We start from the raw sequence: 57,671 nt of genomic DNA on the forward strand, positions 1-57,671 counted from the left end.
CCCTTTCAGGGCTTGTGGCTGGTGTGTTTTTTTCGTAGGGCGTTGCCCTACGCTATATAATTAAGCCCTTTCAGGGCACCCCAATAAATATATAATTGTAAGGCTTTCAGCCTAACTGCTAAATTCCCATTTAACCCTTAAATACCCATTCGTGAAACGAATTTTGAACTATTACTTATGAGGATTATATCTATATTGACATTTGTCCTGTTTTTCAGTCTTTTCTCTGTTTATGCAGAAGATGGGAGCGCTTTGTGGCTTCGTTATTCAACGGGAGCAAAAGCAATAATAATGAATAAGAAACAATCTCCTACATTAAATATCGCCGTTTCCGAATTGCGGAACTTCTGGCAGGGAGGAATCCCCATAACGCTGGAAATACAGAAAAATAAGGAACTGCGTGCATTAGGAAATGACGGGTACATCATCCGCGCTTCTAAAGACGGTAACCATTTGACAATCACTTCTTCCGGTGAGCAAGGAATACTTTACGGAACTTATCATCTGCTTCGTCTGCAAGCCACCGGACAATTATCCGAATCAACATTGAAGTCTTTAAATGTCTCCGAAAAACCGGATTACCGGATTCGCGTCTTGAATCATTGGGACAATCTAGACGGTACAATCGAACGTGGCTATGCCGGACATTCGCTTTGGAAATGGGACGAACTCCCGTCGGTTGTTTCTCCCCGTTATGAAGCTTATGCACGCGCCAATGCTTCCATCGGTATTAATGCTACTGTGATAAACAATGTCAATGCAAGTCCTAAGATACTATCTGATGATTATTTGCAGAAAGTTAAAGTTCTGGCAGACATCTTCCGTCCTTATGGTTTGAAAATATATCTTTCAATTAACTTTTCTTCCCCGGCAGCTTTAGGTGGTTTATCCACCTCCGATCCGTTGGATAAAGAGGTGATTGCCTGGTGGAAGAAAAAAGCCAAAGATATCTATTCGTTGATACCCGATTTCGGAGGCTTTTTGGTGAAAGCAAACTCCGAAGGACAACCCGGACCGTGTGACTACGGGCGTACTCATGCCGAAGGGGCGAACATGCTTGCCGATGTATTGAAACCTTATTGCGGCATCGTCATGTGGCGTGCTTTCGTTTACTCGCCCACGGACAGCGACCGGGCCAAGCAAGCCTATCTTGAATTTGAACCTTTGGACGGAAAGTTCCGCGACAATGTGATTGTACAGATAAAGAACGGCCCGATTGATTTCCAGCCCCGCGAACCGTTCAGCCCGTTATTCGGAGCCATGAAGAAAACACCCGTGATGCCGGAATTTCAGATAACACAGGAATATCTGGGATTCTCCAACCACCTCGTTTTTCTCGCTCCCATGTGGAAAGAATGTCTGGACAGCGACACTTACGTACAAGGCGCAGGCTCTACCATCGCCCGTGTGACGGACGGCTCCTTGTTCTCCCATTCATTGACGGCTATTGCCGGTGTCACCAATATCGGTGATGACATCAATTGGTGCGGACATCCTTTTGCCCAAGCCAACTGGTATGCTTTCGGTCGTTTGGCATGGAAACATTCACTTTCTTCCGAGCAGATCGGTGAAGAATGGTTGAGGCAAACTTTTCTTCCGCTTGCCTTACAGCCGTACAACGATTCCGTCAATGAAATATCTTCCAAAGAGAGACAACAACTTCACTCTCAACTCTCCCTTCTCAACTCTCAACTTCTCCAAGAGTCGAGGGAAGCAGTAGTAGATTATATGATGCCGTTAGGACTGCATCACATCTTTGCATGGGGACATCATTACGGGCCCGAGCCTTGGTGTGATATTCCCGGTGCCCGTCCCGACTGGATGCCTTCTTATTACCATAGGGCAGATGACGGCGGTATCGGATTCGACCGCAGCAGCAAAGGGAGCAATGCGACCGCACAATATCACTCTCCTTTATGCGAACAACTGGATAATGTAGATACCTGTCCCGAAAATCTGCTTCTTTGGTTCCACCATGTTCCCTGGAATCATCGGATGAAGAGCGGGCGTACACTTTGGGCGGAGTTGTGCTATGCTTATGACCGTGGGGTGCAAGAAACCAGAAACTTCCAGAAGTTATGGGCGCCTATGGAGAAATACATCGACCCGGAACGATTCCGTGACATACAGCACCGGTTGAAGATTCAGACACGTGACGCGGTGTGGTGGAAAGATGCCTGCTTGCTCTATTTCCAGCAATTCAGCAAGCAGCCGATACCTTATGAACTGGAACGTCCGGTGCATGAATTGAAAGATATGATGGAATACAAACTGAATATCACTAATTTTGAATGTCCGCCTTACGGATTTACTAAATAGACAAGAAAAGTGCTTATTCTGTGATAAAATTGTTACCTTTGCGGTCAAAAATAAAACAGAATATAAAAATATGAGCCAAAATACATTCTGCATGGCGGGGGGCGTAGCACGCAACCCGCTTGTGCGTTTAGCCAAACCTATCACGGCAACTATCGGAGCGAACGAACATATAGCCATTGTAGGTCCCAATGGGGGTGGCAAGAGCCTTTTTGTAGATACATTAATCGGAAAATATCCGCTACGTGAAGGAACACTCCAGTATGACTTTTCCCCTTCCGCTACTCAAACTGTTTATGATAATGTGAAATATATCGCGTTCCGTGATACTTATGGAGCGGCAGATGCCAATTATTACTACCAACAGCGTTGGAATGCGCACGACCAGGATGAAACGCCGGACGTCCGCGAAATGTTGGGAGAGATTAAAGACGAACAACTGAAAAATGAACTGTTCGAGCTCTTCCGCATCGAACCTCTTCTTGATAAAAAGATAATCCTTCTTTCAAGTGGTGAACTGCGTAAATTCCAGCTCACAAAGACACTGTTGACAGCCCCCCGCGTTCTGATAATGGATAATCCGTTTATCGGACTGGATGCGCCTACCCGCGAATTGTTATTCTCTTTGCTTGAACGTCTGACAAAAATGTCTTCCGTCCAGATTATTCTGGTACTTTCCATGATGGATGATATACCTTCCTTTATCACTCATGTTATCCCTGTTGATAAAATGGAAGTGTTTTCCAAGATGGAACGCGAAGCCTACCTGACTGCTTTCCGCAACAGAGACGCAGCTACTTCTTTCGATGAATTGCAGAAACGGATTATTGATTTGCCTTATGACGGCAACAACTATGACTCGGACGAAGTGGTGAAACTGAATAAGGTAAGTATCCGCTATGGCGACCGCACTATTCTGAACGAACTGGACTGGACAGTGCATCGTGGGGAGAAATGGGCGTTGAGCGGGGAGAACGGTGCAGGAAAGTCTACATTATTGAGTTTGGTTTGTGCGGATAATCCACAATCATACGCTTGCGACATCAGCCTTTTCGGACGCAAACGGGGAACTGGAGAAAGTATTTGGGAAATCAAGAAACACATCGGATATGTAAGTCCCGAGATGCATCGTGCTTATCTCAAAAACTTGCCGGCTATTGAAATCGTAGCCAGCGGACTGCACGACAGTATCGGACTGTACAAACGCCCCCAACCGGAGCAAATGGCTGTATGTGAGTGGTGGATGGATATATTCGGCATTGCCGACTTGAAAGACAAACCTTTCTTGCAGCTTTCCAGTGGGGAGCAACGTCTGGCTCTGTTGGCACGTGCTTTCGTCAAAGATCCTGAATTACTGATTTTGGACGAACCGCTTCATGGATTGGATACTTACAATCGTCGTCGGGTTAAAAAGGTGATCGAAGCCTTCTGCAAACGTAAAGATAAGACGATGATTATGGTAACACATTATGAATCAGAACTTCCGGATACGATTACAAACCGCATCTTCTTGAAAAGAAATGATACGTTAATATATTAGAATATGATTTCTAATATTTTTTAATGAATTGATTGCTTTTTGTGTTATTTGGCTATCTTTGTGCTTAATTAAATGCAAAAAGTAACCACAAAGATATGAATAGTAGCCAAAATGCCATAGCTGTATTGTATAGGAAATATTGGCAAAAGCTCTATATTCATGCATATAATCTGCTGAATGACGGAGAAAGCGCAAAGGATGTATTGAGTGATGTGTTTTGCTCAGTACTTGAAAACAGCGAGCAGTTTGAAGGGAAGACTGATTTGCTGCCTTTATTCTATGTTATGGTGAAAAACCGTTGCATTGACCACATACGTCATCAGAATGTAGTGAACCGGAATGCGGAAAGATACTTGGAAGAACTTTATAGCGGTTGGACTGCCAAAGAGTATCGGGACTACGAAGATAAAATAGACCGGATGCAGGAGAGTATCCGCCAGATGGCGCCGCAAATGCGCATAGTAGTGGAAGAGTTTTTTCTGAATGAAAAGAAATGTGCGGAAATTAGTGAAATATTAAATATCAGTGATAATACAGTCAGAACCCATATTGCCCGGGCTTTAAAAATACTCCGTAAACGATTGAGTGTCTTTTTACTTATTACAGTTTAATGTTGAATCCTGCTCTTCACTTGTTTCACACTTTAGCTGAACAACTATAAATCAGATATTTATGGTGAATGGAAGTAGGAAAAACAAAGTAAATAACCCTTCACACCCTTCACGCACTTATATGGATTTGTTGGGCATATATGTCTGACGTGTTGGATCTATATGTCTAGCATATTGGATCTATATGTCCAATACGCACGGCATATATCTCCTGTAAACAAGGTATTAATGCCTGATAATTCAAGAGTTAATACCTTATAGCTCAAGAGTTAATACTTGATAACTCAAAAGTTAATACCCAACGGGTCATTTGCTATAAGCTAATTTATTTTTGCTTATAGCATATTCTTTTTTGCTTATAGCATATTTACTTTAGCTCATAGCATATGAAAAAAGAGGTGAAGGATGTGAAGGGTTGTTTGCTTTGTTTTTCTGCTTCCCTTCACCATAAATGTCTGATTTATAGTTGTTCATCTCAATGGTGAAACCTGTGAACCGTTGGAATAGTGCATTTGTGTGTTATCGTCATTGGTATACAGGCTTCATCTTTTGTTCTTCTGAATTTCCATCAAGAAAAAAAATCTCTCATAGGTGTCATTAATTTCGGTTGGCTCTACGTATTAAGATAAACAGTTGATTATTATGATGGAAAATCCAGACCAGAATTCAGATTATGCATTGCGTGCGATACAGGAACCGAGACTAAGGGAGACGGAAGAGTTCAACCAGTGGATTAGCGTACCTGAAAACAAGGAACTATTTCTCGACTTGATGGCTTGCAAGGAAGCTGTGATGCGTGAAAGCTTGGATAGGAGACGCAAGGCAAAAATGAAAACACGTATTTGGGTAGCGGCTTCTGCTGTGGCTGCCGTTTTGGTTTTGGCCTTTCTTATACCTTCTTTACTTCCTTCTTTCTTTATAAAAAAAGAGGAACCGGTGCGATTCTTTGTCGCAACTGTCAGTGGAGAACATGTGATGCTGCAAATGGACGGTCATCATGAACAACAACTGTTGGAAGACAGTGTGATGGACATCAAAGAATGGAAAACATTGACGCCGGATACCACCTGCTGCCAAACGTTGACTACACCACGTGGAAAAAGTTTCCTATTGGTACTGTCCGACGGGACTAAAGTGTGGATAAATGCTGAAAGTAGCCTGCGCTATCCTGTCGCATTCAACGGGAAGGAACGACGGGTAGAGTTGAAAGGTGAAGCCTGCTTTGAAGTGGCAAAGGATGAAAAATGTCCCTTTATAGTAAGTGCCGACGGCATGGATACCCATGTGCTGGGTACTAAATTCAATGTACGTTCATACACAACAGAAGACCGCCACGTGACATTGGTGCAGGGAAATGTGCAAGTGACCAACACGAACAGCCTTTCATCCGTAGTACTTCAACCCGGACAGGACTTGACTTATACGGAAACCGGAGAAGAGAAAATATCGCGTGTCAACATAGCTACCTATACGGCATGGACAGAAGGAATGTTCTATTTTGAAGATTCGTCACTGGAAGAAATTATGAGTTCTCTGGGCAGATGGTACAACGTGAACGTAGACTTTGAACGGGTGGAACTATACAATATCCGCCTGAACTTTTGGGCGAACCGCAACGCTCATTTGGACGAGGCAGTGGAACTGTTGAATAAACTGGAAAAAGTACGTGTAGAATATCAGGACGGGACTATTACGATTAAACATATATAACTTTACAAATACAACTCTTATGAAAAAGCAACAAATTACATTGTCTCGCAAAAAGGCAATGAGAAAGGTCGTATGGATGAAAGCCGCCTTCTTATTGCTGATGTTTGTGATTGCCCTGCATGGACGGGCACAAAATACGGACAGCAAATTGATTTCTTTGGAACTAAAGGAAGCGCCATTGGGAGAGGCTTTGAAGCAGTTTAGCAATGTGTCCGGTTATAAGGTGAATTTTCCTAGTGAAGATGTCGGAGCGTACCGGGTAAGCGTAAGCATACATCAGTTGGCACCTTTGGCGGCACTCCAGAAAATACTGGAAGGGAAGCCTTTTGAATATGAGGTGAAACAACATTTTATCACTGTCCGTAAAGTGAAGCCTGCATCGATTACTCGTAAAGTCAGGAACATCGAAGGGCGGGTAGTGGATGAAAAAGGTGATCCGCTGCCGGGTGCGAATATCCGGGGAATCGACAGCCCGTTTGGAGCTATTTCCGATATCAAAGGAAATTTCACTTGTAAAGTGATGGAGGAAACCCACACATTGGAAGTTTCTTTTGTCGGTATGCAAACTGAAAAGGTATCTATTAAAGGGCGTACTCATGTCAATGTGGTTATGCATGAAGATAAACAGCAATTGGGAGATGTTGTAGTGACGGGTTATCAGCGTATCAGCCGTGAACGTTCTACTGCCTCTTTCGGTTTTATAGATTCTGAACAACTGACAAGACAGATGCACAGTGACCTGGCGTCATCCTTGGAAGGGCAAATAGCCGGTCTGCGTATGGATATCAATCCGAATAACGGGGATATGAGCCCTATCCTTCGCGGTAGAGGTACGTTCTCAGATAAGGTAGGCACAATGCCGTTGATCGTCGTAGATGATATGCCGACCGACCTGACTTTGAGTGAGATAAATCCTTATAATGTAGAGAGTATTACTGTCTTGAAGGATGCGGCGGCAGCCAGTATTTATGGTGCTTTGGCTGCAAACGGCATTATTGTGGTAGTTACCAAACAGGCCAAAGAAGAGGGTGCGCATGTGAATATCAATGCTGATTGGTTCATCACCAGCAAACCGAATTTCAATAGTTTGAACCTGGCTTCTACAAGCGACATTATTGATTATCAAACAGCTGTGTTTGATGCGAATGTAGCCGAATCAGGCAGTGCATCCGGTTTTTTGTCCAGCTATAAGGCAGGCTACTATAATCCGTTGTTCCAACTTTATCTGGATCGGGAGAATGGTACACTAAGTAATAATGAAGTCGAAGCTACATTGAATCAGTGGCGTAATAATGACTATTATAAAGAATATCGTGACAATGCTTGGCGCACGGCTGTAACTCAGCGTTATAATGTGTCCGTATCGCAGAAAGTCGGAAAAAACAATCACTTCCTTTCGTTCAATTATGAAAATGACAAGGGGCGTACGATAAATGATAAAAGGAATAAATTCTCCTTGTATTATAAGTCGAACTATGCCATAACTAGTTGGCTGAATGTGAATGCCGGGGTGGACGCCCGTCTGGGAAGTAGCGATACACCGAATACCCTGTTTACCAGTTACACTATGCAACAACGTTATGAAAGAATAATGGATGCCGATGGTAACCGTTATAATTCTCCTTATGTGAATGTAAGCGGATATTCGGGTGGAGCTTACAATGGCAGTGTCGTGAGCAAGGCGGAAGGTGTTTCACCTTATAAAACATTTGGTTTCAATGTGCTTGACGCATTGGGTGAAGGCGGTACCAAATCACGCAATGTCAGCATCCGCCCGTTTGTCAGCTTGCAGGCACGATTCCTGAAGATGTTTAAATATAACTTCATGTATCAATATGAATGGAATCATAGCAAGAGTGAAGTGTTTGATGCGGAGGACTCCTATTTGATGCGTATGACGTACAACTCTATGATTGATACGAATGGAAATTCGGCAATGCCGAAAGGCGGACGGTTCTTTCAAAATGAGTTGAGCAGTAACCGTTATACTGTACGTAATCAGATAGACTTTGACAAAAGTTGGAAGAACCATGCAGTAACCGCCATTGCCGGACTTGAATTCAGGGAAAATAAGATTCCGAAACCTACCCGGCAATTAATGTATGGATACGATCCTCAGACACTGACTTCTGACATTATAGATTGGCAGGCATACCGTGACGGTGTAGGAACCAGTGCACTTTCCGGCAATACGATTACTTTGAGTGGCCTGTCGCCTACGTTGCAAGAATCACGCCATCGTTATGCATCTTTTTATGCCAATGCAAGCTATTCTTATCTGTCCCGTTATAATGTATCCGGAAGTATCCGCTGGGATCAGGCGGACTTGTTCGGACTTGATATCCGTAACCAGCGTCATCCCCTGTGGTCTGTCGGTGCGTCCTGGATTATGTCGGAAGAGTCATTTATGAAAGATATTGTTTGGCTCGACTTCCTGAAAGCACGTATGACCTATGGTATCAACGGTAATGTGGATCAGAGTTCGACTACCTATTTTGTAGTAAAGCAGAAGACCCAGAGCAATCCGATCAAGACGACATACCTGACTTATGATGATGATGATCTTCCGAACCCGAAACTCCGTTGGGAGAAAACAGCCACTTATAATGTGGGACTGGATTTCCGTCTTTTCAATAATTTAGTCAATGGTAGCTTGGAGTATTACAACCGCCACTCATCTGATTTGCTTGTACGCCGCTACATGGATCCTACATTGGGAGCTAAATCACGTGTAGTGAACAACGGTGAGATGCGTAACCGGGGTATCGAATTTTCTCTTACTGCCAATCTCATCAGGAAGAAGGACTGGAACTTTGCCGTTGATTTCAACTTTGCCCATAACAAGAACAAGATGTTAAAGGTGGATCATAGTGATTCGGACACTTCGACAAGTTTCATTATGAGCCCGCAGAACTACTTTATGGAAGGAACCAGTTATAATACGCTTTGGGCTTACCGTATCGACCGCATTGAAAATGGATATCCGGTAGCGGTGGACAAAGATGGGAATGACCTGGTGACGTTCAACGAGGATGGTACGGTTGCCAATATTACTACCGGATTGTCACTGAAAGGTACTGAGAATCTTGTAAATCTTGGCTCGCTGACTCCGAAATTTAATGGAGCAGTGTCCTTGAGACTTAGCTACAAGGGAATTGCCTTGAATGCTTTCTTTGTGTATGCAGGCGGTAACAAACTGCGTAATAGTGTGGTAAGTATGAGTGACCAGGTGGGAAGCCAGACGTTGAAAGACATAACCAACCGTTGGAGTGCGGATGCGCCGGATGCAAATGTACGTATGTATATTGATATGCCTACAAAGGTTAAAACTTACGCAAGTACTTTCCAGGATTGGTGGCAATATGGTGATATCAATGTGAAAGATGCTGGTTATGTGAAATTGCGTAGCTTGAGTTTGGGGTATAGTTTGCCGTCCGGTATCTGCCGTCAAATTCGGCTTAATTCATTGAATTTGAAGTTGCAAGTGAACAACCTGTTTACCTGGTGTAAGGCAGGAAGCGACATTGACCCGGAAAGCTACGGATTGAACAGCGGCACACGCGGCATGGCTTCACCCAAGACTTATTCTATCGGATTATCAACAAGTTTCTAATTATTAAAAAGAATATAGGATATGCGTAAATTACTTTATATATTGCCAGTTCTGCTTATCTTGGGATTTGCGGCTTGCGAGAATTACGTGGATATTACCCCTACAGGAAAGAAGACTGTAGACTCTACCGAGACTTATTATGAATTGGTGGCTTTGCCGAACCGGAGTTATTATCCGTCGTCTTTTGCTTTGTTGAGTGATAATGTCTGGTCAAAAGAATCGAATATTATCGGCAAGGAATATCTTTCCTCTGATGGAATCAATATGACTTTTAATGAGGATGCCGATCGTAAAGAATTAAGTGATAATAATCTGTATGCCAACTGTTATCAATACATCTTACGCTCTAACATCGTGATTTCATTGGTAGATCATAGTACAGGTGACAAGGATGTGAAGGAACTGGCTAAAGCGGAAGCAAAAATTATGCGTGCGTGGGATCATTTTATTCTGGTGAATACATTCGCTAAAGCCTACAATCCGGAGACAGCAGCCACTGACGGTGGTATTGCTATTGTCAGCGAATATGACTTGGAAGCGACTCCTACCAAAGCTACTGTTGCCCAAGTCTATGACTTTATCATCAAGGATATCGAGGATGCGTTACCTTATCTGCAGGAAGAACCGGTGAATGTATATCATCCGTCGAAAGCATTCGGCTATGCATTGGCGGCACGCGTTTACTTGTTCCACCGTGACTGGAAAAAGGCTAAGGATGCGGCGGAGGAATCTTTGAAACGGAACAATGCCTTGATAGATTATATAGCTTTGGATGCCGTCGGGGGACCGACTAAGGTTTCAACTTATGCCAAAGGTGGCAATCCGGAAGTGTTGAATTATGCTTATATGGGTAGTTATTCTGAAAACCCGTCTATTGCTTATGGTATGATTAGTCCGGAGTTAGTACAACTTTTCGGAGATAATGACGAGCGTTTGAACCTGTTCTTCAAAACGACCGGTAATCTTGAGTATTATTTTGACGAGGGTTCTGGAGCTGCTTTATGGAACACTGCCCTTACCTATTCTAAGTTTCAATACATGGCTGTAGGTATGCGTACAGCCGAAGTTTATTTGATTTTGGCAGAGGCGATGGCACGTTTGAACGATTTGTCCGGATCCGTTGAAGTGTTGAATCAGTTACGTGAAAAACGAATCAAAGGAAGTGAAGCTGTGCTTCCGGAACCGGCTACACAGCGTGAGATGATGCAGGAAATCATTAACGAGCGTCGTAAAGAGTTGCTCTTCGGATTCAGCCGTTTCTGGGATTTGAAACGGTTCAATACGGAAGCCGACTATGCAAAGACGATTACCCGTACTTTTCCGCTGGTAACTACGACCGTAGAACAGAAAATATATACATTGAAACCGGATTCACGTTTGTACATTATCCCGTTCCCGGTAGCTGCCCGTGAGAAGAATCCCAATTTGACACTAAATACTAACGAATAAAATAGATAGAAAAGCGATGCGAAAAATTTTAATGATGGCGACATACATACTCTTTACACTACAATGTGTTGGAGTGTATGCCGGTGGTAAACTTCCGCTGGAGTATGGAAACAAAAATCTGGTAGTTCATGAAGATACGGTCAAAAAAGACACTGTCAAGAAGGCTACTGCTTACGAGAAACTGTTGAAAGATGGAGGAAGTGAATGTGAGGGTATGTTTACGGTCCGTCACATCAAAGATGACTGGTATTTTGAAGTGCCGGATTCTTTATTGGGACGATTGTTATTGGTTGTTACCCGCTTTAAAGCTGTTCCGCAAGGATTTAAAATGCTTAGTGGAGAAGAAGTGAATCGAAGTGTGGTTTATTGGGAACAACATAACGATAAAACTCTCTTTTTACGTGAATATGTGCAGTCGCAGTTTGCCCGCCCGGGTGATAAGATAGCAGAGGCGTTGAAGCAGTCTACTGTAGATCCGGTTATCGGTAAGTTTGATGTTATCGGTAGAAATCCGGAGACTCGGGCACAGCTTGTCAACGTCTCCAAGTTCCTTTTAAGTGATAACAAGACCTGTGGCTTTACATCAAGTGACCGTTCTATTCTTGGTATTGGTTCTTTAGTTCAGGATCGTACATTTATGGATACTATAAAGACCTATCCTATTAATGTGGAAGTAGTAACTTTGCGTACTTACAACATAACTTCCGGCAAACTGCCGGCTGCGGCAACAGGATCAGTGACTGTGAAACTGAATACCAGTATGGTAATGTTGCCTAAAGAGCCGATGCAGCCGAGACTGGCAGATGAACGGGTCGGCTTTTTTCAGAATCCGGTGACAGAATTCTCTGATGAACAGCAAGTCACATCGCGTGGAGCTATCATTCAGCGTTATCGGTTGGAACCGAAAGACCCGGAACGTTATCGTCGAGGGCAACTCACTGAACCGAAACGCCCTATTGTATACTATATAGACCCGGCGACACCCAAGAAATGGATCCCTTATCTTAAAGCCGGTGTGAACGATTGGAATGTTGCTTTTGAAGCAGCCGGATTTAAAAATGCCATTATTGCCAAAGAGTGGCCGGACGATCCCACAATGAGCTTGGATGATGCACGTTATAGTGTATTGCGTTATTTGCCTTCGGAAACAGAGAATGCCTACGGACCGCGTATTGTAGATCCGCGTAGCGGAGAAATAATGGAAAGTCATATCTGTTGGTATCATAACGTGATGAACCTACTTAAGAAATGGTATATGGTGCAGTGCGGACCTTTGGATAAACGTGCGCAATCAATGACCTTTGATGACAAATTAATGGGAACTCTGATTCAGTTTGTCTCCTCGCATGAAGTAGGACACACACTCGGTTTGCGTCACAATATGGCTGCCAGTTCAGCTACTCCGGTAGAGAAGTTACGTGATAAAGCCTGGGTGGAAGCCAACGGTCATACGGTATCAATCATGGACTATGCACGATTCAATTATGTGGCACAGCCTGAAGACCGGATTTCAGAAAAAGGACTTTTCCCTCGCATTGGCGATTATGATAAATGGGCTATAAAATGGGGATATCAATATCGTCCGGAATTTAAAGACCCCTTTAAAGAGAAAGCGGCATTACGTGCCGAAGTTACCAAGAAACTGAAAGGAGACCATCGTTTATTGTTTATCGGTGATGAAGGAAAAGGCTCTGACCCGCGCAGCCAAAGCGAAGATTTGGGCGACAATAATATGAAGGCTAATGAATATGGTATCAAGAATCTGAAAAGAGTGATGGAGAATATTCTGACTTGGACGGCGCAACCCGACGGTCAGTATGACGACTTGAATACTATCTATAATTCAGTTCGCGTCCAATACCTGAAGTATACGCTGCAAGTACAGAAAAATCTGGGAGGCCGTTATACCAAAAATGTGCCGGATAGCAAAGGGCGTGATTATGTGCCGCGTAGCATACAAAAAGAGGTTGTTGAATGGTTGGGACGTAACTTGTTCGTAGCTCCCCTCTGGCTCTATCCGGACGAAGTGGTAAGTCGTGTAGGCCTGAAAGCGGTAGATGAAATTAGCGACCGTCAGAGTTCTGCGTTAGCTTTGTTGCTTGCGCCGGGAATGCTTCACAATATCTATTCAACTTCCTTCAGCGTACCCGAACCGTATTCACTGGACGAGTATTTGAATGACGTATTTGTCGCTGTATGGAAACCGTTGAACGATCCTAATGAGTTGGAGAACAATTTCCGTCGTCAAACACACCGGACTTATCTGTCGTTTGTAGAGCGTGTGATTAAACCTAATGAGAAAGATAATACAAGTTTGAATATGACAGTCACCCGTTCTGATATTCAACTCTTTATGGAGAAACATCTGGACAAGATTGAAGAGCATGTAAAGGAACAGTTGGCAGCTTGTAAGGAAGGAGATATGAACTATCGCCACTATTCATCTTTGCTGCGAAACATCAAAAAGACGAAAGAAACCTATTATGGAAAAGATGCTGATGTGTAGACTTCAACAGTGGAACTTTTTAAAAAGAACAGAAAAGTAGAACAGATTTTCTTGTATATATAAACTCTCTCTTTTTTACTTTAACAGACTTACTCTTCTCTAATGATAACCTTGCTTTGATGAATCATCATCCATAATGCAAGCTTAGAATTAGAGGAGGGTATTTTTTTATGTCCCTGATTACTGCATCCCGCTTCTTTGCAGAAAGAATCATTATTTCTGGGTATTGACAACTATTTGTTTTCTAGTGAACTTTGTGAAGAAACAATCTGTTGTATATATAAAAAGAAGAAAGGAGAATTTTAGAAATGAAAAAGATAGTATTACTTCGTCACGGAGAGAGTGCATGGAATAAAGAAAACCGCTTCACGGGCTGGACAGATGTCGATCTGACAGAAAAGGGAGTTGCCGAAGCTGAAAAAGCCGGAGAGACATTGAAAGAATATGGTTTCAATTTCGATAAGGCTTATACTTCCTATTTGAAGCGTGCGGTGAAAACCTTGAACTGTGTTCTCGATAAGATGAATCTGGACTGGATACCTGTAGAGAAAAACTGGCGCCTGAATGAAAAGCATTATGGTGAATTGCAGGGATTGAATAAAGCCGAGACTGCCGAGAAATATGGAGAAGAACAAGTGCTTGTGTGGCGTCGTAGCTATGATATAGCTCCCAATCCGCTTTCGGAGAGTGATTTGAGAAACCCGCGTTTTGATTACCGTTATCATGAAGTGCCCGACGCCGAGTTACCTCGTACCGAATCATTGAAAGATACCATTGAACGTATCATGCCTTACTGGGAAAGTGATATATTCCCCAGTCTGAAAACGGCCCATACTTTATTGGTTGTGGCTCATGGTAATAGCCTGCGGGGTATCATAAAACATTTGAAAAATATCTCCGATGAAGATATCATAAAACTGAATCTGCCTACTGCTGTGCCTTACGTTTTTGAGTTTGATGAAAACCTGAACGTGGCCAACGACTATTTCCTGGGAACCCCGGAAGAGATCAAAAAACTGATGGAAGCAGTAGCCAATCAGGGAAAGAAAAAATAGAAAAGTTACACATTAAAAAATGAAGTTATGAGTAAAGTAGTAGAATTATTAAGAGATAAGGCCTGTTATTACCTGGACCACACTTGCGAAACCATTGATAAATCACTGATTCACGTTCCGTCTCCCGATACAATAGATAAAGTATGGATTGATTCGGACCGGAATATCAGAGTATTGAACAGTCTGCAAACGTTGTTGGGACATGGTCGCCTGGCAAATACCGGTTATGTATCCATACTTCCTGTCGATCAGGACATCGAACATACTGCCGGAGCATCGTTTGCTCCCAATCCGATCTATTTCGATCCGGAGAATATCGTGAAACTGGCTATTGAAGGAGGCTGTAATGGAGTCGCTTCTACCTTTGGTATCCTTGGTTCCGTAGCACGTAAATATGCCCATAAAATACCTTTCATCGTCAAGTTGAATCACAATGAACTACTTTCTTATCCCAACACTTTCGACCAAGTACTGTTTGGTACAGTCAAAGAGGCCTGGAATATGGGAGCGGTAGCGGTAGGGGCCACCATCTATTTCGGTTCGGAACAGAGTCGCCGTCAGCTCGTGGAGATTGCCGAAGCTTTTGAATATGCTCACGAACTGGGGATGGCAACCATTCTTTGGTGTTACCTGCGTAATAATGATTTCAAGAAAGGTGCTGTCGATTATCATGCGGCTGCCGATTTAACAGGACAGGCCGACCGTCTGGGAGTGACTATTAAAGCTGATATCGTAAAACAGAAACTTCCTACTAACAATGGTGGTTTCAAAGCCATCGGCTTCGGCAAGGTAGACGAACGTATGTATACCGAACTGGCTTCCGAACACCCGATTGACCTTTGCCGTTATCAGGTTGCCAATGGCTATATGGGACGCGTTGGTTTGATTAACTCCGGTGGAGAATCTCACGGAGAATCAGATTTGCGTGATGCTGTCATTACAGCCGTTGTCAACAAACGTGCCGGTGGTATGGGATTGATTAGCGGACGTAAAGCGTTCCAGAAACCAATGAACGAAGGGGTGGAATTATTGAATACCATTCAGGATGTATATCTTGATTCGTCAATTACGATTGCTTAATCAGGGATGAATAAAAATAAATTTTTATCTTTGACTATTAGATCGTTAACCATTAAAAATTAAGAGTATGAAGTTTTTTATTGACACAGCTAATTTGGAGCAAATCCAGGAGGCTTATGACCTCGGAGTACTTGACGGAGTGACTACCAACCCTTCGCTGATGGCGAAAGAAGGTATCAAAGGAACGCAGAATCAGCGTGAGCATTATATTAAAATATGCGAGATCGTCAACGGAGATGTAAGTGCCGAAGTGATAGCAACCGATTATGAAGGAATGATTCGTGAAGGCGAAGAACTTGCCGCGCTCAATCCGCATATTGTAGTAAAAGTTCCCTGTATTGCCGATGGCATTAAAGCTATCAAGCATTTCACGGAAAAGGGAATCCGCACGAACTGTACATTAGTCTTTTCAGTAGGACAGGCATTACTGGCAGCTAAAGCCGGAGCTACTTATGTTTCACCTTTTGTCGGCCGTCTGGACGATATTTGTGAAGATGGAGTAAGGCTTGTGGGAGATATCGTACGTATGTATCGTACGTATGACTATAAAACACAGGTATTGGCTGCTTCCATCCGTAATACGAAACACATTATCGAATGTGTAGAAGTAGGAGCTGACGTTGCTACTTGTCCGTTGAGCGCCATTAAAGGATTGCTCAATCATCCGCTGACTGACTCGGGATTGAAGAAGTTCCTGGAAGACTATAAAAAAGTCAATGGTTGAGTAAGCAATGAAACTTGCAATATATTAAAATGTTAGGCACGAATTACACGGATTTCACGGTTTTAAAAATGGTAGTTATCATAAAACAACTATAAAAAAGCGTGAAACCTGTGTAATCCGTGCCTAAAAAATATTTATTTTCCGGGTAGCTTCTTATTGCTCTTTTTTCCTTTCCTGTTTCTGCTTTTCTTTGTATTGAGTCGGCGTTTCTCCCGTATATTGTTTGAAAGCCGTACTGAAATAGCGTGAAGTAGTAAAACCGACCTTCTCGGCAATTTCTGTGAACGACAGGTCCGTACTGGTGATTAACGTGATTGCTTTTTCCATCCGGAATTTATTAATGTAATCATTGGCTCCCATATCGGTTAGAGCTTTCAGCTTATTGTAAAGGGAGGCTCTGCTCATACCTATCTCTTTGCAGATAAAAGTGACATCCAGATGACTGCTATCCAAATGCTCCAGGATAATTTTATTCAGTTTCAACAGGAATGTTTCATCTGCCTGGCTGAAGGTGCTTTCTTCCGGCGCAGGGACTAGTCCTGTATTCAAATATCTCTTCTTGATAGATTCGCGGTTCTTCAACCGGTTGCGAATGATTTCCATCAGCATTTCTATCTCAAAAGGTTTAGTCAGATAAGCATCCGCCCCGTTCTTGTAACCACTCAACTGGCTTTGTTTATCATCTCTTGCTGTCAGCAGAACGATAGGAATGTGACTGATCGTAATATCTTCCTTTATATTTTTGCATAGTTCATATCCATTCATTCTCGGCATCATCACGTCGCTGATGATAATATCCGGGGCATGGCTTTTGGTCAGTTGAAGGGCTTCCACACCATCCGAAGCAATCACTACCCGTTTGAAATATTCTCCCAGTGACTTTCTCAGGAAGTCCGTCAAGTCCGGATTATCATCCACTACTAAAACACTGTAAGGACTCGTGTCGAAATTATCTTCCTCCGGTTGTTGTTCTTTACTATCGTCACTCATTAATTCGTTCAAATATGCTTTCGGTTGGCAGATAATCTCTTCCGATTGTTGTCTTAAGGGCAGTTCAAAGAAGAATGTCGCACCGGCATCCTGATTATCTTGTGCACCAATGGAACCTCCGTGTAGTTCTACCAGAATCTTGGAATAAGACAGTCCGATCCCTGTGCCGCTCTGCTCTCCTGTACCCTGATAGAAACGGGTGAAGAGTTTCTGTGTATTTACTTGTTTCAATCCGTTTCCCCGGTCAATGATGGAGATACGTACGCTATTCCTTTCGGAAAGCAACTCCGACATAATTGTTATTTCTGCATCCTGCGGACTGTGTTTCAAGGCATTGATAAGCAGATTACTTAGAATAATCTCACACTTATCTTTATCAAAACTTACAGTATCGATATGTGGATCAAGCTGATAACGGATATGGACGTTCTTTGCTTCTCCTTCACTGATGAAATCTTGGGATACATGTTCAATCCATTGATTGAGAACATACGGTTGTATCTGCAATTTGCTTTCTCCAACCTCCATCTTGCGTACATCGAGTACCATATTAATAAGGTTTTTCATTCGCTGCGCTTGACGGTAGATCGCTTTTATTGGCAAATACTGTGTATCTTCGGTAGAAAGGGATTTCAACATCCGGTTAAGTGGTGCGTATATTAACGTTAAAGGTGTACGCAACTCATGACTGATATTAATAAGAAAACGTACTTTTTCTTCATATACCTGTTGCTCATGTTCTTTCATTGCCCACTTTAACTTCTCTTCTTTACGTTTCCATGCTCTTCGGAAAGCTTCGATAATAGCGGCAGCAATAAAAACGGCGCAACAAAGAATAAACCACCATGTCCGATACCAGGGAGGAAGGATGGTTAGTTCCAGTACTTCCTGACTGGGAATCCAATTACCATCCTTGGCGGTACAGGACGCCATGATTTTATAACTTCCCGGAGGAAGTGAACGTATGGCCAGTTCGGGATTGTATGATTCGATTTGCTGGTCATTCAGCCCCTCTATCTGGTATCTGTACACTTTCTGTCGAAAAATATCTTTCTCTTTCGACATGATTCGAATAGTGATATTACTATTCCAGGGAGCAGAAATCCCTGCTGGATGATTCGTTAATTCGTTATTTACTGACTCTCCATTAATGATGACATCTGATAATTGGAGTTGGGGAAGTTCAGAAGTGGTTAATGGTATTTTGCTGTTAATATGCAGTAACCCTTTCACTCCACCCATGTAGACGTCTCCCCGCATACTTAATAGACGAGGTTTGGAAAGATATTCGTTTTGGATTACACCGTCTGATTCACCGAATAGAACGAATTTTTTCTCTTTGATGAGCCAAGCGAAAAGCATACTGTCGGCTCCTATCCATACTTTTCCTTGCTGGTCGCATGCGATCAATGTGATTTCACTAAATAGAGAGGTCGGGATTGGTGTCTGTATTTTGGTGGCAGGATTGTAGTGTACCAATCCGTAGTTGTTTCCAATCCAGAAATTTCCCTCTTCGTCTCGTGCAACAGAGTTGATCGTTGTATCTTTCCAACATCTGTACAGGGCTTTCAGTCGGTTGGTATGGTTGTCCAGTTCATATATGTGCTTCGTATCATTTAGATAAGTGATATTCTTATAATTGTCGATCGGTAAAAGAGCACCGATAATTTCCTGCTCTTTTTGTTCTATAACGGTACTGAAAGTACGTGTATTCAAATCATATATATAGATATGTTCTCCAAGGAACAGAATATTGTGATGAGTGTTCCGAAGTAGATTTACAGCCTTGCCTCGATTGCACAAGAGTGCTGTCGTTTTAGCGTCAACAATGGTGAAAGGCTGTTTTTCTCCTGTTGCCGGGTTGAAAATAAATACTCCCTGTGAGAAAAGAGAAATTAATAATTTGCCGGGAGTAAACTGGCAGATAGAGGCTACTTTGTCTTCCCAGGTGGAAGGGTAATGGATAAATTTCTCTGTGAGTGGGTTAAAGCTGTTGATGCCTCCTCCGTCTGTACCGACCCAAATTTGGTCTTGGGATTCTTGGAAAAGACTTAGAACGGTATTGTTGCTTAGTCCGCGGTCGTTGCCGGGAGGTACATCTGTATACGTTTTCATGGAAACTTCCCGGATGCTGATTAGTCCGTTACGGATGCTACCTGCCCACATATTATTGTTGCAGTCGTTGTACAGACATAAAATAGAGTTAGCGGGGAGTGAGTAGTTGTCACTTCCGGGCATATGCTCCAACAGCGAAATACGTCTTGTTTCCGGGTCGAGAATATTAATGCCTCCTCCGTCTGTTCCAATCCAGATTTCTCCTTCCCGTTCGGCGAGGCTTAGTATGACATTGTTGCTTAAAGAGGAGTTGTGGGTAGTATATGTAGCCAGTAGTTTACCGTCGCGTGTCAGACAGTTCAGCCCTCCATTGTAGGGAGCTACCCAGATTCTTTTTTGTGAGTCTATGAGTACATTCATAATTTCTTTTCCGCAATCGAAAGGAGGACGTCGGCATTTTCCGGTATTCAGGTCGAGCAGGAGTAGTCCTTGCCACCGGCTGCAACAGAGTAATGTGTGTTTATCCCATAGATTTAGTAGAGTCACATTATAATTGGGTTCTAAGTCAAATGTTTGTAGGAGGCGTAAAGAGGTATCCTGATAATTATAGAAAAAGATTTTATTTTTCGAACCGAATAACACTCCGTTATCAGTCAGGCAGGCGGAATAGGCGATGATATTATTTCCTGTCTCATCAGTCGGTATAAAAAAGTCATCGCTTTGCCTCTGATAACGTGCCACTCCTTTGTCTGTCAGAATCCAGATATTGTTTTGTTCGTCTTCTATCATCTGGTAGATTAAATTGTGAGGAATGGAATGAGGGTTATTTGCCTGATGAATATATTTTTTAAGTTCGTGTCCGTCATATCTCCCTAATCCGGAACGGGTTCCAATCCATACAAATCCTTGTTTGTCCGTTAAAATACATCTCACGGTAGAGGGAAGACCATCTTTTAGGGAGATTTGCTTATAGTAATAATGACCGGCTTGAAGAGGGGAACCGCCGATAAACAGTGTGATAAATGCAATGCATAGTAGTAAAAAGGTTTTTGTTCTCATGAGATCAGGTCAGTTAAACTGAAACAAAGATAGTGTATTCGGATGAATATTAGTTAAATCCCCTCTCTTATTTTTTGGTTTTTATGCTTATCTTTGCTCGAAAATATACGACTATGATTACCGAAGAACTACAGAAACTTTATCAGTCATATACGGGCGTTCCCGCTGAAAACATAACAGAATTACCGTCTTCCGGTTCCAACCGCCGTTATTTTCGGTTGGCGGGTATAGAAACATTGATTGGAGTCTACGGGGCTTCTATTGATGAGAATGAAGCTTTTCTTTATATGGCAGGACACTTCCGCAAATGTGGACTGCCTGTTCCCGAAGTGCGCATTGCCTCGGAAGATAAAACCTATTATTTGCAGGAAGATTTGGGCGATACTCTGTTGTTCCATGCCATAGAGAAAGGACGTGCTACCAGTGTTTTTTCCGAAGAGGAAAAAGAGTTGCTTCGCAAAACGATCCGTCTGCTTCCTGCTATTCAATTTGCCGGGGCGGATGGATTTGATTTTTCCCGTTGTTATCCTCAACCGGAGTTCAACCAACGCTCCATTCTGTGGGATTTGAATTACTTCAAATATTGCTTCCTGAAAGCTACCGGTATGGAGTTTCAGGAAGACAAACTGGAAGATGATTTCCAGAAAATGAGCGATGTCCTGCTCCGCAGTTCTTCCGCTACTTTCATGTATCGTGATTTTCAAAGTCGTAATGTGATGATAAAAGACGGGGAACCGTGGTTTATCGACTTTCAGGGCGGACGCAAAGGCCCGTTCTATTATGACATAGCCTCTTTCCTGTGGCAAGCGAAAGCGAAATATCCTGATAGCCTCCGTAAAGAACTGCTGCAAGAATATATGGAAGCTCTTCGCAAATACCAACCGATTGACGAATCCTATTTTTATAGCCAGCTTCGCCACTTTGTCCTTTTCCGTACGCTGCAAGTGCTGGGAGCCTACGGTTTCCGTGGTTACTTTGAAAAGAAACCGCATTTTATCCAAAGCGTTCCTTATGCCATCGAAAACCTGCGTGAACTGTTGAAAGAAGAATATCCGGAATATCCGTATCTCTGTAACGTTTTGCGGGAGCTTACCGGACTGAAACAATTTACGGACGACCTGAAAAAGCGGCAGCTAACCGTCAAAGTAATGAGCTTTGCCTATAAGAAAGGAATTCCTGATGACTCTACCGGCAATGGAGGAGGATATGTATTCGACTGCCGTGCCGTGAATAATCCCGGCAAGTATGAGCGTTACAAACCTTTCACCGGACTGGATGAACCTGTAATCACTTTCTTGGAAGAAGATGGCGAAATACTTCGTTTCCTCGATCATGTCTATGCTTTGGTAGATGCCTCCGTGAAACGTTATATGGAACGCGGATTCAGCAATTTGTCCGTCTGCTTCGGTTGCACCGGCGGACAGCATCGTTCTGTTTATTCAGCCCAGCACCTGGCAGAGCACCTGAATCAGAAATTTGGTGTGAAAGTCGAACTGGTGCATCGGGAACAGAACATCGAACATACGTTTGAGGCAACAATCTAAGAAGAGTAAATATAAAGAAGAAAGTAACCGAAAGAATGAAAGCAATGATATTTGCAGCCGGTTTGGGTAGCCGGCTGAAGCCACTCACCGATACCATGCCGAAGGCTTTAGTTCCCATAGCCGGACGTCCGATGTTGGAACATGTGATTTTAAAACTGAAAGCTGCCGGATTCACAGAAATAATGATTAACATCCACCATTTTGGCGAACAGATACTTGACTTCCTGAAAGCCAATGAAAATTTTGGACTCATCATACATATTTCCGACGAACGCGACTTGTTGCTCGACACCGGTGGGGGAGTTAAGAAAGCCCGTTCTTTCTTTGAAAATTCCGATGAACCTTTCCTGATACACAATGTAGATATTCTTTCAGACGTGAACCTGAAAGAACTATATGACTATCATCTACAAAGCGGTGCTGTTGCTACTTTACTGGCCAGCCAACGTAAAACCTCCCGCTATCTTCTTTTTGATACAGACAAAAGACTTTGCGGATGGATAAACAAGGATACGGAACAAGTGAAACCGGAAGGTTTTCAGTATGATCCTTCTCTTTATCAGGAATATGCATTCAGTGGTATCCATGTACTTTCGCCCGCCATTTTTCAATGGATGACCTCTCCCCGTTGGGAGGGTAAATTCTCTATTATGGATTTCTATCTTGCCACTTGCCGGCAAGTAAACTATGGTGGTTATTTGAAAGAAAAGTTACATCTGATTGATATCGGCAAACCGGAAACATTAGCGAAAGCAACAGCCTTTTTATACCAAAATACCAAATAAAGATACTGAAAGAGGCTTTTTTTAGCCTCTTTCTTGCTATGTAACAAAATATTTAAGTAACTTTGCACAAGAGAAGTTACGAAAAGAGTGTAATTTATTGGAAATGAGCGTAGGTTAATCGCTCTTGATAGTAATAGGTTACGATTTAGTTAGTTATCTACTGCATTATCCTTCTGCGCGTTGCGTAACCTTCAAAGAACTCTTCGTATGCAAAAGTAGCTATTTAATTCGAGATTTTGATATAAACTCCCGTTTTTTTATCCCCTCATTCATAAGAATTTTCCGTAAAAGCGGTTTTATCCGTCGGAACACCATTGCCCAAAACGAGTTTTGAACAAACGTGTGCAGACTGCCGCATAGCCGGAGAAAAGGGCATTGCCTCACGCCTAAACGATGTTTAGACAGATGAAGCAATGCCCCTTTCTTTTGCGCCTATGCCAAGAGGTGCTTTTACGGGTTTTCAAATGATTTTTCTTTTTTCGCTGTCCCTTTTGCCGGAAGCGGAAAGTGAATGCAGAGTGTGTCAGCCTGCCCCATGAATGAAGCAGACGGACACACACAGCCGGGCAAACCGGGAAGAATGATTGTTGTCGCCCGGCTGGACAAGTCCTGTCGGATCGGAAACATTCATACTTCCTTTGTTGTGGTTTGCCCTTTTCACGCTCCGGTGATGTCTTTTCCCTTTTGGTTATTCCTTTTTTACGGATTTTCTCCTGAAGTTTTTTCTACCCAATCTGCCTCTGTTTTCGTTTACCTCCATTTTGCGCCTTTCAGTGAGCCGCATCAGTCAGTCATTTTCGTTCTGGGCGCAAAGGTAATTCCGGGATTGGACGGGAAAGCAAGGTCAAGCCTCCTGTTTTCGGTAAAAATCTCCAGCCCTGCGGGTAGTATTTTGACCGAAAAACCTTGCATTCCCTAATCCCTACCTTTTCAAGCACCCGAAACGAAAACGACCGATGCGACAGAAAGACGCATAAAAAAAATGTCGGATAAACGAGAGGCAGATAAGATAGTTTGAAACTCAACTCCCTCAGCTCTTGAATCCGCATAAAAAAACAAAAAATCAAAAAACAACGGATATGAGAACAGCGATAGCAACAAAATTCGTGGCATGGGAAGTACCAAGTTTGGAGAACCTGCAAGACTGCAAGGTGTACGGACTTCGTAGCAAACTCAACAACGGAGAAAAATTGAGCCGAGAGGAAAAGGACTGGCTTACACGCAACGTGAATAGCAATTCCTATTTCAATAGCGCAGTACCCCTGCAAGGTTGGAAGTTTGACTTCTCCGACATTCTCCGAACCTACATCGTGAAGCAGTACGGACATTGGGCGGAATACAAGGCTACCGACAAGACCGCACTCCGCAGTTTCCTTTACGGCAGGATTGACAGCATCGTGGAACTTAACAAGTAAATACGGCTATGACAGCAACGGCAAATTTCAGACAAGTGGCGCAATACATCGGGTTGGCGATATGCGGCTTGATGATGCGCACCGCCTTCGGGGTGTTCGGCATCCTTTGGGGCATCATCAGAGAGATTGTAAACGGAGTGTTTCGAGTGGCGATAGGTGTAATCGTGGCTATCCTTTCCACCATTGCCTTCTTCGGCTTCATTCTTTGGTTATTCACCCTTTAACCCTTACCGATATGGCAAAAAGAAACAGCAAGACGGCAGCGCAGCAGTGCAGATATTACGAGGTGGACAACATCTTCGTGTATATGGTGGAAACGTACATCAACGGCAACATATCCGTGTTCCGTGAACTCTACCACGAACTGAACAAGGACGCACGGAGGGACTTCATGGACTTCCTTCTCAGCGAGGTAGAGCCGACCTATTGGAGAGAGATACTGAAACAGACAATCTAAAAACGACAGCGATATGAAAGGAACAGACCATTTCAAGAGAACGATACAGATGTATCTGGAACAGCGGGCGGAAGAGGATGCGCTCTTTGCGAAGAACTACCGCAACCCTGCCAAGAACATAGACGATTGCGTGACCTATATTCTGAACTACGTGAAGAAAAGCGGTTGCAACGGCTTCACGGACGGAGAGATATTCGGGCAAGCCGTCCACTACTATGACGAGAACGAGATAGAGGTAGGCAAGCCGATGAACTGCCAAGTGGTGGTGAACCACGTTGTGGAACTCACGGCGGAGGAAAAGGCGGAAGCACGTCAGAACGCTGTCCGCAAATACCAAGAGGAAGAACTCCGCAAGTTGCAGAACCGCCACAAGCCGAGAACCGCCAATAAAGCGAGCGCACAAGAAGTACAACAACCCAACCTATTCAATTTCTGATTATGAAACCGAGAACACGCATACAGCAGGAAGTCGCACGTTTGAGCAAGCGACTACCGATATTGACCGAAGAACAAAGGGCATACGCTTTCCGTCATTGCTTCAAGCATTACGCGGTCAAGAGGGCAAACGGCACGAACATCTGCACCGAGTGCGGACATTCGTGGAAAAGCGACCACGACCTTGCCGACACCGTTTGCGGATGCACCTGCCCCCGTTGCGGTATGGAGTTGGAAGCGTTGCGCACCCGAAAGAGCGTTTTCAGCGATATGGAGTATTTCTCCATCGTCACCACCTGCAAGCAGTACCAAGTGATACGCTTCTTTTCCGTCAATTCCCGATACAAGGCAGGACAGCCTGCCGAGTATTCCATCTTTGAGGTAGTGCAGAGGTGGATTGCCCCCGACGGCAGGACAACGACCGTTGCCCGACTGCGTGGAATGTCGATGTTATATTATGACCAGTGGTCGGAATACAGCGATATGGAGGTACGCAAGAACCAAGAAATTCGGGCATACGACATCACTCCGAGATGCACCTACCCCCGACAGCGTTTCATACCCGAAGTGAAGCGAAACGGCTTCAAGGGCGAATACCACAATATCCTGCCTTACGACCTTTTCAAAGGCATTCTTTCCGACAGCCGTGCGGAAACGCTGTTGAAGGCTGGGCAATATCAGATGTTGCGCTACTACCTGCACCACTCTTTCAATATCGGGGAGTATTGGGCGTCAATCAAGATATGTATCCGCAACGGCTACACCATCACAGACGGCTCTGTGTGGCGTGACACGATAGACCTCCTGCGACACTTCGGCAAGGACACGAACAGCCCGAAGTACGTCTGCCCCCAAGACCTCAAAGCCGAACACGACAGGTTGGTGGCAAGACGCAACCGCCAAAGGGAACGTGAACGGACTGAACGGCAACGGCAGAAAGCGGTTGAGGACGAGAAACAATATCTGAAAGCCAAAGGCATATTCTTCGGACTTGTCTTTTCCGACAGCCTTATCTGCGTTAAAGTCATAGAGAGCGTGGAGGAAATGATAGAGGAAGGACGGATGATGCACCATTGCGTGGGCGGCTACCACAATCGGGAAAATTCCCTTATCCTTTCAGCGACCATTGACGGCAGACGCATAGAAACGGTGGAAGTGTCCTTGAAAACCTTTGAGGTGGTGCAGTGTCGTGGCTTATGCAACGAGAACACAGAATACCACGAGCGCATCATAGACCTTGTGAACAAGAACGCCAATCTTATCCGTGAGCGGCTGAAAGCGGCATAGCATCAACCCTAAAACAACATTGATATGGAAGTAAGAATTGAAAGCATGATTTGTGTGTGGGACGATAAAATCCCTGCATTGTTCCTTGAATTTGTAAACCTCCTCACTCTCACAACGAGTGAGGGGGAATTGAGAAAGAGCGTAAAGGCGTTTGCCGAGAAGCACGAACTTGACAAGTTCTTCCTTTACGGCTTCGGCTCACACCATTTCTATCTGCATCAACGCTACACGAGCAATCCCGAAATGGTGATGAAGAACAGAGTTCTGTCAGTACATTTTTAACCATCTAAAAAGCAACATTATGGCAACACGAATGACCATCAACGGAGTAAGCACCTGCACGGAAGCAGGTACGGAGAAATACGAGCGTTTCCAATCGGGTATAGGCAGACGCAAGCGGACACTTGTGCAGTATGACTACCGCCACACGGACGGAGAATTGTTCGCTTGTGTCAAACCCACATTGGACGAGTGCCGAACCGCAAGGAACAAGTGGCTGAACGCAAAGCAGGGAAAGGAGGACAACCGATGAACACGACCTATCAGACGCTGATAGTCAAGTTCAGCGAATCTATCACGGCATTGGACGGCATCTTTGACGATGCCGGAGCGTGGGGAACGAACACCCTCAAAGGGTGGATAGATGATTACGAAAGCACACGCTTCACCGCCACCGACAGCCATACGGCAGTTATCACGAGCGAGTACAACATGGAATGTGTGAAAGAGTGGCTGCAACGGCAGACACCCATTGCCGAGATGCGAGAATTTTGAACAAGTTGGCGGTGTCCGCACCGCCAACACTTAAAAACTCTAAAAACAAAGGATATGATAGCAAAGACGATATTACAGCAGATAGGCGGAAAACGCTTTACCGCCATGACGGGAAGCCGTGACTTCATAGATATGGGCAACGGCTTACGGATGAGCCTTGCAAGGAACAAGACAAGCGCAAACCGCCTTGACATCATCTATGATGCAGGGGCAGACCTCTACAATATGCGCTTCTACAGCAAGACATTCAGCAAAAAGACATTCGAGTGCAGGACGAAAGACATTGCCGTACACGAGGGAGTTTATTTTGATATGCTGGAAGAAATATTCACGATGGTGACAGGACTTTACACACGCTTTTGAGTGGCGGGGCGGCGAAAGCCGCCCTACTTTCTTTCAGTGAGCATGATGGCGGACAAAGAAAGTAGCAAAGAAACCTTTGTCCAATCTGCGATACCATTCACAAAAAACAAGTTTTAATCATGGAAACAATCAGACAGAACGGAAAAATCATCTTGCACGGCAACGACGGCATAAGCATAAAGATGATTTTCAGAAACCTTACGGGAAAGAATTTTCAAGGTAAGGAGTATGCGGACTATATTCGCCACATCGCAATCAACAGCATGGGATTTACGTCCGGCAGCATCGAGCATTGCAGGGACGGTGGCGTGATAGACACGGGAACAATCCCGAATGTATGAAATGTAAAAGCAGAAAATCCGATGAAGCCCCAACTTCATCGGATTTTCGTTTATGTATGGCAGGCTCTAATCTAAACCTTTTGCCTCCCGTTCTTCATCTCTTTCTTGCGCATACTTCATTCCATAAAACGACTCCGCATCCATTTCTTCCATTAGATTGCTTTCAATCCATTCAGGTAAAAATTTTGCCGCATCTGGGGTTAGCCTTAAAGCATTATTCGTTGGTTCATACACAATCATGGTATCTTCACTACCATTTGCTGGTTCAACTCTGAATAAAGAACTTGATTCTGTATTACCAACAGATGCTTGGTAAAATTCGTATATCTCATGATAATTCATATCAATCGAATCAACGAAGCCTTGAAAATCTTTTGTTACGTTTGAATATGACATAAGTTGAGTTATAAATGTTTTTTCTTAACATAAGCAAAGGACGTGCCAAGTTGAATATGGCACGTCTTTTGTCAGTTTTGTCAGTCCTTTTATGGAATATACAGTAGCGCAAACTCCGCCTTTCTCCGTTTGAGCAGCATGGCGTGGCGTTTCCCTTTGTAGTTGCAGAAGGCTATATACTCACGGTAGATGTTCCTGTCGCCAGTTTCCAGCTTCTTGATTAAGGTGCTTTTGGGGATTGTCTTGCTGCCTAAGAGCTTCGCCGGTCCCACATTGTAAGCTAACGTGCCAAGCAAAGTCGAATCAACTCCGAATTTACGGAACATGGCGACAAATTTGCGCAGGTCTTTCCTCAAAAGTTCATCCGCATCCCGTTTTGTCATGGTTCGTGCCGAATACTTCTCGTTTGGCAAAAGTTTGTGACCCCAACCCACGTATGGGTGGTGTTTTTCTGAGTGCCAGCCTTCAAAGTAGCGGCAGCATAAAAAAGCACGTTCCATAAGTGGCAGTCGGTAGATTGCCGCCTGCCCGTCCGCTCCCTCTTGGCGGCTGATCTGTGCGGACACAGAACAGACCGCCAGAAGCGAACAGAGCATTGTCATGAATATACGCATCATCTTCATACACGTTTGAAACCTCCGATGGGAATGGCGGTAAAGCCGTCATCTTTCACGTTCCGGTTGTTGAAGTCAAATTCCAATTCGTAGGAATTTTTGAAATTATCCTCCACCACCACGATGAAATTATGTGCCTCGTCACCCTCCGCCGTATAGTACAGGCGGAACTTCCCGTTCTCCAGCAGGTAGCGGTCGTTGGGCAGGAAGGTGATGCCGTTATCCATTTTCAACTTTCCTTCCCCCTCAAACTGAAAGTAGCGGATAGTGTAAAGCGTGTTAGCGAAGTCGCCCTCCTTTTTCAGTTCACAGCGGATTTCCACCGTCTGCCCCTTCGTCACCTTGTTCGGCACGGGCATGACCTCCACCGTGAAGGGATAGGACTGCTGGATGTCCATGTCGTCGTCGCACGATACGAGGGTGAATGACACGGCGGCTATCAGGCATAACGCCACCGCCTTGAAGATGTTTGTTCTCTTGTTTCTGTTGTTCAGTATGTTCATTTTTCTTCGATTTTTAGATGGTTGTTTTTCTGTTTTTTGTTGTCTGTTGCAGGTACTCGTTCAAGTCCTTGCAACCGTCATAGAGGGAGGAACGGTCGGCGACACGCGCCCCATACCGTTTGGCAAGAGCGTCAAGCGTCCGCCGTCCGGCTTCGTCACGGTCGAGGAAGCATCCGATGCGCCCGTAGCCGTTCAGCAATCCCGCCGCCTTCTCCACGTTGGCGACGGAGTTCAGCACAAGGCAGTCAGCGTTACCGGTTACACCAAGCGTCACGGCGGAGAGAAAGTCCATGAAGCCCTCGAACACGAGGCACTCGTCAGCCAAGATGTCATTCGCCTTTACCAGCGATACGGACTTCGGCGGTATGCACCCCTTGAAAAAGCGGCTTCGGACTTCATAGCCACCTGTCATGTTCGGGAAACCGACGGCAAAATACCGTTTTCCACGAACGCCGTAGTTCAGACGGCAACAGTGGCGGGATGCTACTCCGATTGGTATGCCCCGTTCCGCCAGATACTCCGTCAGCGGTGAGCGGAGCAGCAGAGCGACCTCCACATCCTCAAAGACGGGTTCGGTCGGCTTAGGGAGATAGGCGGGCTTTTCCCATCCGGTCACCGTCATGTTGGCGGTTTCCGCTATGAACTTCGCCTGCGCCATGAAGTCACCGCTTTGCAGAAACTCCCCGGCAAGCGTGAAGATGTCGCCGCCCTTGCCCAAACCGAAGTCGTACCAGAGCTGTTTCGCCACGTTCACACGGAAAGAGGGTGTGCGCTCGCCCCTGTACGGGGCGATATACCACAGCTCGTTTCCGCTCCTTCTGACAGGCTCATGCCCCAACCGTGCAAGAAAATCCGCAAGCGGCATCCTTCTGACTGCATCTATTTCCGTCCGTTCCATACCCGTGTCAGTTGATGATGAACTTCACGCCGACCCCGAACTGCGTGTGAAACTTCCGTGTGTCGCCACCCCACAGGCAACGCTCACGCAGATTGGCAAGCAGGGCGATACGGTCTGCCACGTAGCACTCCACATCGAGCGTCAGCGCACCGCCGTAGATGAAGGCGTCCCGGTCGTGCAACGTGGAGCCGTCAAACAGCACCTTCTTTCCCCAATTCACCGATTCATATCCGGCAAGAGCCGAAGCCCCGGCATAGACGAACACGATTTTTCGGGCGTCCGACAGTATCTTGAAGTAATAGCCACCCTCCGCCGTGAACTGCGCCACGGGTATCTTGGTGTCCTTGTAGGGGTTGTTCTTCAGGAGATATTCGCCACCGAACACCCACTTGTTCCCTTTCTTCGTGTAAGTGGAGAGAGCAGCCCCGAAGCTGTACCCGCCGTCCTTGCCGCCGGGATGAAAGCCGTCCGCCATATTCGCCCTCACCTCAATGCCCAGCATCTTCGGCAGGCATCGCTGGGCGTGCGCCTGCCCCGTGAAAAGGGCAAGCGACGCGATGATTATTGCGATGTACTTTCTCATGGTTAGCGCACTTGAAGTTCGTTGATGGTATTGGCGCGTACCAAATCCTCGTTCTCAATCACGAAGGATTGGTGACGGCCGCCGTTCTTCTCGTTAAGTTCCACAATAAGGCACTTGTCATCGGGGATGGTGAACTTCGCCATCGTGAAGACCGTGCGCTCGCTCTTCCTGCCCGGCACGAGGGTGGCGTAGTTCTGCGCGCGGAGCGGCAGAATGATCTGCTCCTGCACGGCGGTACGCTTTGCCACCTTCTTGTCCACGATTTTCCAAGTGATGTAGTCCACATCGAAAGGCACGTTGCTCTGGTTCTTTATCTCCGTGTGGAAGTATAGCAAGCCGTTGTGCGTGTAGATGCCTTTCAGAAGATATTGGATGCCGAAACGTTTGCAGCCGATATGCTTCACCTCCCGTTTGTTCTGTTTGTGGATGGACTTCATGATAAGGCGCACCAGCATCGGGCTTTCGCTGCCCAGCTCTTTCAGATAGATTTCCTGCGCATTGTTCGGGCGGTTCACCGTGCTGCCGTCATGGATGAAGTCGCACATCTCCACGTTGAGCAACAGCGGTTCGGCGGCGTATTTCACATTGAAGGTGTAGAAACTGCCGTCCTCCGTGATGACGGACATATTCGTTTCGTTGGAAAAATTCCTCACGGTAGCCTTCACACGGATGACGTTCTCCGCTCCGTCTGCTTTCCCGGCAATCAGGTCGGGCGAGCCTAAATCGACGTAGCGCACCTCCGCCGGAAAGATGACGTGGACGGTCTTGTCGTAGGTCACTTCCAGTCCGTGCGGCGGTATCATGCGGTCGAAGGTCAGCTTGCGCGACAGCCCGTGATACAGGTCACCGTCCGCCTCCTTCTGCGGATAGACCTCCTTTGTCAAGGTCGGCTGTTCATTACTTCCGTTGGTCGTTTCAACGGTTACATTCTCCTGCGCGTTGGCAGTTGCGATGCCCATAGCGAGGGCAAACATGATGATTACTTTTCTCATTACTTTTGGATTTTTAGTGGTAATTTTTTTATTGTTCTCAATCTTTTTCTTGGTAAAGCATGACCCTGTACCCGGCTTTCAGATGCACCTTGACGGTGCGCATCTTCTTGGCGATGTACTGGCTCGTGCCTTGTATCAGCCCCTTGCCCAAGTCGGAGGCGAGCTGCGCCCCGGCATTGGTGGAGATGTTGATGCTGCTCCCCAACGAGCCGCCCATGTTGGCGGCGACCTCCCTGACGGCGTTCATCTCCATCGAGTTCGGGATGAAGATGCCGGACTGTCCGTCCGTGTCATAGACCGCAAGTTCCACGGGGATAATCGTGCCGTCGTATTCCAGCGAGGTGATCCCGATGTCGAGCCGCTCACCCTGTATCTTGCCCGTGCCGACCACCACCGCATTGCGGGGGATTGTCCTGCCCGCCACCGCCATAGGCTCCAGCAGGCGCAGCCTTACCGTCTGCCCGTCCGTCACGCTCTGCGCCCCATGCACACATGCCGGTATGGTGTTCCTGTCCGATACCTCCGCCGTGCCGACAGCCGTATTAAAACTTCTGTTGCGCTCCTGCGAGAAAGTGGCGACAAACTCCGCGTTGCTCATGGGCTGTGCAAGCGAGGAAACAACTTGGCGGGTCACCTGCCTTACGGGTGTCGCCGTGTTCTTCTTTCCTTTCTGCACGGTGGCAGGCTCTGCCGCCTGTTCCGGCTTCCCACCGTTCTGACCGCCCATGTACTTTGCCGCCAGCTCGTAGGATTTCTCCATAAGAGCCACTTGGTCGTCCACGGCGGAAGCCTTGCCCTTCTCGCTTTCCAGTTCCGACTCCAGCGATGCGATGCGCTCCAACAATTCCTCCATCTCGGCATTGTCATTCTTCGGCTGTTCGTAGAAGTTGCCGAGCGTAGCGTTCAGGTCACGGTAGGCGGCAGCGGAGGATTGGATGGTCTGCGGCGTGGCGGGCTGTGCCTTTTCCTCCTTGCCGCCCGGATTGGCGAGGTCGAAGGCCGTTCCGTCCTCCGTTCCCACAATCTCTCGGTCGAACATGTCGCCCAACTGCCCGATGGCACGGTTGCGGCTCTCCTGACGCTCCTCCATCTCCCCATGCTCGTAGGCTTTCAGCTTGTCGCCGATAATCTGCCGGTTCGCCTTGTCCGCGTCGGGCATCTCGGTGTTGTAGCCGTCCGTTCCCGGCTGTTGCTCCTTGCCGGAGGACGGGGCGAATATCAGCCACATCGCCCCTATGAACACCAGCACCATAGCGGGCAGGACTATCATCTTCTGCCGTTTCAGCCGCTGCGCCTCGGTCAGCGGTTCGCGCTCCTTCTTCGGCTTTCCCGTGTCGGGAGCGGCTTTGTTCTCTTTCGTCGGTTCATTCTTTGGTTCATTCTTCTTCTGTTCCATATAAATAAGGTGTTAAGTGATTGTCTGTTTCCGCCGGGGTCGGCAGCTCCACCCGTCCGGCGTGTCCCGTTTCCATGCGTGAGCCATCATTCCTGCCGATGTCATAGACGGCTCTGCCGAAGGTGTATAGGGCAAGCACCGCGAAGGCGGCGAGCATCCCCAGCACGATGCGGCGGCATGTTTCCGGCGGCAAGCCGTCCAGATACCCTTTGAGCCTTTCCACCAGCCGTTTCCGTTTGTCGTGGAGCTTCCAGTACACGCCCCACATTGTTTTTCTGATACTTTTTACTTTCCGTTTCATAATCCGTTACCGTTTGATTGTCTGTAAATCCTTGTTCTCGATGATGGTGAAACCCTCGATGGTGAAACCGTTTGGGTTATCGTCCGACCGTGATGCGTTCAGCAGGCGGCAGGTGGTCACGAGGCTGCGCTCGGTGACGTTGCTCTGCCGGATGATTTTCTGCGTGGCGTAGGTCACGGCGCGGTAGGGATAGGCGTTGAAGTCGCACACCACGCTGTCCACCTTCAGCACTTGGTTGATGTTCCCGGCGATGATGCGGTTGTAGTACCCCTTCTCGGCGAAGTCCGAATAATAGTGGTACACGCTCTTGTCCGCCAGCAGCAAGGCACGTTTCACGTTGTGTTCAATCGCGCTTTTTTCAGGTGAGAGCGTGAAGAACAGCTCGTGGAAGCGGCGCACATGCTCCCGTGCCTCCGCCGGGCGGTTCTGCGACAGGTCCTGTGACAAGGCGAGCATCAGGCTCTTGCCGTTGTCCAGCACATAGATCTTCTCCCGTTGCTTCTCGGCGAAGCGGTAGGAGTTCCACACGCTCCACACCGTCACCACGGCGCACAGCGAGAGGAAGACGATACCGAACAGGCGTATCTGCCTGAACGACGATTCGATGTTTCTGAGTGACTTGAATTCCATTTTTACTTTTTCCGTTTATAATTGCACATTGATTATTTCAGCAGCTTGCCGATGCGTCCGACGGCGTTCCCTGCGGTAGCTCCCGCAACTCCGCCCGCCATGCCTCCGGCACGTCCAGCCATCTGGTTCATGTTACGGTTGTAGCCGCCCATGCCCCCGGCTTGGATGATCCAGCCCGCCACGGTGGGGATGGTGAAGTAACCGATGATGCCGATGCAGAGGAACACGATGTACACCCCGTCGCTCGAATCCAGCGAGAAGTTCGGGTCTGCCTGCATCCGCTCGATGTCGCTTTGCAGCATCAGCACCTGTATCTTAGCCAGTATGGTGCTGAACATGTCCGACACCGGCAGCCACAGATAGACCTGTATGTAGCGGCATATCCACTGCGTGAGCGTGCTTTGGAAACCGTCCCACACCGATATGGCGAAGGCTATCGGACCGAGTATCGCCAGCACCACGAGGAAGAAGGTGCGGACGGTGTCTATCACGAGGGCGGCGGCTTGGAACAGCAGTTCCAGTATCTCGCGGAAGAAGTCGCGGATGCTCTTTTTCATGTTGTACATTCCCCGGTCGATATACATCCCCGCCATCGTCACCATGTCGGAGGGCGACCAGCCGAGTTCCTCCAGCTGTTTGTCAAACTCCTCGTTGGACACGAGGTAGGCGGTTTCGGGGTTGCGCATCATCGCCTCGTATTCCAACTTGTCCTTCTGCTGGCGGTAGGTGTTCATGTCGAGCGTTTCCGCCTCCAGCATCTTCGCCGTGCCTTGCACGACGGGCGAAAGGATGCTGTTTATCGTACCCAGCACAACCGTGGGGAAGAACATGATGCAAAGACCGATGGCGAAGGGGCGGAGCATCGGGAACACGTCTATCGGTTCGGCTCTCGCCAGCGACTGCCATACCCTGTAGGCGACGTAGAACAGCGCGCCCAGCCCGGCGATGCCTTTCGCCACGCCCGCCATGTCCTCGCACAGCGGCATCATCTGCTCGTAGAGCGAGCGCAGAATCTGGTGAAGGTTGTCGAACTCCATAGTCTTACCAGTATCTTTCGTTCATGTTCCCGTACAGCCCCATGATGCGGTCGAGGTCGTTCTTCTTTTTAGCGCGGAGATAGGACACCGATATGTTCTTGTTGGTGTAGTAGCTCACGAGGTTGCGGTAACGCTTCATTTTGGAATGGCAGCGTTCCACCACGTCCATGCGCTCCTTGTCGGTCATGGAGAGCGTGGTGATGTTCACCACGTTTTTCAGTTCGGTCAGTACATCATTGCTCTCTTCCAGCAGCTTCGTGTAGCCGAAGGCGATGGCTCCCAGTTCCTCCACGGTGAAGTTGTCGTCACGCATCATCCGCTGGAAGTTGGTCACATAGATGTCGGTGATGTCGCCCACCATCAGGATGGTCTGTTGCACCTTGCGGGCATCCCGGACAAGGTTGTTCACTGATTTCAGCGCGTCGTAATACTTCTTTCCCTGCTCGTAGATTTTCACGGTTTCCTGAAAATTCTTCACCATGTTCTGGGCGGTGGTCGAGGTATGCACCACGTTCTTGGAGGTGTTCACGATGCTCTGGGCGATGTTGGACGGGTCTATCACCGCCCACTGTGCGCTTGCCCGGCCCGCGAGAAGCAGGCACAGGCAGACAATCATTGTTATTCTTGTTCTCATGTTTACTTTGGATTTTAGCGGTTGTTATTCTTCTGTCTGGTTCTCCGGCTGCGGCTTCACCCGCACATAGTCACCGTTTGGCGAGAAGGTCAGCACGTCCGTTGCCTCGTTGTAGGACACGTCGATGCGGAAGCCGGTGTTCATGAACAGGTTGCCGTTCTCCTCCTGCAAGAGATAGGTTTCCGGCTTGAGTTTGCGGCGCAGACCGCTCCGGCGGAACACCGTCACCTTGTAGGCTTCGCCCTCCTTGTAGATAAGCACGTCGGGCTTCCCCTCCACGCTCTCCCAGTTCCCGCACAGCATGTCACGGAGGTTGTCGGCCACGTCGCAGGATTGCAGCATCATGACCGCCAATCCGATCAGGCACTTGCTGACTTGCAGCATTTTCACTTTTGGTAAATTCATACGCATTTTTCTTTTTTCGTTGATAAATTCATTTTTAATTGTTGGTTGTTTCCTTGTTTCTCCGCTTTTCGGCAAGTTGCCGGATGGCGGCTTCGATGTCGCCGCCCAGCTTCTCCGCCAGACGGTAAACCTCCACTTTCTCCGTTTCCTCGGTGGTGTACGCCAGATACTCTTCGGCACTGACCTCCGTAGCATAGACCGCCGACTGCGTGCCGCCCAAGCCTATCCACACCTCCTTGTAGAGCCGTGAAGGGTTGTTCGCCATGTTGATGGAGAGTATCTGCCCCTTCTCCTTTTCCGTCAGTCCGAGCAACGCCTGTATCTGGTCAAACTTGTTCATATACTTGCGCTGGTCGAGAAGTATCTTGCAGTCGGAGTTGTTGATGATGCTCTCCTTGACCACGGGAGAGGAAATGATGTCGTCCACCTCCTGCGTTACCACGATTGCCTCGCCGTAATATTTTCTGACCGTCTTGTACATATAGCGCAGGTATTCAGCCATGTTCGCCGAAGAAAGAGCCTTCCAAGCCTCTTCCACGATAAGCTGTTTCCGCACCCCTTTCAGCCGTCGCATCTTGTTGATGAAGGCTTCCATGATGATGATCGTCACGACCGGAAAAAGCTCGCGGTTTTCCTTTATGCTGTCAATTTCGAAGACAATGAACCGCTTGTTGAGCAGGTCGATGTTCTCCGTGGAGTTGAGCAGGAAGTCGTAACGCCCGCCCCGGTAATACTGCCGCATGGTGGTGAGCATGTTGTCGATGTTGAAGTCGGACTTCTCCACCTTGATGTCACGTTCAGCCAGCTCCTTGCGGTAGTCGTCGCGCATATACTCGTAGAAGGTGTTGAAAGACGGCACGATGCTCCGGTCTGCCTTGATGCGCTCGATGTAGGCACTCACGGCACTGCCCAGTTCGCCGCTCTCCGTCTTCGTCACCTTGTCGTCCTCCGACTTCCAGAGCGTCAGCAGCAGGGTCTTGATGCTGTCCTTCTTCTCCACGTCGAAGACATAATCATCGGTGTAGAACGGGTTGAACGATATGGGCTTTTCCTCCGTGTAGGTGAAGTACACGCCGTCCGCTCCGCCTGTCTTGCGCCGGATCATGCCGCACAAGCCCTGATAAGAGTTTCCCGTGTCCACCAGCACGACGTGCGTACCTTGTTCGTAGTATTGCCTCACGAGGTGGTTCATGAAGAACGACTTGCCGCTGCCCGAAGGACCCAGCACGAACTTGTTGCGGTTCGTGGTGATGCCCCGCTTCATGGGCAGGTCGCTGATGTCGAGGTGCAGCGGTTTTCCCGTGAGCCTGTCCACCATCTTGATGCCGAAGGGCGAGAGCGAAGAGCGGTAATTGGTTTCCTCCGTGAACAGGCACACCGCCTGCTCGATGAAGGTATGGAAACTCTCTTCCGCCGGAAAGTCCGCCGCGTTGCCGGGTATCGCCGCCCAGTAGAGCGTCGGGCAGTCGATGGTGTTGTGGCGCGGCACGCACTCCATGCTTGCCAGCTGGCTGCCCACATCGTTCCTTATATGCTTCAGCTCCTCCGCGTCGTCGCTCCACGCCATGACGTTGAAATGCGCCCGTACCGAGGTCAGCCCGTAGGAATGGGCTTCGTTCAGGTATTGGTCTATCCACTCGCGGTTGATACTGTTGCTCCGGCTATACCGTGAGAGCGACTGCATGTTGCGGGCGGATTTCTCGAACTTCTGCAAGGCTTCCTCGCTGTTGTCTATCAGCACATACTGGTTGTAGATATGGTTGCAGGAGAGCAGCAACCCCACGGGGGAGGCGAAGGAGAGGCGGCAGTCGCTCCGGTCGGTGGAGAGCTTCTCGTAACGGGTGTCGGTTGCCACCTTGCCCGGCAGGTCTTCCGCGTCGGAGAGGGTGTGCAGGCACAGTCGGTTGTCGCCGATGCGCATCTCCCTTGCCGAAAGCTCAATATCTTGTAAGGTGGTATTCCCCTCCGGCATGAGCGAGAAGTAGCGTTCAATCAATCCCGTTTTTCCCTCAGTACCCACAATCTCATCGGTGGATAGGCGGCGCAGCCTGACAAGCCCGCTGTCGTTCATGATGCGCTCGAACTGTTCGCAGGCTTCCAAGAACTTGGTCGTGGTTTCCTTGTCCAGCTCCTTCGGGATGATATGTCCCCGGCACAGCGTGCTGAAGTTGCTCTGCATCCGGTTACGCTCCTTTGTCGTCTTGGTCAGGTAGAGATAGCAGGTGTGTTTCAGGTACGGACGCTCGTTGAAGTGTCGCTCGAAGCTGCGTGAGAGGAAACTCATGTCGTCCTTCTGAAGTTCCGGCTTGTAGCGTTCCTTGATGAACCAGTCCTGTTTGTGGACGACGGAGTAGTCCGGCAGCACCTTGATTGCCTTGCACCAGCAGCCGTGTATCGCCTCGTACTCCGCGCCCGTCACGGTGTAAAGTTCCGGCAGCTCCACCTCGAAAGCCACCGTGATGTCGGCGTCCTTTGAGATGATGCAGCCATGCTCCACCGCTAAAAGCGGGAACTTGTTTTCCAGTGTTGTCATTTTCGATGTATTCCTCATTGTCTTTCTTCCTTTCGTTGTCGTTTGAACAGACGGGGTATCCGCCGCCGGTTAATCAGGTATCGGGGGTGGCTCCGTGCCGCTCCCATTTTCATCAGCCCGTGTTCGCCGTACCGGGCGTTCAGCGCGAAGGTCTGCCATACAAGGAGGGAGGACGATGCCGCGCCGAAGCCGATACATATCCACTGGTCGATGCCGACCATGTAGAGGATGACGAACAGGACGAAGAGAGCCAGCAGACCTCCGCAGAAGATGAAGAGGTACTGAGCCTTCAAGCCCTTGAACTCTACCGGACGACCGATACCCTTGTTTACCGGGTATTCAGCCATACATTATTATATTAGAGGAAGAATGAGCGCAGGATGGTGGCGGCTACAATCAGGAAGATGCACGCGCCGAACCAGCTTGCGGCTGTTTTTGAGGTGTCGGGGTCGCCCGATGAAAATTTCCCGTACACTTTCACGCCCCCGATAAGCCCGACGACCGCGCCGATGGCGTATATCAGTTTCGTGCCGGGGTCGAAATAGGAACTCACCATAGAGGTGGCTTCGTTGATGCCCGCGATGCCGTTTCCCTGCGCGAAGGCGGAGGCGGTTGCGGCGATGATGAGTGCCGCAGAGAGGATTGTTTTTCTGTTTCTTACGATGTTCTTGTTCATAAACTGTCCTTGTTTTTTGCCGTCGAAAGGGTGGATGGTCCTTTGTCGGGCGGTTGATACTTTTTTACTTTACTTTGGTTTAGTGGTCGCCCTTTTGTTTCCACGGACTTGGGTGTGTCCGTTGCGTACCGGATGCGCCTTGCGCTTCCTCGCCGCGTGGGTTGATTGTCATTCCTTCATGTTCTTTCCTTTTTCAGTTGTCATACATAGTTGCGGATGTCGAACTCCTCGATGTTGTCAGGCACGACGAACACTTTGCTTTTTGCTTGTGCCACGGTAGTGTTTACCGTGTCCACAAAGACTGCCATTGCTTTGGCAAGCCTCTCGCTCATTGCTTCGTCGGTCAAGCGTTCCGTTATTCTGGAGTAAAGCTCCGTCCCGTCAAGCTCCGTCATGACTTTTCCAGCGTGTCGCATCTCCGCTTCGGACGGTGAGTCCTTCTTTATTGTTCGTACTGCCATGTCGATGTCCTCGAATGCACTTCCCGAAGCCTGTCCCTTGCCCGGTTCATCATCCTCCGGCTCATCCTCTCCGTATTCCAGTTCCTCCGGCGATATGCTCGTGAAGGTTTCATCGAGTTTATCCTCCGGGACTTGTGTCGGGCGCGATGCGGTTTCCGTGTTTCCGTCGTCAAAAGTAGCCTCTTCTTCCGACAGCTCAATGCCTTTTTCCGAAATGGCTGCTTCTTGCGTCGATATGGCAGCGGTTGTCCGAGTTGGAGCCATCCTGAAACGGCTCTTACCGATGATGTCCGCATCTTCATCCGAGGCTTCACTATGCAAGGTATCTTGCTTTTCACTCTTCGTTCCCAACGACCGCCATAATCCGGCAGCCCCTTTGAGGAACCGGACGAATTTTGTTTCCGTTATTCTGTCAGACAATAACATGAGCAGGAACCAGACGTTGCAGGCAACCGATACAATCAAGAATACTTTTGTCATAATCTCACTTTTTTGGCGTTTTCAATCTGTTCCATGTACTTCTCACCGTATTGTCTGAAATGGTCACGGAGAACATTGTCCACGAACTTGCCGATGCTCAATCCGTTTCCCAATCGGTTGGCGACAATAGCGACTTTCTCATGGACTTCACGGGAGATGTATATGCACTGTCGTGTTTTGATTTCCGACGATTGCAGGAAAGCCGCAATAGGCTTGCTGCCCTTTCCCTTTCCGGGAACATCACAGGTCTTTCCCAGACCTTTGTCGGTTGCACACTTCGCTGCACGGGCAACGTTTCTCTCACTCTTTCTTGTTTGCAGGCTGTCCGCCTGACTGTCATTCATCTTTCTTCTCATGTTGTTATTGATTAAAATGTTTATAAATTGTATGACTCCATGTGTCGCTTGAAGGATTCCGCTATCTCGTCTTGAAACTGTGTGAAATGGTAGGTCAGCACGTTGTCAAGAAAACCGGCGATAGTCACCTCGTTACCTCCGATGATATGTAGCATTTTCAGTATGCGGTCGTGGTACTCCTTTCGGATGTACACCTGTTTTCCGAGCCTTGCCGTGACATTGGACTCCCGCACGAACATGGAATCGTAATCCGTCTTCTCCGGCTTGCCGTTCCTGCGCCTGCGTTCCGTTTCTTCTTTGGGACGTGATGCAGGTTGGGGTCCGGCCGACTGCGGTTCTTCCTTCGGTGGTAGATCCGATACATTGCCGTCCGTGCTTCTTGCTTCCGGCGGTATGCTTGCATCGTCCATACGGAACGAGTTGATTATGGCATCACTGTCGATGTCCTCGATTCTTGCTTTCTTTGCCATGACACTCAATTTTTGATGATACCGAGAATTTCATCCACAAGGCGGTCAAGGTTGCTGCCGCGTACCAGTGTCTTGTCCGCAGGGAACGCCGTGGAACGGAACACCGCCTTGCGCTCCGCCGCTGTTTCCTTGCGGAAACGCTTGCTGTCCGGCAGGAATGTTTCGAGGATAGGCAGGGCGAACTCGGCGCATACCTTGTCGTATGCCTTGTATAGTTCCGTCTTCTCGCGTCCGTCCACCATGTTCCACACAAGGTAGATTCCTTTGATGCCGGATTTTCCCGTGCTTATCATCTGTTCGTTAATGACTGTGGCGAACTTGATGGAACTTTCCATCACCACCCTGTCTGCGATGATGGGTGTGAAGATGTAGTCCATCTTGGCGATAGTCTGTACCACATCGGCATTGTTGATAGTACCCGGCAGGTCGAAGAACACGAAATCAAGGTCGGGCTGTGCCTCCGTCAGATTTTCGGCGGTTCTTATCGCATCCTCCGCGCGGCTGCATCTGATTGTGTACGGGTTTTTCTTCAGCCGCTTGAGCTGCTCATACGCCATCACTTTGTAATGCCCGTCCTCCATGACGGCTTTCAGGTCACGCTTGCGCATGTCATGAATACTGTACTGCGGAAAGTCGCAGTCCACCACGGCCACGTTGTAGCCTTTCACATAGTGCAGGTAGCTTGCCACAAGCACTGTCAGGGTTGTCTTTCCGGCCCCTCCTTTCTGCGTGGAGATTGCCACATAAGTTGTCTCTTTCATTTGTTTGATAATTTATTAAGTTACACATCTGTCCGGTCACGGCAGCGTATTGCCATTCATACGCACGCACGCTTTACCGTCCGTTCATTTACCTGTTCACCAATCCGTCCAAGCCTGCGGACATCCGATTGCATATCCACCCGTCCAAGCCTTGGTTCATACGCATGAATACGGGAATGGAAATCCGGTTGTCCGTTCACACCCGCTTCCGACCGTTTGGACAGATGCCCGGATTGCTGTCCGAACATCCGATTGAAGGGGTGTGCTTTCAGTCCTTCATCCGAATCATGCTGCAAATAAACAATGATATTTTGAAACTTGTATCACTTCCCAAGCAAGTGGCAGCACGTTGCGCCGGTTGGCAGTCATTGACCGGGTCAAGCATCTGTCCGATACCGCTTTAAGGGCGTAACTTTGCCCCCGGACAGCAGGGTTCGCCGATGGTGGCGCAGCCGGAGTCCTGAAAGGTATCTTCCCAATCCGTCCCCTGACGGATTTTTATGTTCACCTGAACATAGCAAGATGTCTTTTCAGCCGCTCAAAATATTTTGAGCAGCCACGAAAAGCACTTGCCCTTGCAGGGGACGGGCTTTCCCTCCGAAGTCGGAAAGCCTTTCAGAACTGCGGTGCCGTGAACAGAAGCGGCGGCTTATGCCGTCAATCCGCTAAATCCAAAGTGATATGAAAGAGAAAAGGAAAAGCAAAGCAGGGAGAAATCCCAAACTCGATCCGGCGGTGTACCGCTACACCGTCCGTTTCAACGAAGAGGAACACAACCGTTTCCTCGCCATGTTTGGAAAATCGGGTGTCTATGCAAGGTCGGTTTTCCTCAAAGCGCACTTCTTCGGGCAACCGTTCAAGGTGCTGAAGGTGGACAAGACGCTGGTGGACTACTACACCAAGCTATCGGATTTTCATGCGCAGTTCCGCGCCGTGGGGACGAATTACAACCAAGTCGTGAAGGAATTGAGGCTGCATTTTTCCGAGAAAAAAGCGATGGCGTTGCTCTACAAGCTGGAGCAACGCACCGTCGAACTCGTGAAACTGAGCCGTCAGATTGTGGAATTGTCGAGAGAAATGGAAGCAAAATGGTCGCAAAAATCAGTGTAGGAGACTCGTTGTACGGCGCGATTGCCTACAACGGGGAGAAGATTAACGAGGCGCAGGGGCGGCTTCTCACCACCAACCGCATCTACAATGACGGTTCGGGAACGGTGGACATAAGCAAGGCGATGGAGGGTTTCCACACCTTCCTGCCACCGCAGATGAAGGTCGAGAAGCCGGTGGTGCATATCTCGCTCAACCCGCACCCAGAGGATGTGCTGACCGATATTGAGTTGCAGAATATCGCCCGCGAGTATCTGGAAAAACTCGGTTTCGGAAACCAGCCTTATCTTGTTTTCAAGCACGAGGACATAGACCGCCACCACCTGCACATCGTAACGGTCAACGTGGACGAAAACGGGAAAAGGCTCAACCGGGATTTTCTCTACCGCCGCAGCGACCGTATTCGCAGGGAACTGGAACAGAAGTACGGATTGCATCCGGCAGAACGTAAAAATCAGAGATTGGATAACCCGTTGCGCAAGGTGGACGCATCAGCAGGCGATGTGAAGAAGCAGGTGGCTGGCACCGTGAAAGCTCTGAACGGGCAGTACCGTTTCCAGACGATGGGCGAATACCGTGCGCTCCTTTCCATCTATAACCTGACGGTGGAGGAAGCGAGGGGTAACGTGCGCGGACGGGAATATCACGGGCTGGTCTATTCCGTCACGGACGGCAGGGGCAACAAGGTGGGCAACCCGTTCAAGTCCTCGCTCTTCGGGAAGTCCGCAGGCTATGAAGCCATGCAGAAGAAGTTTGTACGTTCCAGATCGGAGATTAAGGACAGGAAACTGGCAGACATGACGAAACGTACCGTTCTTTCCGTGCTGCAAGGCACTTATGACAAGGATAGGTTTGTTTCCCAACTTAAAGAGAAGGGCATCGACACCGTACTGCGCTACACGGAGGAAGGGCGCATCTACGGGGCTACCTTCATCGACCACCGCACGGGGAGTGTGCTGAACGGTTCGCGCATGGGCAAGGAGCTTTCGGCGAATGCCTTGCAGGAACACTTCACCCTGCCATACGCCGGACAACCGCCGATACCGTTATCCATCCCTATGGATGCTGCGGACAAGGCACACGGACAGACCGCATACGACCGTGAAGACGTATCGGGCGGAATGGGCTTGCTCACTCCCGAAGGTCCGGCGGTAGATGCCGAGGAAGAGGCTTTCATCCGGGCGATGAAGCGCAAAAAGAAGAAAAAGCGCAAGGGCTTGGGTTTGTAATCGGAGTATCAACAATTAAAAAATCAATGTATGTCACAACAAGAAGACGATTTGAGGGCATTGGCGAAAATCATGGATTTTCTGCGTGCCGTGAGTATCATTTTAGTGGTCATGAACGTGTACTGGTTCTGCTACGAAGCCATCCGGCTATGGGGCGTGAACATCGGTGTGGTGGACAAAATCCTTCTGAACTTCGACCGCACGGCGGGGCTGTTCCATTCCATTCTGTACACGAAACTGTTTGCCGTCCTGCTGCTTGCCCTGTCCTGTCTGGGTACGAAAGGGGTCAAGGGCGAGAAAATCACTTGGGGAAGAATATGGACGGCACTCGCCGCCGGATTCGTGCTGTTTTTCCTCAACTGGTGGATACTGGCTCTGCCGCTGCCGGTTGAAGCGGTGACGGGCTTGTATATCCTTACCATCGGCACGGGCTATGTCTGTCTTTTGATGGGCGGGCTGTGGATGAGCCGCCTGTTGAAACACAATCTGATGGAGGATGTTTTCAACAACGAGAATGAGAGTTTCATGCAGGAAACGAGGCTCATCGAAAGCGAGTATTCGGTCAATCTGCCCACACGCTTCTATTACAAAAAGCGTTGGAACAATGGCTGGATCAATGTGGTGAATCCCTTCCGTGCGTCCATCGTGTTGGGTACGCCGGGCAGCGGCAAGTCATACGCCGTGGTAAACAATTTTATCAAGCAACAGATTGAAAAGGGCTTCTCGATGTATGTATATGACTTCAAATTCAGTGACTTGTCCACCATAGCCTACAACCATTTGCTGAACCACCCGGAGGGCTACAAGGTGAAGCCGAAATTCTATGTGATCAATTTCGACGACCCGCGACGCTCACACCGTTGCAATCCCATACACCCGGATTTCATGGAGGATATTACGGACGCTTACGAGAGTGCCTACACGATAATGCTTAACCTCAATAAAACTTGGGTGCAAAAGCAGGGCGACTTCTTCGTGGAGTCACCTATCATTTTGTTTGCCAGCATTATCTGGTATCTCAAAATCTATCAGAACGGGAAGTATTGCACGTTTCCCCATGCCATCGAGTTTTTGAACCGCCGCTACGAGGATATTTTCCCGATACTGACCTCTTACCCGGAGCTGGAAAACTACCTTTCCCCGTTCATGGATGCTTGGCTCGGAGGGGCTGCGGAGCAGCTCATGGGGCAGATAGCGTCGGCGAAAATCCCGCTTTCGAGGATGATTTCCCCGCAGCTCTATTGGGTGATGTCGGACAGCGAGTTTACGCTGGACATCAACAATCCCGAAGAGCCGAAAATCCTATGCGTGGGCAACAATCCCGACCGTCAGAACATCTACGGGGCGGCTCTCGGATTGTATAACTCCCGTATCGTGAAACTCATCAACAAGAAGGGAATGCTGAAGTCATCGGTCATCATCGACGAGCTGCCCACGATATACTTCAAGGGGTTGGACAACCTTATAGCCACCGCCCGAAGCAACAAGGTTGCCGTGTGTCTGGGATTTCAGGATTTCAGCCAGCTGGTGCGCGACTACGGTGATAAGGAGGCGAAAGTGGTGATGAATACGGTCGGTAACATTTTCTCCGGGCAGGTGGTAGGTGAAACGGCAAAGACACTATCGGAACGGTTCGGTAAGGTGTTGCAGAAACGGCAGTCTATCTCCATCAACCGGCAGGATGTTTCCACCTCCATCAACACGCAGATGGATGCGCTCATTCCGCCGAGCAAGATTTCCGGTCTGACGCAGGGAATGTTTGTCGGTTCGGTGTCCGACAACTTCAACGAACGTATCGAACAGAAAATTTTTCACTGCGAGATTGTGGTGGATGCCGAGAAGGTGAAGCGGGAGGAACGTGCCTACAAGAAAATTCCGGTCATTACCGATTTCACGGACGAGGACGGCAACGACCGCATGAAAGAAACGGTGCAGGCGAACTACCGGCGTATCAAGGAAGAGGTGAAGCAGATTGTGCAGGAGGAACTGGAGCGCATCGCGGGCGATGATAACCTGAAATATCTGTTGCAGCAGAAGTAAATAAAAAAATGAAGAAAGGCTTACCATAAACCTTTCTTCATTTTTTTAGAACTTAAGCATTATCCATACTTACTAAGATTCCGTTTTCCAAAATTTTTTGCAATGGAATTTTCTTTAAGATTTCTTGATAAGTGCTATAGAAGTCATTATCAAGTCCTATATAAACAATATTGTCATGTAATTCTTCTATAACACTAATATGTGAATGCAATTTGCACTTTTTATCAGAACAATCTGATACGATACTTTTAATTCGTTCCAACTTATTTAATAAATCATCATATTGAGATAACCCTTTTGTAGTTGGTTGTATTTGATAATTAGTTTTCTTTGCCGGTTGTATATTATGTTCAGGATCTAATAATACTATGTGAAATATAGAAGAATCCCGATCAAAATAACCTACAATACGCCCCGTACTTTTTGTTATCGAAAATTGCATTATTGGAAAATCTGTCTCATTGTCCAATATTTCTTTTGGTAGCCAATCTAAATCTTTTCGTTGAATAGGAATGTTTTTAGCACTCCAATCTATTGGATGACATCTTAATGCAATACTACCTCTATTTTCTTCTAATACTTCTTGCGGTGTCATAGTACCCAAAGCACCTAATCTTTCAAGAAGCCCAATATGCCATCCCTTAGAACACTCTCCAATCTGAAAATTAGGTATCTGCTTAAAGTAAGAGAAGGAAAAAGTTATCTTCCTTCTCTTTAACTCATTTTCTTGTTCTTTGGTAACTAATGATTTGTTTCCGTATTTAGGAGAATCTGAATTAAGATTTAATAGTTTCCCATTTTTTCCCATAATACTCAATCATTAGTTCTGGAGTAATAACCTTGTCACAACGCTCATTTACATTTAAATCTCCACGTGTTTCAATCCAAGGCATCTCATTGTGGGACAATCGTTCTAATTCAGCACCGCTATATTTAAGATAATTCTCCAATATAAAGTCAATGAATTCAGCGTCTTCTGATGATAAACTCACATTGTGATTCATGCAATCATCAATATTGATTTCTGAATAGAGATATTTTGTAGAATTAAATCGATTGTAGATTTCTCGATTTACCGGACCATGAATCCATGCTTCAAACTCGCCGTCAAACATAGGTTTTTTATTGATACCATAAGACCATGCTTGAACATAATACAATAACTTCTGCAACTTTAAATTTATTAAAGACGCAAATCTATCTTCCGATTTTACTCGTAAGATAATGTAGTCTGTTATATCGTGTATTGAGTTCATCTGAATTATGACTATATCAATTTCAATGCAAAGTTAATATCTTTTTCTAATATAACAAAATAATGAATTGAATTGATGTGATTTATTCTAATGAATTTGTTTTTTATCTCCTCATACGATCCAACTCATCATCGCGCAGCATCCTCTCGTTCAATTTCTCCTGCATTCTGTCAAGGAAGTAGGTGCGGCTTTCGTTCTTCCGGCGTTTGATATCGGTGTAGAAACGGTAGCAGTCCTTCGACTCAACCCCGAATATCTTGTAAAGGAGCGGGGCAAGCTGTTTGAGCGGCATGTTGCCGTTGTTGATGCAGCCCATCTCGTCGATGCCGTAGATAAGTTCCACGAGGTCGATGGCATTGCCCGTCCATTGCAGGAGGCTGGTGGCGGTTTCTGTTGTGTTGTTGGCGGATATCAGTGGCGGCACTTGGGGCGTGGCAAGGAATTTCTGCATCTTCCTCACGAAAGACAGGGCCTTGCTGACATAGGCGGCAATCTCTCTCTTTTCTTCTGACAGGTTGCGCACGGGATGGTGCTGCAACTCGATTTCGATGTAGGCAAGCGCGATGACGGTAAGGTTCGCGTCCATGCTACCGTTACACAGTTCGATCACTTGGGTGGCAAAAGCCGTGTATGCCGTTTCCATATTGCAGTCACCGGCTTCGTTTATCAGGCGGAAAAAGTCGGTTTCCGCCAGCAAGAAATAATTCATGGTTCTGTCAATTTTGAAAATTACACTTTGTTTTCTGCGTGCGCACATGAATATAATTGGCAAAAAACGCGGCAGAAAATAAAAAATCCAACACTCAATTTTACAAAGTACTGGATTTCAGAGGTATAAAATTCAATATTTTTTCACAAGGACAAATTATCTCCGACTTAAATTGTTTGTAATCAGAACATTTATTCTATTCCTGAAAATAGAAATGTATGCTTGCCGCACATTTTGGCTATCTTGCTTTTTTATCAAGGATATAGATAATGCGACATACACCGTTGGAATAGCTTTTCAAGGAGGAAAGCGTCCAGTGTTGCTCTGGCAGAGCCGACTTAAAAAAATGTCGTCCGCTTCCGGATATGAAAGGAACGGTGTATAGTATGATTTCATCCACAGCGTGCATACGCAGTAGTCCGTTTATATAATCTGCCGTATCCAGTGTGGCTTCCGCGAGGTAACGGATGTTTGTGCCGTCTTTTCTCCATTCGTGCAGCATTGAAATGGAATAGTCCGGTGTCACACGGTAAAGGGCTTTCTTCCTGATTTCATCAAGACCGCAACGGTCAAGGCACAAATCCTGATGTGCTTTATCATATAACTCTGAAGAAAGACATCCGTCCATCGTCAGTACGGCGAGAATCTGAACTTTACCCATAATCGTTTCCTTTCGTTAGGCAAGGGTAAAAAAGTAGCGTGCAATTCACACTACCTTCAAGCGATGGCTCTGGTAAAGCCTTTACGGAGAGTACGTGAATGCACGCTATGCGTAAGCATAGCATAAGCATCACGCAATCGTCTCCGTAGTTCCAATTTACCAGATTTTCGCTTGAAACGCCTTGCGGTCTTATCCTATATGTTGGCGGCGAAAAGCTCCTGCCAATCGCCGTTTTTCTCAAATGTTATGCAAAGATAGCCAAATTCAGTGAATTACGGGCTATGATTGCTTGAATTTATATTTAAGTCCATACTCTTCAAGTTTGCTGTATAGTGTTGTCCTGCCTATGCCGAGCAGTTCTGCGGCGACACTCCGGTTGCCGTTTGCCTGTTTCAACGCACGCAATATCCGCTCCTTATCCTCCGCGTCATTGCGCAAGGCGAAGCTGACAGTAGAGGTCGGTTTCGTCACGGCAAGTTCCAGATGCTCTTTCATGACAACACCTTCCTGCGCCTGCAATACAGCACCCATAACTTTCTGCCGAAGTTCCCGCACGTTGCCCGGCCATGCGTGTGTCAGCAACGCTTTACGTGCTTCGGAACTGAACCCGCTCACGCTACACTCCAGCTCTCTGTTTGCCATATCACGGAAGAACTCTGCCAGCGGCATGATGTCTTCCTGACAGTCACGCAACGGAGGAACGGTTATCCCGAAGTCGTGCAGGCGGTACAGAAGATCCTGCCGAAAACGCTTTTCATTCACCGCTACTTCCAAATCTTCATTGGTAGCAGCGATGATGCGGACATTGAAATTCCGGTCTGCCTTGTCTCCGACCGGGCGATACCGCCTCTCCTGTATGGCGCGGAGCAACATCTGTTGGGTTTCCAACGCGAGGTTTCCTACCTCGTCCAGAAAAAGCGTGCCGCCTTCCGCCTCATGGAAATATCCTTTCTTGGCATTGTCCGCACCTGTAAACGCTCCCTTGACGTGTCCGAAGAAAGCCGACGGTGCAAGCTCTTTGGAGAGTGAACCGCAGTCCACCGCCACAAATGGCTTGCCTGCACGTTTGCTCTTGTCATGCAACAGATGGGCAATATGCTCCTTACCCGTGCCGTTCTCACCAAATATCATCACGCTCATGTCGGTGGCGGCTACCAGCCTTATCCGGTGCATGATTTTCTGAAAAGCGGAACCTTCACGGGCGAATACAGGCATACGGCGTTGTCCTGCCTGACGTTCTTTCAGTATGGAACGGATCAGGGGGACAAGTTTATCCTCCACAAGCTGTTTGGGAATATAGTCTATCGAGCCGAGTTTCATGCTTTCCACGGCGGTATTAACTTCGGCGTAGTCGGTCATAATGATGAAGGGCTGCATCTTTCCCTCCTTTCGCATCCAGCACAAAAGGTCTATGCCACTGCCGTCAGGCAGACGCAGGTCGGCAACCACGATATCATTATCTGTTGCCTGTTGCAGATGTTTCTTCGCGGTTGAGAGGTGGTAAGCCTTCATATTGCGGTAGCCCTCCCGTGACAGCATATTGCAGACATATTCGCAATACACGATGTTGTCTTCCACCACAATTATTTTTGTCTTATCCATCTTCGTATTTTCTCCTTTCCTCTTCTGCCAACCGTATTATTTCCACTCCCTTATCCAGCACAGCAGTCACGGCATGGCTTAACGCTTCACCATCCGGGAGAGCATCGCCACGAAGCAATCCGTAAAGTACATTCAGCGGTTGGTCGGCACGGAGCACCTCCCACGAACTGCGCAGGTGGTGGATCAGGGAATCCAGCTTTTGCAGGTCTTTTTCTTTTGCTGCATCCCGTACCGCCTGCATTTCCTTTTCTGTTTCAGTTATCAACTTTTCCAGCATGACGGCTTCATTGCCATAGGACAATAAGGCGGAAAAGTCCGGTTTCCCGTCCGGTGTCGCTTTTATGGCACACCTGTCGGAAACCTCCATCAGTTCCGATATGGAGAACGGCTTGAACAGGCATCCGGCAAAGCCTTTTGCCAATAGTTCCCCTTTGTTACAACTGCCCGAAGCGGTTGCCACAACCACCGGGATTGTTGGTGAATTGCCCACGTTGGACGAACGCAACAGTTCCAGCAATTCGAAACCGTTTATACCAGGCATATTCAAGTCTGTCAGCAACAGGCTGTATTCTTTCTGGCGTATCATTTCCATCAGTGCCGCAGCATCGGTGCAAGTGTCGCAGTGTATTCCTTCTTGGGAATACATCTCTTTCAGCATTAGAAGTAATACCTCATCATTGTCAATGGCGACAACATCATGGAATTTATTGTTATGATAAACAGGTGTATTGCTTGTATATCCAAGCTGTTCTTCAGCTTCCTGCATAGAAATTTCAACTGTGAAACGACTGCCTTTCCCTTTCTTGCTGTCCAAACGGATTGTTCCGCCAAGCATCGACACAATATTACGCATTATGGCAAGCCCAAGCCCGAAACCCTCCTTTGCAGCGGCATTTGATAGACGTTCAAACGCACCGAACGCTTGTTTCTGTTCCTCTTCTGTCATGCCTGTACCTGTATCTTCAATGACCAGTGTCAGAACTCCATTATCATATTCAGTAATCAAAGAAACACCGCCTTCTTCTGTGAACTTGACAGCGTTTGACAGCAGGTTATTCCCGATTTGTATTATTCGCTCTTTGTCGGTCAATACAATGGCATCGTGTCCAGTCTTCACGGACAAGGACAACCCTTTGTTCACGGCAACAGGCATGAACTCCGTTTCAAGTGTGTGCGTGATTGCAGAAATCCGGCAGGGTGACAGACGGGGCTGTTCCTTGCCGTTGTCCAGGCGGAAGAAGTCAAGCAAAGTGTTGAGCATATCCCGCATACGGTCGGAGGATTGCAGTATATTTTGGATATATTGCCCATTATTACCGCTATTGCATTCTTTCCGCAAAAGTTCGGTATAGCCGGTTATTGCCGTCAGTGGTGTACGCAACTCATGGGTAATAGTATATACCGCTTTCTTTCGGGAGGTTATGAGTATCTCATTTTGTTGCACGGACTGTTCCAATTGCTCGATCAAATCCGTTGTCTTGCGTTTGTATCGTTTAATGTTCTTTGCATCACGGTGTATGATGATATAGGAAATGACCAACAGCAAAAGAACAAATCCCATCAAGCCGCCTATCTGCATAAATGATTTTTTACGCATGGCTGTTATCTCGCTTTCTCTATTTTGTAAATCAGATTGCACCTTCTTTTCGATTTGGCAAATCAATCCTTGCAGTTGTCTGTTAAGTTCTGCATTACGGGCAGCAAGACTATCGGCTTGTTCTGACAATCGACGGCTCTGCGCATTCTGTTCGTTGACCATGTTTCTATTGGATGAACGGAGCGTAGTCGTTGTTGTCGTTGGCTTCGTTCCCTCTTTTTTGCCGAAGATGCTCAAGAAACCTTTTCGTTTTGGCTTTTTGGACTGTTCCTGCACACTTTTCTGCACAATAACCGGAATTTGATTGGCTATCTTCTTGTTAATAGATTGTTGTTCATCCATTAACCGGACTATCTGGAACATCTGTCGTTCCTTATCCTCTAAAAGACTGCGCACACTATCGATGCGCTCTGCTGGATAGGTGGCCTTGAAACGGCAAAGCATACTGTCCATTGCCATACGCCGTGCATGGTAATGCTCGATATCTTTATCGTTCCATTCCAGTATTGTTTCACCCAATAGAGAAAATTTTATCATTTGAATATTGATATTGTTTATTTCTTTTCGGAGCTCGTCTATTTTTTTATTGCCAAGTTCTAATGCTTCTATCTCCTGCCATTCATAGAGGCTATTATATGCCATACATCCGATAAGAATGGAGATAAGTATATATCCCAACTGTATTGCCTTATAGAAATTTCCTGACCGCTCCATTATTTTGATGACATTGATTTTTGGAACATGAATAAAAGTTTATCTTTTTCGTTCATGCGGATATTATCAGAATAACCGCCTTTTGTTATTTGATACCCGCATGGCTTAACCATAAAAATGCCTAAGCCCTTAGTGTATGAACTTACTTCTGATGCATAGTCTTTACTTGTATTTAATGGAACTTTCCCTTTAATATGACACCACTCATTATTGCAACTGATGTCTTCAATCTCAGACATCATTTTTTGCAAATCTGTAATAGCTTTGGAACTTGCCGCTTGGGGTATCTGCAACTCAAAATAGAGCATCGGTTCGAGAATGTCCACACCTGACTGTTGCAAGGCCAGCCTGAAGACATAAGGGGTCAGCTGTCTGAAATCAGCAGGTGTACTTACCGGGCTATAATACTCGGCTTGAGTAAAAGTTACTTTCAGATCAGTCACTTCCCATCCATGTAACCCGGATTGGCAAGACATACGAATCCCTTCAAAAACGGCATTTTGAAAAGAATGGTTCAGATAACCATAGGAGATGTCACTTTCGATTTGCAACCCTGTCCCTAACGGTAAGGGTTCAAGAGTCAGCCCTATTGTGGCCCAATAAGGGTTGGGCGGCACTTCGATCTGAATAATCTTATTGACCTTTTTTACAGGTCGTTCTTTGTATATAGTCTTGATCTCATCAAAATGGACCTTTACGGAAAATCGTTCTTCCAGCAATGTCTGTATGATTTCCTTTTGGGTTAAACCATATAACGAGATTTCCAATTCATCACTATATGAGTTTATGGAAAAGGACAAAGACGGGTCTTCAATCCACAATGTATTCAGAGCGGATATCACCTTGCTTCTCTCTTCGGGCCTGTCTGGCCGGACGGAGGATTTGAGAGCGGGATGCTGATGCGATAATCCTTGAATCAAACAAGGTTCAGCACCTAAATAATTTCCGATTCGAAAATCATCCATATCCTCTACAATCGCGATATCATTGGCGCCCACTTCATCAACATTTATCTCTCTGCCCTGATTGATAGTTTTTAGATTTTTAATCTTGATGAATTTTTCCGAATCGTTGATTCTTACAACGTCTCGAAGTCTCAGACTTCCGTCAATTATTTTTAGAAAACTTCTTTTATGTCCTTTGGGGTCATGCTCTATCTTATAAAGATAAGATGAAAGTCTGTTTGAGACCGATGCCGGAGGAAGTATAAAAGAAGTGATGGCGTCCAACAACTCATTGATACCGATATTGAACATTGCTGATCCATGTAGCACCGGATAGACTTTGGCTTTTGCCACAAGAGCGATTATCGTATTCCAATAATCAGCCGGTGAAATTTCGCTATCCGCCAAATATCGTTCTAATATATTGTCGTCATGGTTGCATACAAATTCTTTGTATTCTTCCTTTATATATGTTTGGGAGCAAACCGGATAAACCGATCCATCGACAACATTTTGCATAAACAGGACATCTTGAGACAGATTTGCTTTTATATCCAGATACAAACGCTCCAAATTCACACCGGCTCGGTCAATCTTATTGATAAATATAATTGTCGGGATTTGCAGCTTCTGTAAAGTATTGAACAGCAACTTTGTCTGCGCTTGTATGCCTTCCTTTGCGGATAAGATGAGGACTGCTCCATCAAGCATTTTGAATGTCCGCTCCACTTCCGCAATAAAATCCATGTGTCCCGGAGTGTCAATGATATTGCATTTCACACCATTCCAGATAATAGATGTCGTAGAAGCCCGAACAGTAATTCCTCTACGTTTCTCTATATCCATAGAGTCCGTTATGGTGTCACCATTATCCACACAGCCGCACTTTTCCGTTGCTCCACTGGCAAACAGCAGATTCTCGGTTACGGAAGTTTTTCCTGCATCAATGTGAGCAAGAATTCCTAAATTTATAATATTCATTTGGATTAAGCAATAATATACTACAATAGATGCATTGTCGAAACGCACCTTTTAATACCTCCTCGTAGCATATGAGAACTACAGGATTCCTAACTCGTATTAATATGTATATTATTACTGCCGCATAACGATTACAAAATTACACAAAAAAATATATCTAACAAAAGTAGGAGGATTTTTTAACTTTTTACCATAGACATTTTATTAGGGAAACGTAGGTTCAACTGGTAAGTACAAATAAGTAGAAATGTTTGAACAACACTGTTTTAGGAAGTTGAAAAATCAAGTTTCTCTCTCGGTATAGCGTTTATTTTGGCCAATATCTTCTTTAGTTTGGCATTTGAGTATTTCCCATTCGTGTTCTATTTAGCTCCTTATTATGAGTATGTAGCAAGTTGCTTATCAAATTCAGCCTCTTTGAGGGTCAAATATGGTTTTGCAAATGGTGACTGACAAGACATAAACAAGGTCAGCAGGATTTTTTACATAAATGGACATGAATGTATATAACCTAAAATAAGAATAAATTTTAATAAGGGCTGCCCAAAAAGAAAAAAATGCAGTTGCCATCCTACAGATACTTGCAGAAAGGATAAAATTTACTTTTAGACCTTTTGGGATAGCCCTTATTAATACTTCAGATAAAATTCCTAAGGTTATATTTTCAATCCTTTGAACCGGGTTTCCTCCTTGGCATACAGTCCCGGACGCCCGATTATGACATGGTTGGCAACGATACTATCCGCCGGACTGCGTATCTGCGGCGGTGCATTTTCGGGATATTGCGCCTGCCTGTTCCTCACATCTTCCGCTTCCGGCTTGACCTGTTGCCCTTCTTTCTCCTTTTCGGCGACTTCGGGCGTGGGCGGCGCAAGTTCCAGCTGTATTTTTCGGTCAAGGGCGGCAAGTTCGGATTTCAGCTGCTTCAGCTCGTCCTCCTTCTTCCACACCTTGCCCGCTATCTCCTGCAACTGCGGTATCTCCCTCTCCAGCACCTCGTTCTTCGCCTTGTACTGGTCGATAATGGAGGGTATCCTCTCCATCGCGTTCAGGAAGTTTCGGGCGGCAGCCATCGGATCAGCCATTGCCAGATGTCCGTTGTTATAGGTGTACTTGTAGTTCCCCTCTACCACGAAGCGGTTGTCGGTAAACTCCAATCCCTCTTTGAGTATCCTCTCGCTCACCACCTTTATCGGAAAACCGTACAGTTCTCCGACCTGTGTGTAAAGCCCGCCCGTAGTGGCGTTTTTCGCTATCTCCTGCAAACGCTTTCCGATAACCTTCTCATCGGCGGAATCCACACCGTCCACCTTTATTATATTAAGGCGGTTGCCCTCCCTGTCGGTCTGCGCCACCGAAAGGAAGCGGTTCCAGTCCTCCGTCATGGCATCTATGAAAGCCGTGTTGTTACGCAACTCGCCCGTCTTCGACTCTAACTTGAACTCCGAATCACGCTTGCCCTTGTTAAACGACTTGCGTTCCCCTTCGAGCGAGGCGATGCGCTTTTCAAGTTTCGCCTTGTCCAGCAGGTCGGTGTTGCCGGATAGCAACGCCATATATTCCGAAAAGTTCATGCCCGATTTCTCGTCCACTGCCCCCTCGTCGATGGTACGCGCCCCCATAGCACCGCTTTTGAGCTGGCTGATGAAAGTCTGCTTGCAGTGCAGGAGGTTGAACTTGTAGCTGTCCAGTGACTTCTCCACCGCGTAGATGATTACGTCCACGTTGTTCCCGGCGAAATGCTTGGCAATTTCGTTTCCGGCTCTAACTCCGCGTCCGTCACGCTGTTGCAGGTCGGACGGTCGATCGGGTAGGTCAAGAGCATTACTGCCCTCTTCCCCCCTCAGAACCGTACATGAGGGTTTCCCCTCATACGGCTCAAGCTTTTCTAAGTCTCTGTTCGTGTGCAGAGACCGGCTCATACTACTTCTTGTTTCCATTGGTTTTACGGGATAATTTGAAACATTCATCATGAACCAACAGATTACATTTCCGTCCGTCTTGGACGGTTGGCATTACGTTCCATGCCTTATGCGTGTCAATCGGTTCACCACATATCGGACATTTCCGACCTTGCTTTTCCCATAGGTAAAGCAGGGACTTACGTCCTTTCAGTGTCACAAGTATTTTTGACTTCATTCTTTTATTGAAGTACAAGCGGCAATCTGCATCAAACGGATTCATGTCCCCCTTTATCTGCGTATATTGCAGGAAAGGAAACGAAGATGCCAGTTTCAACAAGGTAAGTTGGTCTTCTTTGCCGTTTGATTTCTTGAACTTAGCCGCAAAAGTCCAGCTGTTCCCTCGGATATTGTGCCAATAACGGTCTTTTATCCACCGTTTCCCTTTCTTGGAATGACGGCGTTTAGCCCATTGCCACAAGGCGAGAAATATCTGATGGTCAATTCTATGAAAAGAATCACGTGTCGCCCCATGCTGATAATATGCTCCCCATCCTCGGATTTTAGCATTCAACATCCTGATTAATGATTCCTGCTTGCAACCCTTATGGCCTTTTGTCACCTTACGGATATTCTCCATAAAGCGTTTTTCGGCTTTCTTGGTCGGCTTGGTCAATATTTCATTGCCGTATTTG

Annotated in this window: 56 protein-coding genes and 1 pseudogene (1 of these 57 running past the window's edge); 26 read left to right on the forward strand and 31 right to left on the reverse strand. The window is 46.9% G+C overall.

Features of this window, described 5'->3' with window-relative positions:
• The first annotated feature begins 177 nt into the window (after positions 1–177).
• From LPH68_RS01525 to fsa, 10 genes are all read left to right on the forward strand, one after another.
• Positions 178–2,319, forward strand: coding sequence for an alpha-glucuronidase family glycosyl hydrolase (locus LPH68_RS01525; RefSeq protein WP_117683596.1), 2,142 nt, complete (start codon positions 178–180; stop codon positions 2,317–2,319).
• Positions 2,320–2,389: 70 nt separating this feature from the next.
• Positions 2,390–3,856, forward strand: coding sequence for an ATP-binding cassette domain-containing protein (locus LPH68_RS01530; protein WP_121960188.1), 1,467 nt, complete (start codon positions 2,390–2,392; stop codon positions 3,854–3,856).
• A gap of 95 nt (positions 3,857–3,951) precedes the next feature.
• The gene (locus tag LPH68_RS01535) at positions 3,952–4,467 is read left to right on the forward strand and encodes an RNA polymerase sigma factor (protein ID WP_008026044.1); all 516 of its coding nucleotides are present in this window, start codon (positions 3,952–3,954) and stop codon (positions 4,465–4,467) included.
• A 642-nt stretch (positions 4,468–5,109) separates the two neighbouring features.
• Positions 5,110–6,177, forward strand: a complete 1,068-nt coding sequence (locus LPH68_RS01540; RefSeq protein ID WP_230296838.1) for a FecR family protein — start codon at positions 5,110–5,112, stop codon at positions 6,175–6,177.
• 19 nt (positions 6,178–6,196) lie between these two features.
• On the forward strand, positions 6,197–9,790 hold the full coding sequence (locus LPH68_RS01545; RefSeq protein ID WP_117685137.1) for a SusC/RagA family TonB-linked outer membrane protein: 3,594 nt from the start codon (positions 6,197–6,199) through the stop codon (positions 9,788–9,790).
• 21 nt (positions 9,791–9,811) lie between these two features.
• Positions 9,812–11,239 (forward strand): RagB/SusD family nutrient uptake outer membrane protein, encoded by a 1,428-nt coding sequence (locus LPH68_RS01550; protein ID WP_117685139.1) that lies wholly within the window; start codon positions 9,812–9,814, stop codon positions 11,237–11,239.
• 16 nt (positions 11,240–11,255) lie between these two features.
• A complete protein-coding gene (locus LPH68_RS01555) occupies positions 11,256–13,745 on the forward strand; it encodes a zinc-dependent metalloprotease (protein WP_008645803.1) in 2,490 nt (829 codons plus the stop codon).
• 308 nt (positions 13,746–14,053) lie between these two features.
• Positions 14,054–14,800, forward strand: coding sequence for a 2,3-diphosphoglycerate-dependent phosphoglycerate mutase (gene gpmA / locus LPH68_RS01560; protein WP_151923466.1), 747 nt, complete (start codon positions 14,054–14,056; stop codon positions 14,798–14,800).
• Positions 14,801–14,827: 27 nt separating this feature from the next.
• On the forward strand, positions 14,828–15,880 hold the full coding sequence (locus LPH68_RS01565; RefSeq protein WP_049703513.1) for a class I fructose-bisphosphate aldolase: 1,053 nt from the start codon (positions 14,828–14,830) through the stop codon (positions 15,878–15,880).
• 67 nt (positions 15,881–15,947) lie between these two features.
• Entirely contained in the window at positions 15,948–16,604 is a 657-nt protein-coding gene (fsa, locus tag LPH68_RS01570) for a fructose-6-phosphate aldolase (RefSeq protein ID WP_004312675.1), read from the forward strand.
• A 153-nt stretch (positions 16,605–16,757) separates the two neighbouring features.
• On the opposite strand, the gene LPH68_RS01575 is transcribed toward fsa, so the two are convergent.
• Entirely contained in the window at positions 16,758–20,708 is a 3,951-nt protein-coding gene (locus tag LPH68_RS01575) for a two-component regulator propeller domain-containing protein (protein ID WP_134993057.1), read from the reverse strand.
• A 113-nt stretch (positions 20,709–20,821) separates the two neighbouring features.
• Here LPH68_RS01575 and LPH68_RS01580 point away from each other — a divergent pair, with 113 nt between their 5' ends.
• Positions 20,822–22,252 carry an RNase adapter RapZ gene (locus LPH68_RS01580; protein ID WP_118407317.1) on the forward strand — a complete coding sequence of 477 codons (1,431 nt, stop codon included), beginning with the start codon at positions 20,822–20,824 and terminating at the stop codon, positions 22,250–22,252.
• A gap of 35 nt (positions 22,253–22,287) precedes the next feature.
• A complete protein-coding gene (locus tag LPH68_RS01585) occupies positions 22,288–23,037 on the forward strand; it encodes a nucleotidyltransferase family protein (protein WP_192918804.1) in 750 nt (249 codons plus the stop codon).
• A 191-nt stretch (positions 23,038–23,228) separates the two neighbouring features.
• Here the strand turns inward: LPH68_RS01585 and LPH68_RS26795 are convergent.
• Positions 23,229–23,442 (reverse strand): annotated as a pseudogene (locus LPH68_RS26795) (hypothetical protein).
• A 130-nt stretch (positions 23,443–23,572) separates the two neighbouring features.
• Between LPH68_RS26795 and LPH68_RS01590 the strand changes: the two are divergent.
• From LPH68_RS01590 to LPH68_RS01640, 11 genes are all read left to right on the forward strand, one after another.
• On the forward strand, positions 23,573–23,956 hold the full coding sequence (locus LPH68_RS01590) for a hypothetical protein (RefSeq protein WP_224204793.1): 384 nt from the start codon (positions 23,573–23,575) through the stop codon (positions 23,954–23,956).
• A gap of 160 nt (positions 23,957–24,116) precedes the next feature.
• Complete coding sequence (locus tag LPH68_RS01595) at positions 24,117–24,452, forward strand: hypothetical protein (RefSeq protein WP_005790754.1); 336 nt, start codon at positions 24,117–24,119, stop codon at positions 24,450–24,452.
• A gap of 8 nt (positions 24,453–24,460) precedes the next feature.
• A complete protein-coding gene (locus tag LPH68_RS01600; RefSeq protein ID WP_005790756.1) occupies positions 24,461–24,676 on the forward strand; it encodes a hypothetical protein in 216 nt (71 codons plus the stop codon).
• A gap of 11 nt (positions 24,677–24,687) precedes the next feature.
• Entirely contained in the window at positions 24,688–24,909 is a 222-nt protein-coding gene (locus LPH68_RS01605) for a hypothetical protein (RefSeq protein ID WP_005790759.1), read from the forward strand.
• A 13-nt stretch (positions 24,910–24,922) separates the two neighbouring features.
• Positions 24,923–25,345: a PcfK-like family protein gene (locus LPH68_RS01610; protein WP_005790760.1), complete on the forward strand. Its 423-nt coding sequence runs from the start codon at positions 24,923–24,925 to the stop codon at positions 25,343–25,345.
• Between the two features lie 2 nt (positions 25,346–25,347).
• Positions 25,348–26,631 (forward strand): PcfJ domain-containing protein, encoded by a 1,284-nt coding sequence (locus LPH68_RS01615; protein ID WP_005790762.1) that lies wholly within the window; start codon positions 25,348–25,350, stop codon positions 26,629–26,631.
• 24 nt (positions 26,632–26,655) lie between these two features.
• The gene (locus LPH68_RS01620; RefSeq protein ID WP_005790764.1) at positions 26,656–26,913 is read left to right on the forward strand and encodes a hypothetical protein; all 258 of its coding nucleotides are present in this window, start codon (positions 26,656–26,658) and stop codon (positions 26,911–26,913) included.
• 19 nt (positions 26,914–26,932) lie between these two features.
• Positions 26,933–27,163, forward strand: coding sequence for a DUF3873 domain-containing protein (locus LPH68_RS01625; protein ID WP_005790765.1), 231 nt, complete (start codon positions 26,933–26,935; stop codon positions 27,161–27,163).
• Positions 27,103–27,405 (forward strand): hypothetical protein, encoded by a 303-nt coding sequence (locus LPH68_RS01630; protein WP_306445272.1) that lies wholly within the window; start codon positions 27,103–27,105, stop codon positions 27,403–27,405. Before LPH68_RS01625 ends, LPH68_RS01630 begins: the two co-directional genes overlap by 61 nt.
• 54 nt (positions 27,406–27,459) lie before the next feature.
• Positions 27,460–27,768 carry a hypothetical protein gene (locus LPH68_RS01635; RefSeq protein WP_005790769.1) on the forward strand — a complete coding sequence of 103 codons (309 nt, stop codon included), beginning with the start codon at positions 27,460–27,462 and terminating at the stop codon, positions 27,766–27,768.
• A gap of 119 nt (positions 27,769–27,887) precedes the next feature.
• Complete coding sequence (locus tag LPH68_RS01640) at positions 27,888–28,109, forward strand: hypothetical protein (RefSeq protein ID WP_021668321.1); 222 nt, start codon at positions 27,888–27,890, stop codon at positions 28,107–28,109.
• A 66-nt stretch (positions 28,110–28,175) separates the two neighbouring features.
• Here LPH68_RS01640 and LPH68_RS01645 read toward each other — a convergent pair whose 3' ends face one another.
• The 20 genes from LPH68_RS01645 to LPH68_RS01740 form a co-directional block, all read right to left on the reverse strand.
• On the reverse strand, positions 28,176–28,505 hold the full coding sequence (locus LPH68_RS01645; RefSeq protein WP_005790773.1) for a hypothetical protein: 330 nt from the start codon (positions 28,503–28,505) through the stop codon (positions 28,176–28,178).
• Positions 28,506–28,594: 89 nt separating this feature from the next.
• Entirely contained in the window at positions 28,595–29,122 is a 528-nt protein-coding gene (locus LPH68_RS01650) for a lysozyme (RefSeq protein WP_008651040.1), read from the reverse strand.
• Between the two features lie 2 nt (positions 29,123–29,124).
• On the reverse strand, positions 29,125–29,622 hold the full coding sequence (locus tag LPH68_RS01655) for a DUF3872 domain-containing protein (RefSeq protein ID WP_005790779.1): 498 nt from the start codon (positions 29,620–29,622) through the stop codon (positions 29,125–29,127).
• A gap of 13 nt (positions 29,623–29,635) precedes the next feature.
• Complete coding sequence (locus LPH68_RS01660) at positions 29,636–30,520, reverse strand: toprim domain-containing protein (RefSeq protein WP_005790781.1); 885 nt, start codon at positions 30,518–30,520, stop codon at positions 29,636–29,638.
• Positions 30,521–30,527: 7 nt separating this feature from the next.
• A complete protein-coding gene (locus tag LPH68_RS01665; protein ID WP_005790784.1) occupies positions 30,528–31,103 on the reverse strand; it encodes a conjugal transfer protein TraO in 576 nt (191 codons plus the stop codon).
• Positions 31,104–31,105: 2 nt separating this feature from the next.
• Entirely contained in the window at positions 31,106–32,095 is a 990-nt protein-coding gene (gene traN / locus LPH68_RS01670) for a conjugative transposon protein TraN (protein WP_005790786.1), read from the reverse strand.
• Positions 32,096–32,132: 37 nt separating this feature from the next.
• Positions 32,133–33,491 (reverse strand): conjugative transposon protein TraM, encoded by a 1,359-nt coding sequence (gene traM, locus LPH68_RS01675; protein ID WP_005790788.1) that lies wholly within the window; start codon positions 33,489–33,491, stop codon positions 32,133–32,135.
• Positions 33,472–33,759, reverse strand: coding sequence for a TraL conjugative transposon family protein (locus tag LPH68_RS01680; protein ID WP_005790789.1), 288 nt, complete (start codon positions 33,757–33,759; stop codon positions 33,472–33,474). Before LPH68_RS01680 ends, traM begins: the two co-directional genes overlap by 20 nt.
• A gap of 39 nt (positions 33,760–33,798) precedes the next feature.
• The gene (gene traK / locus LPH68_RS01685) at positions 33,799–34,422 is read right to left on the reverse strand and encodes a conjugative transposon protein TraK (RefSeq protein ID WP_004293887.1); all 624 of its coding nucleotides are present in this window, start codon (positions 34,420–34,422) and stop codon (positions 33,799–33,801) included.
• Between the two features lie 32 nt (positions 34,423–34,454).
• Positions 34,455–35,459: a conjugative transposon protein TraJ gene (gene traJ, locus LPH68_RS01690; RefSeq protein WP_005790792.1), complete on the reverse strand. Its 1,005-nt coding sequence runs from the start codon at positions 35,457–35,459 to the stop codon at positions 34,455–34,457.
• Positions 35,460–35,463: 4 nt separating this feature from the next.
• Positions 35,464–36,093, reverse strand: a complete 630-nt coding sequence (locus LPH68_RS01695; protein WP_005790794.1) for a DUF4141 domain-containing protein — start codon at positions 36,091–36,093, stop codon at positions 35,464–35,466.
• Between the two features lie 24 nt (positions 36,094–36,117).
• On the reverse strand, positions 36,118–36,498 hold the full coding sequence (locus LPH68_RS01700; protein ID WP_005790796.1) for a DUF3876 domain-containing protein: 381 nt from the start codon (positions 36,496–36,498) through the stop codon (positions 36,118–36,120).
• A 34-nt stretch (positions 36,499–36,532) separates the two neighbouring features.
• Positions 36,533–39,049, reverse strand: coding sequence for a TraG family conjugative transposon ATPase (locus LPH68_RS01705; RefSeq protein WP_005790798.1), 2,517 nt, complete (start codon positions 39,047–39,049; stop codon positions 36,533–36,535).
• Positions 39,046–39,378 (reverse strand): DUF4133 domain-containing protein, encoded by a 333-nt coding sequence (locus LPH68_RS01710; RefSeq protein ID WP_005790799.1) that lies wholly within the window; start codon positions 39,376–39,378, stop codon positions 39,046–39,048. Before LPH68_RS01710 ends, LPH68_RS01705 begins: the two co-directional genes overlap by 4 nt.
• A gap of 11 nt (positions 39,379–39,389) precedes the next feature.
• On the reverse strand, positions 39,390–39,707 hold the full coding sequence (locus tag LPH68_RS01715) for a DUF4134 domain-containing protein (RefSeq protein ID WP_005790801.1): 318 nt from the start codon (positions 39,705–39,707) through the stop codon (positions 39,390–39,392).
• A 200-nt stretch (positions 39,708–39,907) separates the two neighbouring features.
• Complete coding sequence (locus LPH68_RS01720; protein WP_005790803.1) at positions 39,908–40,648, reverse strand: hypothetical protein; 741 nt, start codon at positions 40,646–40,648, stop codon at positions 39,908–39,910.
• Entirely contained in the window at positions 40,645–41,004 is a 360-nt protein-coding gene (locus LPH68_RS01725; protein WP_005790806.1) for a DUF3408 domain-containing protein, read from the reverse strand. Before LPH68_RS01725 ends, LPH68_RS01720 begins: the two co-directional genes overlap by 4 nt.
• Positions 41,005–41,024: 20 nt before the next feature.
• Positions 41,025–41,474, reverse strand: coding sequence for a DUF3408 domain-containing protein (locus LPH68_RS01730; RefSeq protein ID WP_005790808.1), 450 nt, complete (start codon positions 41,472–41,474; stop codon positions 41,025–41,027).
• A 5-nt stretch (positions 41,475–41,479) separates the two neighbouring features.
• Positions 41,480–42,235, reverse strand: coding sequence for a ParA family protein (locus tag LPH68_RS01735; protein ID WP_005790809.1), 756 nt, complete (start codon positions 42,233–42,235; stop codon positions 41,480–41,482).
• A 56-nt stretch (positions 42,236–42,291) separates the two neighbouring features.
• Positions 42,292–42,531, reverse strand: a complete 240-nt coding sequence (locus LPH68_RS01740; protein ID WP_025819417.1) for a hypothetical protein — start codon at positions 42,529–42,531, stop codon at positions 42,292–42,294.
• 385 nt (positions 42,532–42,916) lie between these two features.
• Between LPH68_RS01740 and mobA the strand changes: the two genes are divergently transcribed.
• The 3 genes from mobA to mobC are packed head-to-tail and all read left to right on the forward strand — an operon-like array spanning position 42,917 to position 46,611.
• Complete coding sequence (mobA, locus tag LPH68_RS01745) at positions 42,917–43,345, forward strand: conjugal transfer protein MobA (RefSeq protein WP_005790810.1); 429 nt, start codon at positions 42,917–42,919, stop codon at positions 43,343–43,345.
• The gene (gene mobB / locus LPH68_RS01750; protein ID WP_005790811.1) at positions 43,324–44,571 is read left to right on the forward strand and encodes a conjugal transfer protein MobB; all 1,248 of its coding nucleotides are present in this window, start codon (positions 43,324–43,326) and stop codon (positions 44,569–44,571) included. Before mobA ends, mobB begins: the two co-directional genes overlap by 22 nt.
• Positions 44,572–44,601: 30 nt before the next feature.
• Positions 44,602–46,611, forward strand: a complete 2,010-nt coding sequence (gene mobC, locus LPH68_RS01755) for a conjugal transfer protein MobC (protein ID WP_004348455.1) — start codon at positions 44,602–44,604, stop codon at positions 46,609–46,611.
• 52 nt (positions 46,612–46,663) lie between these two features.
• Here mobC and LPH68_RS01760 read toward each other — a convergent pair whose 3' ends face one another.
• The 9 genes from LPH68_RS01760 to ltrA form a co-directional block, all read right to left on the reverse strand.
• On the reverse strand, positions 46,664–47,419 hold the full coding sequence (locus LPH68_RS01760; RefSeq protein WP_004293874.1) for a hypothetical protein: 756 nt from the start codon (positions 47,417–47,419) through the stop codon (positions 46,664–46,666).
• Positions 47,388–47,867, reverse strand: coding sequence for a Panacea domain-containing protein (locus LPH68_RS01765; RefSeq protein WP_004293873.1), 480 nt, complete (start codon positions 47,865–47,867; stop codon positions 47,388–47,390). The genes LPH68_RS01760 and LPH68_RS01765 overlap by 32 nt, the downstream gene beginning before the upstream one ends.
• A 103-nt stretch (positions 47,868–47,970) precedes the next feature.
• On the reverse strand, positions 47,971–48,576 hold the full coding sequence (locus LPH68_RS01770) for an RteC domain-containing protein (protein WP_004293872.1): 606 nt from the start codon (positions 48,574–48,576) through the stop codon (positions 47,971–47,973).
• Positions 48,577–48,814: 238 nt separating this feature from the next.
• On the reverse strand, positions 48,815–49,237 hold the full coding sequence (locus LPH68_RS01775) for a dihydrofolate reductase family protein (protein ID WP_004293871.1): 423 nt from the start codon (positions 49,235–49,237) through the stop codon (positions 48,815–48,817).
• Positions 49,238–49,516: 279 nt separating this feature from the next.
• Positions 49,517–50,839: a sigma-54 dependent transcriptional regulator gene (locus LPH68_RS01780; RefSeq protein ID WP_004293870.1), complete on the reverse strand. Its 1,323-nt coding sequence runs from the start codon at positions 50,837–50,839 to the stop codon at positions 49,517–49,519.
• Positions 50,832–53,150 carry an ATP-binding protein gene (locus tag LPH68_RS01785; protein ID WP_004348456.1) on the reverse strand — a complete coding sequence of 773 codons (2,319 nt, stop codon included), beginning with the start codon at positions 53,148–53,150 and terminating at the stop codon, positions 50,832–50,834. Before LPH68_RS01785 ends, LPH68_RS01780 begins: the two co-directional genes overlap by 8 nt.
• The gene (gene tet(Q), locus LPH68_RS01790; RefSeq protein WP_004293868.1) at positions 53,150–55,075 is read right to left on the reverse strand and encodes a tetracycline resistance ribosomal protection protein Tet(Q); all 1,926 of its coding nucleotides are present in this window, start codon (positions 55,073–55,075) and stop codon (positions 53,150–53,152) included. Before tet(Q) ends, LPH68_RS01785 begins: the two co-directional genes overlap by 1 nt.
• 656 nt (positions 55,076–55,731) lie before the next feature.
• Complete coding sequence (locus LPH68_RS01795) at positions 55,732–56,997, reverse strand: hypothetical protein (RefSeq protein ID WP_032852894.1); 1,266 nt, start codon at positions 56,995–56,997, stop codon at positions 55,732–55,734.
• Between the two features lies 1 nt (position 56,998).
• Positions 56,999–57,671, reverse strand: the 3' portion of a protein-coding gene (gene ltrA / locus LPH68_RS01800; protein ID WP_032852949.1) for a group II intron reverse transcriptase/maturase. The gene runs 995 nt beyond the window's last position; the window shows 673 of its 1,668 coding nt (coding positions 996–1,668); its start codon lies off the right edge, out of view; the stop codon is at positions 56,999–57,001.

The sequence above is a fragment of the Bacteroides sp. 1_1_30 genome, assembly GCF_020982715.1.
GTDB classification, from domain to species: domain Bacteria; phylum Bacteroidota; class Bacteroidia; order Bacteroidales; family Bacteroidaceae; genus Bacteroides; species Bacteroides xylanisolvens.

Bases quoted from the DNA above. Each gene is read 5' to 3' on its own strand.
- LPH68_RS01715 (WP_005790801.1), bottom strand. From the start codon at position 39,707: ATGAACAAGAACATCGTAAGAAACAGAAAAACAATCCTCTCTGCGGCA.
- LPH68_RS01640 (WP_021668321.1), top strand. From the start codon at position 27,888: ATGGAAACAATCAGACAGAACGGAAAAATCATCTTGCACGGCAACGAC.
- LPH68_RS01765 (WP_004293873.1), bottom strand. From the start codon at position 47,867: ATGAACTCAATACACGATATAACAGACTACATTATCTTACGAGTAAAA.
- LPH68_RS01565 (WP_049703513.1), top strand. From the start codon at position 14,828: ATGAGTAAAGTAGTAGAATTATTAAGAGATAAGGCCTGTTATTACCTG.
- LPH68_RS01555 (WP_008645803.1), top strand. From the start codon at position 11,256: ATGCGAAAAATTTTAATGATGGCGACATACATACTCTTTACACTACAA.
- traM (WP_005790788.1), bottom strand. From the start codon at position 33,491: ATGGAACAGAAGAAGAATGAACCAAAGAATGAACCGACGAAAGAGAAC.
- LPH68_RS01785 (WP_004348456.1), bottom strand. From the start codon at position 53,150: ATGGAGCGGTCAGGAAATTTCTATAAGGCAATACAGTTGGGATATATA.
- LPH68_RS01655 (WP_005790779.1), bottom strand. From the start codon at position 29,622: ATGAACATACTGAACAACAGAAACAAGAGAACAAACATCTTCAAGGCG.
- LPH68_RS01605 (WP_005790759.1), top strand. From the start codon at position 24,688: ATGGCAAAAAGAAACAGCAAGACGGCAGCGCAGCAGTGCAGATATTAC.
- LPH68_RS01525 (WP_117683596.1), top strand. From the start codon at position 178: ATGAGGATTATATCTATATTGACATTTGTCCTGTTTTTCAGTCTTTTC.
- LPH68_RS01595 (WP_005790754.1), top strand. From the start codon at position 24,117: ATGAGAACAGCGATAGCAACAAAATTCGTGGCATGGGAAGTACCAAGT.
- LPH68_RS01620 (WP_005790764.1), top strand. From the start codon at position 26,656: ATGGAAGTAAGAATTGAAAGCATGATTTGTGTGTGGGACGATAAAATC.
- LPH68_RS01695 (WP_005790794.1), bottom strand. From the start codon at position 36,093: ATGAGAACAAGAATAACAATGATTGTCTGCCTGTGCCTGCTTCTCGCG.
- traK (WP_004293887.1), bottom strand. From the start codon at position 34,422: ATGGAATTCAAGTCACTCAGAAACATCGAATCGTCGTTCAGGCAGATA.
- LPH68_RS01660 (WP_005790781.1), bottom strand. From the start codon at position 30,520: ATGGAACGGACGGAAATAGATGCAGTCAGAAGGATGCCGCTTGCGGAT.
- LPH68_RS01720 (WP_005790803.1), bottom strand. From the start codon at position 40,648: ATGACAAAAGTATTCTTGATTGTATCGGTTGCCTGCAACGTCTGGTTC.
- LPH68_RS01710 (WP_005790799.1), bottom strand. From the start codon at position 39,378: ATGGCTGAATACCCGGTAAACAAGGGTATCGGTCGTCCGGTAGAGTTC.
- LPH68_RS01645 (WP_005790773.1), bottom strand. From the start codon at position 28,505: ATGTCATATTCAAACGTAACAAAAGATTTTCAAGGCTTCGTTGATTCG.
- LPH68_RS01725 (WP_005790806.1), bottom strand. From the start codon at position 41,004: ATGAGAAGAAAGATGAATGACAGTCAGGCGGACAGCCTGCAAACAAGA.
- LPH68_RS01545 (WP_117685137.1), top strand. From the start codon at position 6,197: ATGAAAAAGCAACAAATTACATTGTCTCGCAAAAAGGCAATGAGAAAG.
- LPH68_RS01735 (WP_005790809.1), bottom strand. From the start codon at position 42,235: ATGAAAGAGACAACTTATGTGGCAATCTCCACGCAGAAAGGAGGGGCC.
- mobB (WP_005790811.1), top strand. From the start codon at position 43,324: ATGGTCGCAAAAATCAGTGTAGGAGACTCGTTGTACGGCGCGATTGCC.
- LPH68_RS01590 (WP_224204793.1), top strand. From the start codon at position 23,573: ATGAATGAAGCAGACGGACACACACAGCCGGGCAAACCGGGAAGAATG.
- LPH68_RS01730 (WP_005790808.1), bottom strand. From the start codon at position 41,474: ATGGCAAAGAAAGCAAGAATCGAGGACATCGACAGTGATGCCATAATC.
- gpmA (WP_151923466.1), top strand. From the start codon at position 14,054: ATGAAAAAGATAGTATTACTTCGTCACGGAGAGAGTGCATGGAATAAA.
- LPH68_RS01650 (WP_008651040.1), bottom strand. From the start codon at position 29,122: ATGATGCGTATATTCATGACAATGCTCTGTTCGCTTCTGGCGGTCTGT.
- LPH68_RS01775 (WP_004293871.1), bottom strand. From the start codon at position 49,237: ATGGGTAAAGTTCAGATTCTCGCCGTACTGACGATGGACGGATGTCTT.
- LPH68_RS01635 (WP_005790769.1), top strand. From the start codon at position 27,460: ATGATAGCAAAGACGATATTACAGCAGATAGGCGGAAAACGCTTTACC.
- LPH68_RS01600 (WP_005790756.1), top strand. From the start codon at position 24,461: ATGACAGCAACGGCAAATTTCAGACAAGTGGCGCAATACATCGGGTTG.
- LPH68_RS01550 (WP_117685139.1), top strand. From the start codon at position 9,812: ATGCGTAAATTACTTTATATATTGCCAGTTCTGCTTATCTTGGGATTT.
- LPH68_RS01585 (WP_192918804.1), top strand. From the start codon at position 22,288: ATGAAAGCAATGATATTTGCAGCCGGTTTGGGTAGCCGGCTGAAGCCA.
- fsa (WP_004312675.1), top strand. From the start codon at position 15,948: ATGAAGTTTTTTATTGACACAGCTAATTTGGAGCAAATCCAGGAGGCT.
- LPH68_RS01625 (WP_005790765.1), top strand. From the start codon at position 26,933: ATGGCAACACGAATGACCATCAACGGAGTAAGCACCTGCACGGAAGCA.
- mobC (WP_004348455.1), top strand. From the start codon at position 44,602: ATGTCACAACAAGAAGACGATTTGAGGGCATTGGCGAAAATCATGGAT.
- LPH68_RS01615 (WP_005790762.1), top strand. From the start codon at position 25,348: ATGAAACCGAGAACACGCATACAGCAGGAAGTCGCACGTTTGAGCAAG.
- LPH68_RS01770 (WP_004293872.1), bottom strand. From the start codon at position 48,576: ATGAATTATTTCTTGCTGGCGGAAACCGACTTTTTCCGCCTGATAAAC.
- traJ (WP_005790792.1), bottom strand. From the start codon at position 35,459: ATGGAGTTCGACAACCTTCACCAGATTCTGCGCTCGCTCTACGAGCAG.
- LPH68_RS01700 (WP_005790796.1), bottom strand. From the start codon at position 36,498: ATGAATTTACCAAAAGTGAAAATGCTGCAAGTCAGCAAGTGCCTGATC.
- mobA (WP_005790810.1), top strand. From the start codon at position 42,917: ATGAAAGAGAAAAGGAAAAGCAAAGCAGGGAGAAATCCCAAACTCGAT.
- LPH68_RS01665 (WP_005790784.1), bottom strand. From the start codon at position 31,103: ATGAGAAAGTACATCGCAATAATCATCGCGTCGCTTGCCCTTTTCACG.
- LPH68_RS01760 (WP_004293874.1), bottom strand. From the start codon at position 47,419: ATGGGAAAAAATGGGAAACTATTAAATCTTAATTCAGATTCTCCTAAA.
- LPH68_RS01680 (WP_005790789.1), bottom strand. From the start codon at position 33,759: ATGTGGGGCGTGTACTGGAAGCTCCACGACAAACGGAAACGGCTGGTG.
- traN (WP_005790786.1), bottom strand. From the start codon at position 32,095: ATGAGAAAAGTAATCATCATGTTTGCCCTCGCTATGGGCATCGCAACT.
- LPH68_RS01530 (WP_121960188.1), top strand. From the start codon at position 2,390: ATGAGCCAAAATACATTCTGCATGGCGGGGGGCGTAGCACGCAACCCG.
- LPH68_RS01580 (WP_118407317.1), top strand. From the start codon at position 20,822: ATGATTACCGAAGAACTACAGAAACTTTATCAGTCATATACGGGCGTT.
- LPH68_RS01540 (WP_230296838.1), top strand. From the start codon at position 5,110: ATGATGGAAAATCCAGACCAGAATTCAGATTATGCATTGCGTGCGATA.
- LPH68_RS01705 (WP_005790798.1), bottom strand. From the start codon at position 39,049: ATGAGGAATACATCGAAAATGACAACACTGGAAAACAAGTTCCCGCTT.
- LPH68_RS01535 (WP_008026044.1), top strand. From the start codon at position 3,952: ATGAATAGTAGCCAAAATGCCATAGCTGTATTGTATAGGAAATATTGG.
- LPH68_RS01795 (WP_032852894.1), bottom strand. From the start codon at position 56,997: ATGAGCCGGTCTCTGCACACGAACAGAGACTTAGAAAAGCTTGAGCCG.
- LPH68_RS01575 (WP_134993057.1), bottom strand. From the start codon at position 20,708: ATGAGAACAAAAACCTTTTTACTACTATGCATTGCATTTATCACACTG.
- LPH68_RS01610 (WP_005790760.1), top strand. From the start codon at position 24,923: ATGAAAGGAACAGACCATTTCAAGAGAACGATACAGATGTATCTGGAA.
- LPH68_RS01780 (WP_004293870.1), bottom strand. From the start codon at position 50,839: ATGGATAAGACAAAAATAATTGTGGTGGAAGACAACATCGTGTATTGC.